Origin of the sequence: Saccharopolyspora sp. SCSIO 74807 (assembly GCF_037023755.1) — a bacterium.
Classification (GTDB): Bacteria; Actinomycetota; Actinomycetes; order Mycobacteriales; family Pseudonocardiaceae; genus Saccharopolyspora_C; species Saccharopolyspora_C galaxeae.
Genome location: NZ_CP146100.1, coordinates 4,469,008 through 4,526,678, shown reverse-complemented (window position 1 = coordinate 4,526,678; position 57,671 = coordinate 4,469,008). Strand labels below are relative to the sequence as shown.

The 57,671-nt window shown below is 70.4% G+C and carries 53 protein-coding genes (1 of these 53 running past the window's edge); 34 read left to right on the top strand and 19 right to left on the bottom strand.

Annotation, left to right across the window (positions count from 1 at the left end; genetic code table 11):
• Window positions 1-11 precede the first annotated feature (11 nt).
• The gene (locus V1457_RS20700; RefSeq protein WP_200070573.1) at window positions 12-941 is read left to right on the top strand and encodes a hypothetical protein; all 930 of its coding nucleotides are present in this window, start codon (window positions 12-14) and stop codon (window positions 939-941) included.
• Window positions 942-1,306: 365 nt separating this feature from the next.
• Here V1457_RS20700 and V1457_RS20695 read toward each other — a convergent pair whose 3' ends face one another.
• Window positions 1,307-2,428, bottom strand: a complete 1,122-nt coding sequence (locus V1457_RS20695; RefSeq protein WP_338596167.1) for an enolase C-terminal domain-like protein — start codon at window positions 2,426-2,428, stop codon at window positions 1,307-1,309.
• 146 nt (window positions 2,429-2,574) lie between these two features.
• On the opposite strand from V1457_RS20695, the gene V1457_RS20690 reads away from it, so the two are divergent.
• Entirely contained in the window at window positions 2,575-3,582 is a 1,008-nt protein-coding gene (locus tag V1457_RS20690; protein ID WP_338596166.1) for an SDR family oxidoreductase, read from the top strand.
• Entirely contained in the window at window positions 3,579-5,327 is a 1,749-nt protein-coding gene (locus V1457_RS20685; RefSeq protein WP_338596165.1) for a glycoside hydrolase family 15 protein, read from the top strand. The genes V1457_RS20690 and V1457_RS20685 overlap by 4 nt, the downstream gene beginning before the upstream one ends.
• 292 nt (window positions 5,328-5,619) lie before the next feature.
• Here the strand turns inward: V1457_RS20685 and V1457_RS20680 are convergent, their stop codons facing one another.
• Genes V1457_RS20680 through V1457_RS20670 form a run of 3 tightly spaced genes read right to left on the bottom strand, consistent with a single transcriptional unit; the run spans window position 5,620 to window position 7,462 of the window.
• A complete protein-coding gene (locus V1457_RS20680) occupies window positions 5,620-6,684 on the bottom strand; it encodes a quercetin 2,3-dioxygenase (RefSeq protein ID WP_338596164.1) in 1,065 nt (354 codons plus the stop codon).
• Complete coding sequence (locus tag V1457_RS20675; RefSeq protein WP_338596163.1) at window positions 6,681-7,046, bottom strand: prolyl oligopeptidase family serine peptidase; 366 nt, start codon at window positions 7,044-7,046, stop codon at window positions 6,681-6,683. The genes V1457_RS20680 and V1457_RS20675 overlap by 4 nt, the downstream gene beginning before the upstream one ends.
• 5 nt (window positions 7,047-7,051) lie before the next feature.
• Window positions 7,052-7,462: an alpha/beta hydrolase gene (locus tag V1457_RS20670; protein ID WP_338596162.1), complete on the bottom strand. Its 411-nt coding sequence runs from the start codon at window positions 7,460-7,462 to the stop codon at window positions 7,052-7,054.
• A 158-nt stretch (window positions 7,463-7,620) separates the two neighbouring features.
• Here V1457_RS20670 and V1457_RS20665 point away from each other — a divergent pair, with 158 nt between their 5' ends.
• A complete protein-coding gene (locus V1457_RS20665) occupies window positions 7,621-8,199 on the top strand; it encodes a hypothetical protein (protein ID WP_338596161.1) in 579 nt (192 codons plus the stop codon).
• Here the strand turns inward: V1457_RS20665 and V1457_RS20660 are convergent.
• On the bottom strand, window positions 8,151-8,795 hold the full coding sequence (locus V1457_RS20660; protein ID WP_338596160.1) for a benzoate/H(+) symporter BenE family transporter: 645 nt from the start codon (window positions 8,793-8,795) through the stop codon (window positions 8,151-8,153). The two genes, V1457_RS20665 and V1457_RS20660, sit on opposite strands and share 49 nt — an antisense overlap.
• Window positions 8,796-9,354: 559 nt before the next feature.
• Between V1457_RS20660 and V1457_RS20655 the strand changes: the two genes are divergently transcribed.
• Window positions 9,355-10,458: an LLM class flavin-dependent oxidoreductase gene (locus V1457_RS20655; protein ID WP_200070579.1), complete on the top strand. Its 1,104-nt coding sequence runs from the start codon at window positions 9,355-9,357 to the stop codon at window positions 10,456-10,458.
• A gap of 39 nt (window positions 10,459-10,497) precedes the next feature.
• On the opposite strand, the gene V1457_RS20650 is transcribed toward V1457_RS20655, so the two are convergent.
• The 3 genes from V1457_RS20650 to V1457_RS20640 form a co-directional block, all read right to left on the bottom strand.
• Entirely contained in the window at window positions 10,498-11,247 is a 750-nt protein-coding gene (locus V1457_RS20650; RefSeq protein ID WP_200070580.1) for a sulfite exporter TauE/SafE family protein, read from the bottom strand.
• Between the two features lie 38 nt (window positions 11,248-11,285).
• Window positions 11,286-12,611: an MFS transporter gene (locus tag V1457_RS20645; protein ID WP_338596159.1), complete on the bottom strand. Its 1,326-nt coding sequence runs from the start codon at window positions 12,609-12,611 to the stop codon at window positions 11,286-11,288.
• A 132-nt stretch (window positions 12,612-12,743) separates the two neighbouring features.
• Window positions 12,744-13,673 (bottom strand): LysR family transcriptional regulator, encoded by a 930-nt coding sequence (locus V1457_RS20640; RefSeq protein ID WP_338596158.1) that lies wholly within the window; start codon window positions 13,671-13,673, stop codon window positions 12,744-12,746.
• 190 nt (window positions 13,674-13,863) lie between these two features.
• Here V1457_RS20640 and V1457_RS20635 point away from each other — a divergent pair, with 190 nt between their 5' ends.
• The 12 genes from V1457_RS20635 (at window position 13,864) to selB (ending at window position 27,074) form a co-directional block, all read left to right on the top strand.
• Window positions 13,864-14,847: a VOC family protein gene (locus V1457_RS20635; RefSeq protein WP_338596157.1), complete on the top strand. Its 984-nt coding sequence runs from the start codon at window positions 13,864-13,866 to the stop codon at window positions 14,845-14,847.
• Window positions 14,848-14,852: 5 nt separating this feature from the next.
• Window positions 14,853-15,842, top strand: coding sequence for a fumarylacetoacetate hydrolase family protein (locus V1457_RS20630; RefSeq protein WP_338596156.1), 990 nt, complete (start codon window positions 14,853-14,855; stop codon window positions 15,840-15,842).
• Window positions 15,839-16,792: a cyclase family protein gene (locus V1457_RS20625; RefSeq protein WP_338596155.1), complete on the top strand. Its 954-nt coding sequence runs from the start codon at window positions 15,839-15,841 to the stop codon at window positions 16,790-16,792. The genes V1457_RS20630 and V1457_RS20625 overlap by 4 nt, the downstream gene beginning before the upstream one ends.
• 39 nt (window positions 16,793-16,831) lie before the next feature.
• On the top strand, window positions 16,832-17,962 hold the full coding sequence (locus V1457_RS20620) for an FAD-dependent monooxygenase (protein WP_338596154.1): 1,131 nt from the start codon (window positions 16,832-16,834) through the stop codon (window positions 17,960-17,962).
• Window positions 17,959-18,948 (top strand): amidohydrolase family protein, encoded by a 990-nt coding sequence (locus V1457_RS20615; protein ID WP_338596153.1) that lies wholly within the window; start codon window positions 17,959-17,961, stop codon window positions 18,946-18,948. The genes V1457_RS20620 and V1457_RS20615 overlap by 4 nt, the downstream gene beginning before the upstream one ends.
• A 15-nt stretch (window positions 18,949-18,963) precedes the next feature.
• Window positions 18,964-19,911, top strand: a complete 948-nt coding sequence (locus V1457_RS20610) for a fumarylacetoacetate hydrolase family protein (protein ID WP_338596152.1) — start codon at window positions 18,964-18,966, stop codon at window positions 19,909-19,911.
• An 85-nt stretch (window positions 19,912-19,996) separates the two neighbouring features.
• A complete protein-coding gene (locus V1457_RS20605; protein ID WP_338596151.1) occupies window positions 19,997-21,346 on the top strand; it encodes a cytochrome P450 in 1,350 nt (449 codons plus the stop codon).
• 4 nt (window positions 21,347-21,350) lie between these two features.
• On the top strand, window positions 21,351-22,232 hold the full coding sequence (locus tag V1457_RS20600) for an SDR family oxidoreductase (RefSeq protein WP_338596150.1): 882 nt from the start codon (window positions 21,351-21,353) through the stop codon (window positions 22,230-22,232).
• Window positions 22,233-22,430: 198 nt separating this feature from the next.
• Complete coding sequence (locus tag V1457_RS20595; protein WP_338596149.1) at window positions 22,431-23,279, top strand: ABC transporter ATP-binding protein; 849 nt, start codon at window positions 22,431-22,433, stop codon at window positions 23,277-23,279.
• A complete protein-coding gene (locus V1457_RS20590) occupies window positions 23,276-23,935 on the top strand; it encodes a hypothetical protein (RefSeq protein WP_338596148.1) in 660 nt (219 codons plus the stop codon). Before V1457_RS20595 ends, V1457_RS20590 begins: the two co-directional genes overlap by 4 nt.
• Window positions 23,936-24,018: 83 nt before the next feature.
• Entirely contained in the window at window positions 24,019-25,308 is a 1,290-nt protein-coding gene (gene selA / locus V1457_RS20585) for an L-seryl-tRNA(Sec) selenium transferase (protein WP_338596147.1), read from the top strand.
• Window positions 25,305-27,074, top strand: coding sequence for a selenocysteine-specific translation elongation factor (selB, locus tag V1457_RS20580; RefSeq protein WP_338596146.1), 1,770 nt, complete (start codon window positions 25,305-25,307; stop codon window positions 27,072-27,074). Before selA ends, selB begins: the two co-directional genes overlap by 4 nt.
• Before the next feature lie 149 nt (window positions 27,075-27,223).
• On the opposite strand, the gene V1457_RS20575 is transcribed toward selB, so the two are convergent.
• Entirely contained in the window at window positions 27,224-27,970 is a 747-nt protein-coding gene (locus V1457_RS20575) for a GAF and ANTAR domain-containing protein (protein WP_338596145.1), read from the bottom strand.
• A 72-nt stretch (window positions 27,971-28,042) separates the two neighbouring features.
• Here V1457_RS20575 and V1457_RS20570 point away from each other — a divergent pair, with 72 nt between their 5' ends.
• From V1457_RS20570 to V1457_RS20545, 6 genes are all read left to right on the top strand, one after another.
• Window positions 28,043-28,894 (top strand): MEDS domain-containing protein, encoded by an 852-nt coding sequence (locus V1457_RS20570; protein ID WP_338596143.1) that lies wholly within the window; start codon window positions 28,043-28,045, stop codon window positions 28,892-28,894.
• 191 nt (window positions 28,895-29,085) lie between these two features.
• Window positions 29,086-30,060: a Ku protein gene (locus V1457_RS20565; RefSeq protein WP_295141791.1), complete on the top strand. Its 975-nt coding sequence runs from the start codon at window positions 29,086-29,088 to the stop codon at window positions 30,058-30,060.
• Between the two features lie 16 nt (window positions 30,061-30,076).
• Complete coding sequence (gene ligD, locus V1457_RS20560; protein WP_338596142.1) at window positions 30,077-30,985, top strand: non-homologous end-joining DNA ligase; 909 nt, start codon at window positions 30,077-30,079, stop codon at window positions 30,983-30,985.
• Between the two features lie 116 nt (window positions 30,986-31,101).
• A complete protein-coding gene (locus V1457_RS20555) occupies window positions 31,102-33,654 on the top strand; it encodes an ATP-dependent Clp protease ATP-binding subunit (protein WP_338596141.1) in 2,553 nt (850 codons plus the stop codon).
• Between the two features lie 348 nt (window positions 33,655-34,002).
• Complete coding sequence (locus V1457_RS20550; RefSeq protein ID WP_338596140.1) at window positions 34,003-34,134, top strand: hypothetical protein; 132 nt, start codon at window positions 34,003-34,005, stop codon at window positions 34,132-34,134.
• Between the two features lie 317 nt (window positions 34,135-34,451).
• Window positions 34,452-35,339, top strand: a complete 888-nt coding sequence (locus V1457_RS20545; RefSeq protein ID WP_338596139.1) for a hypothetical protein — start codon at window positions 34,452-34,454, stop codon at window positions 35,337-35,339.
• Between the two features lie 748 nt (window positions 35,340-36,087).
• Here V1457_RS20545 and V1457_RS20540 read toward each other — a convergent pair.
• Window positions 36,088-36,552, bottom strand: coding sequence for a PPOX class F420-dependent oxidoreductase (locus V1457_RS20540; RefSeq protein ID WP_338596138.1), 465 nt, complete (start codon window positions 36,550-36,552; stop codon window positions 36,088-36,090).
• 340 nt (window positions 36,553-36,892) lie between these two features.
• Between V1457_RS20540 and V1457_RS20535 the strand changes: the two genes are divergently transcribed.
• The 7 genes from V1457_RS20535 (at window position 36,893) to V1457_RS20505 (ending at window position 44,503) form a co-directional block, all read left to right on the top strand.
• Window positions 36,893-37,525 (top strand): hypothetical protein, encoded by a 633-nt coding sequence (locus tag V1457_RS20535; RefSeq protein ID WP_338596137.1) that lies wholly within the window; start codon window positions 36,893-36,895, stop codon window positions 37,523-37,525.
• A gap of 61 nt (window positions 37,526-37,586) precedes the next feature.
• Entirely contained in the window at window positions 37,587-39,206 is a 1,620-nt protein-coding gene (locus V1457_RS20530; protein WP_407074705.1) for a molybdopterin-dependent oxidoreductase, read from the top strand.
• A gap of 33 nt (window positions 39,207-39,239) precedes the next feature.
• Entirely contained in the window at window positions 39,240-40,283 is a 1,044-nt protein-coding gene (locus V1457_RS20525; RefSeq protein ID WP_338605057.1) for an NAD-dependent epimerase/dehydratase family protein, read from the top strand.
• Between the two features lie 209 nt (window positions 40,284-40,492).
• On the top strand, window positions 40,493-41,158 hold the full coding sequence (locus tag V1457_RS20520) for a fasciclin domain-containing protein (protein ID WP_338596135.1): 666 nt from the start codon (window positions 40,493-40,495) through the stop codon (window positions 41,156-41,158).
• Window positions 41,159-41,263: 105 nt separating this feature from the next.
• Window positions 41,264-42,274, top strand: a complete 1,011-nt coding sequence (locus tag V1457_RS20515) for a phytoene/squalene synthase family protein (RefSeq protein ID WP_200070602.1) — start codon at window positions 41,264-41,266, stop codon at window positions 42,272-42,274.
• Window positions 42,271-42,999, top strand: coding sequence for a class I SAM-dependent methyltransferase (locus V1457_RS20510; RefSeq protein WP_200070603.1), 729 nt, complete (start codon window positions 42,271-42,273; stop codon window positions 42,997-42,999). Before V1457_RS20515 ends, V1457_RS20510 begins: the two co-directional genes overlap by 4 nt.
• Window positions 42,992-44,503: an NAD(P)/FAD-dependent oxidoreductase gene (locus V1457_RS20505; protein WP_338596134.1), complete on the top strand. Its 1,512-nt coding sequence runs from the start codon at window positions 42,992-42,994 to the stop codon at window positions 44,501-44,503. Before V1457_RS20510 ends, V1457_RS20505 begins: the two co-directional genes overlap by 8 nt.
• A 167-nt stretch (window positions 44,504-44,670) precedes the next feature.
• On the opposite strand, the gene V1457_RS20500 is transcribed toward V1457_RS20505, so the two are convergent.
• The 3 genes from V1457_RS20500 to V1457_RS20490 all read right to left on the bottom strand — a co-directional run bounded on the left by V1457_RS20500 (window position 44,671) and on the right by V1457_RS20490 (window position 47,752).
• A complete protein-coding gene (locus V1457_RS20500; RefSeq protein ID WP_338596133.1) occupies window positions 44,671-45,675 on the bottom strand; it encodes a DUF5914 domain-containing protein in 1,005 nt (334 codons plus the stop codon).
• A 272-nt stretch (window positions 45,676-45,947) separates the two neighbouring features.
• Window positions 45,948-46,385 carry a hypothetical protein gene (locus V1457_RS20495; RefSeq protein WP_338596132.1) on the bottom strand — a complete coding sequence of 146 codons (438 nt, stop codon included), beginning with the start codon at window positions 46,383-46,385 and terminating at the stop codon, window positions 45,948-45,950.
• 197 nt (window positions 46,386-46,582) lie between these two features.
• Window positions 46,583-47,752: a S8 family serine peptidase gene (locus V1457_RS20490; protein ID WP_200070606.1), complete on the bottom strand. Its 1,170-nt coding sequence runs from the start codon at window positions 47,750-47,752 to the stop codon at window positions 46,583-46,585.
• A gap of 264 nt (window positions 47,753-48,016) precedes the next feature.
• Between V1457_RS20490 and V1457_RS20485 the strand changes: the two genes are divergently transcribed.
• Complete coding sequence (locus tag V1457_RS20485; protein WP_338596131.1) at window positions 48,017-48,445, top strand: universal stress protein; 429 nt, start codon at window positions 48,017-48,019, stop codon at window positions 48,443-48,445.
• A 33-nt stretch (window positions 48,446-48,478) separates the two neighbouring features.
• On the opposite strand, the gene V1457_RS20480 is transcribed toward V1457_RS20485, so the two are convergent.
• Window positions 48,479-49,282, bottom strand: a complete 804-nt coding sequence (locus V1457_RS20480; RefSeq protein ID WP_338596130.1) for an ANTAR domain-containing protein — start codon at window positions 49,280-49,282, stop codon at window positions 48,479-48,481.
• A gap of 226 nt (window positions 49,283-49,508) precedes the next feature.
• On the opposite strand from V1457_RS20480, the gene V1457_RS20475 reads away from it, so the two are divergent.
• The 3 genes from V1457_RS20475 (at window position 49,509) to V1457_RS20465 (ending at window position 52,504) form a co-directional block, all read left to right on the top strand.
• Complete coding sequence (locus tag V1457_RS20475; RefSeq protein ID WP_338596129.1) at window positions 49,509-50,888, top strand: ATP-grasp domain-containing protein; 1,380 nt, start codon at window positions 49,509-49,511, stop codon at window positions 50,886-50,888.
• Window positions 50,885-51,439 (top strand): GNAT family N-acetyltransferase, encoded by a 555-nt coding sequence (locus tag V1457_RS20470; protein ID WP_338596128.1) that lies wholly within the window; start codon window positions 50,885-50,887, stop codon window positions 51,437-51,439. The genes V1457_RS20475 and V1457_RS20470 overlap by 4 nt, the downstream gene beginning before the upstream one ends.
• Before the next feature lie 72 nt (window positions 51,440-51,511).
• Window positions 51,512-52,504, top strand: coding sequence for an NAD(P)-dependent oxidoreductase (locus V1457_RS20465; RefSeq protein ID WP_295149073.1), 993 nt, complete (start codon window positions 51,512-51,514; stop codon window positions 52,502-52,504).
• 13 nt (window positions 52,505-52,517) lie between these two features.
• On the opposite strand, the gene V1457_RS20460 is transcribed toward V1457_RS20465, so the two are convergent.
• The 5 genes from V1457_RS20460 to cysD form a co-directional block, all read right to left on the bottom strand.
• The gene (locus V1457_RS20460; protein WP_338596127.1) at window positions 52,518-53,606 is read right to left on the bottom strand and encodes a PLP-dependent lyase/thiolase; all 1,089 of its coding nucleotides are present in this window, start codon (window positions 53,604-53,606) and stop codon (window positions 52,518-52,520) included.
• Window positions 53,607-53,770: 164 nt separating this feature from the next.
• Entirely contained in the window at window positions 53,771-55,279 is a 1,509-nt protein-coding gene (locus V1457_RS20455) for an arylsulfotransferase family protein (protein WP_338596126.1), read from the bottom strand.
• 13 nt (window positions 55,280-55,292) lie between these two features.
• Complete coding sequence (locus V1457_RS20450) at window positions 55,293-55,952, bottom strand: sulfotransferase family protein (RefSeq protein ID WP_295149066.1); 660 nt, start codon at window positions 55,950-55,952, stop codon at window positions 55,293-55,295.
• A 43-nt stretch (window positions 55,953-55,995) separates the two neighbouring features.
• Window positions 55,996-57,327 (bottom strand): GTP-binding protein, encoded by a 1,332-nt coding sequence (locus V1457_RS20445; protein ID WP_338596125.1) that lies wholly within the window; start codon window positions 57,325-57,327, stop codon window positions 55,996-55,998.
• A protein-coding gene (gene cysD, locus V1457_RS20440; RefSeq protein ID WP_338596124.1) for a sulfate adenylyltransferase subunit CysD crosses the window boundary here: on the bottom strand, window positions 57,327-57,671 show its final stretch. The gene runs 561 nt beyond the window's last position; the window shows 345 of its 906 coding nt (coding positions 562-906); its start codon lies off the right edge, out of view; the stop codon is at window positions 57,327-57,329. Before cysD ends, V1457_RS20445 begins: the two co-directional genes overlap by 1 nt.

Sequence of the window (57,671 nt, the reverse complement as noted above, 5' to 3'; positions counted from 1 at the left end):
GTGATCCGAGAGTGACCGCGCACGCGCGCAACGTGGCCGCTTCATGGGTGCTCGCGCTCACCGCACCGCTGGCCGCGTGCGGCGCAACACCCCCTGCACCGCCCGCCGAACCACCGCCCGCACCGGCGCTGCGGCCACCGCCACCGGAGCCGGAACTACCCGGAGGCGGCCGCACCGTGCTGCCCGAGCACCGGATGGTCGGCTTCTCCGGCGCGCCGGGCAGCGCCGCGCTCGGGCCACTGCACGGCGATCTGGACGCGGCCGGTCAGCAGATCGACCGGCAGGCGCAGGATTACACGCAGAACAAGCGGCCGCTGCCGGTCTTCGAGCTGATCGCCACCCGCGCCACGTCCAGCCCCGGCCAGGACGGGCAGTACCGCGCGCGGTCCTCGGACTCCACCATCGACGAGCACCTCGCCGCGGCCCGCAGGCACGGCGCGGTGCTGCTGCTGGGAATCCAGCCCGGTCGCGCGGATTTCCTCGACGAGGTGCGGCACTACGACCGCTGGCTCGCCGAACCGGACGTGGGTCTCGCGCTCGACCCGGAGTGGGCGGTCGGCCCGGACGAAACGCCCGGTGACGTGTTCGGCACGACCACCGGCGGCGAGCTCAACGCGGTGGCCGACCACGTCGCCGCGATCGCGCGGGAGCACTCGCTGCCGCAGAAACCGCTGATCTACCACCAGTTGTCGCCATCGGTGGTGCGCGACGAGCAGGATTTGGCGCCGCACCCGGAGCTCGCGCTGGTCAAGTCGATGGACGGGATCGGCTCGCCGGAGCTGAAGAAGCAGGCGTGGGACAAGCTGGTGACGACGAAACCGCCGCACGTCGCCACCGGGATCAAGCTGTTCTTCCAGGAGGACACCCGCAGCGGGCCGCTCATGACGCCCCCGGAAGTGCTGGGGCTTCAGCCCGCACCGGACTACGTGCTGTACGAGTGAGCGCCTTCCGCCGCGCGTCGAGAGTCCGTTGTGGACGGTTGTCACTGGCGTCCTCCGCTGGTGGAACATCCTTGTCCACACGACTTCCCGCACCACCAGGCGGTCGGCGGCGAGCGCCTCGTCCCAGGCGTTGCCGATCTCCTGCGGACTGTCGCAACGAATTCCGCCGTCCGCGTTCGTCATCAGCTCGTGACTGGCGGTGAGCCCAGCAGCGGATGAAATCGCGGTCCGGCCATGGTGATCGGACTTTCGTCGCCGGCGGCGGTTCCGCTTCAGCGTGCGAGCGCCTTGTGCGTCCTGCAATCGCCACGCTCGTCATCGGTTTTCTCCCGGTGCGGCAGCGGTTTCCGTGCTTCGCGGGACGATCAGCGGGACGCTGCGGTGCCGCCGGTGCGGTACCTGTCCGCATCGGCCCATCGAACCTGCAACCCGAGCCCGCTGCGGCTGCGATCCGGGCGCAGCGCACCACCGGACGGGTCGAGCGTGCCGTCGAACAGAAGTGCCTCGATGCGGGTGTGGTCGTGGAAGTACTCCAGGTGCCGCATCCGCCGCACGGCGCAGAAAGCGTGCGCCGATACCGCCGGGGCGCAGTGCGCGGAGATGTCGACGTGGTGGCTCGCGGCCGCGCCCGCGACTTCCAGCAGCCCGGTGATTCCGCCGCAGCGCGTGACGTCCGCCTGCAGGCAGTCGACGGCCCCCGCTTCGAGCAGGTCAGCGAAATCTCCCAGAACGAACCCGTATTCGCCCGCGGCGACATCCATCCCCGGAGGCCCGAGGTCGCGCACCAACCGCAGTCCTTCGCGGTCGGCGGAACTCACCGGTTCCTCGAACCACGCCACGCCCCACTCCGCGCGGAACCGGTGCGCCCAGTACACCGCCTGCTTGCGGCTCAGCGCGCCGTTCGCGTCGGCGAACAAACCCACGTCGTCGCCCAGCGCGTCGCGAACGGCCGAAAGCCGCTGCGGGTCTCGCTCGGGATCGCGGGATGTTTTCAGCTTGACGCTGCCGATGCCCTGCTCGACCCACCCGGTGAGCTGGTCGACCAGCCGCTCGGTGGAGTAGTTGGTGAACCCGCCGCTGCCGTAGACAGGGATCTCGTCGTGAAAAGCGGGCAACACCAGGAAAAGCGGTGCGTCGAGCAGCCGCGCTTTGAGATCCCACAGCGCGATGTCGACGGCGGCCACCGCCATCGCACCAGCGCCGCTTCGTCCGGCGTTGCGGATCGCCGCGTTCATCCGTTCCCAGGCCGCGGCCGGGGACAGCGCGTCCTGCCCGAGCACGACGTCGGCGAGCTGGGATCGGATGAAGGTCGCGGCGGACACGTCTCCGTAGGTGTAGCCGATGCCGGAGCGCCCACCGCCGTGCGCTTGCACCAGCACCACCGTCGTGGAGCTCCAAACGAGCGTCCCGTCCGATTCCTGCCCGTCCGGCCCGTCGGTGGGAATCCGGAAGGCGTGCACGTCCACGCGATCGACACTCGGCGCCACGACGGCCTCCATATCGGCTTCCGACCGTCCGGCTTTACCCCGCTTGCCCGCGCGGGAAAACGTCTCCGCTACGGCAGAAGGAGTTTTTCCGCCGTGCTGCGGGTAGTCCGCTGTGGCGAGGTCCTGCGTCGGCGAGAGGGAGGACCATGCCAGCGAGCGAAGTGGTCGTGGTGACCGGTGCCAGCGCCGGCGTGGGACGGGCCGTGGCCCGCGCCTACGCGCGGCGGGGAGCCCGGATCGCGTTGTTCGCGCGCGGAGCGGGCGGGCTCGCGGCCGCTGCCGACGAAGTGCGCGAACTGGGCGGGACCGCGTTGCCGCGGCCGGTCGACGTGGCCGAGCACGACCAGCTCGACCGGGCCGCCGGCGAGGCCGAGGCGAACCTCGGTCCGATCGACGTGTGGATCAACGCCGCGTTCAGCACGGTCTTCGGCACTTTCGACGAGCTGAGCCCGGAAGAGTACGCCCGCGCCACGCAGGTCACCTACCTCGGCTTCGTGCACGGCACCATGGCCGCACTGCGCCGGATGCGGCCGCGGGACCGCGGTGTCGTGGTCCAGGTCGGTTCGGCGCTGGCATATCGCGGCGTCCCGCTGCAAACCGTCTACTGTGGAGCCAAGCATGCGATCCAGGGCTTCCACGAGTCGCTGCGCTGCGAGCTGCTGCACGAACGCAGCGGCGTGCAGATGACCATGGTGCAGCTTCCCGGCCTGAACACGCCCCAGTTCTCGTGGGCGCGGTCCAAACTGCCGCACCACCCGCAGCCGGTGCCGCCGATCTACCAGCCCGAACTGGCCGCCGACGCGGTGCTGCGCGCGGCCGACCGGCCACGGCGCCGGGAGTACTGGGTGGGCGGTAGCACCGTCGGTACCCTGCTCGCCAACTCGGTGGCGCCCGGCCTGCTGGACCGCTACCTGGCGCGCACCGGTTTCTCGTCCCAGCAGAACTCCGATGTGGACGATTCCGCAAGAGCCGACAACCTCTTCGAGCCAGCAGACGCCGCGGAAGGACGGGATTTCGGCGCACACGGCGCGTTCGGCGGAACCGCGCACTCCCGAAGTCCACAGTGGTGGGTCGCGCGCAACCAGGCGCTCTTGGCGCTCGGCGGTGCTGTACTGGCCGGTGTCGGTGCCGTGTTGGCGAGGTCCCGGCGTTGAGCGCCGACTGGCACCGCTTTCCCCCGCACGTCCTGCGGGAGTACTCGGTGCTGGCGGACGGGTACCGGGGCGCGCTGTGCGGGCCGCGCGGCGACATCGCCTGGATGTGCGCACCGAAGTGGCACGACAGCGCGGTTTTCTCGGCGTTGCTCGGCGGCGCCGGGGTCTACGCGATCAACCCGGTCGAACCCTGCGTGTGGGGCGGTTCCTACGAGCCCCGGACGTTGATCTGGCGGAACCGCTGGATCACCACGTCGACAGTGGTCGAATGCCGGGAAGCGTTGACATACCCGGGAAATCCCGACCGGGTCGTGTTGCTGCGACGGATCGAGGCGGCCGCGCGGACCGCTCGGGTGCGCGTCGAGCTCGATGTGCGGGCTGGCTTCGGCGAACACGCCATGCGCGAGCTGTCGCAGGACGACAGCGGCCGGTGGTCCGGGCGCAGCGGAGATCTCGCGCTGCGCTGGAGCGGAGCCGCCGAAGCTGTCCCGGACCGGTACGGCGTGCTGCGCTGCGAACTCGAAGTCCCCGCCGGAGAGCACCGGGACATCGTGCTGGAGCTGTGCCGCGGATCGCCCGGCTCCCCGCCGGATCCCGTCGCGGCCTGGCGCACGACCGAAACGGCCTGGCGGGACAGCGTCCCGGATCTCGCCGAGGCGGCCGGAGTTCCGGACGCGACCCACGCCTACGCCGTGCTGCGCGGGCTGACCGCTCCCGGCGGCGGGATGGTCGCCGCCGCCACCACGTCCCTGCCGGAACGGGCCGAAGAAGGACGCAACTACGACTACCGCTTCTCCTGGGTCCGCGACCAGTGCTACGCGGGCATCGCCGCAGCGGCCGCGGGCGGTGCGCCCGTGCTCGATGACGCCACGGCGTTCCTCACCGCGCGCGTGCTCGAAGACGCCGACGCACTGCGCCCCGCCTACACCATCGACGGCGGCCCGGTCCCGGACGAGCGGCGCCTGGACCTGCCGGGATATCCGGGCGGGCAAACCGTGGTCAGCGGCAACCGCGCCACCCGGCAGTTCCAGCTCGACTCCTACGGCGAGGTGCTGCAACTGCTCGCGGCCGCCGAGCAGCACGAGCGCCTGGACGCCGACGGGCGCCGCGCCGTGCGGGTGGCCACGGACGCGATCGGAAAGCACTGGCGCGAACCGGAAGCGGGCGTGTGGGAACTCGACGAACGCTGGTGGACGCACTCGCGACTGGCCTGCGTGGCCGGTTTGCGCGGTGCGTGCCGGGCCGCGCCCAGCGCCCGGGATTCGCGGGACATGCTCGAACTGGCCGACGCGATCATGGCCGAGACCGCGCGGCGCTGCCTGCACCGCCGCGGTCATTGGCAGCGCAGCGCGGATCTGAGCGAACCGGACGCGGCACTGCTGCTGCCGCTCATCCGCGGCGCCCTTCCCGCCGACGATCCGCGCACCGGCGACACGGTCGATGCGGTGCGCGCGACGTTGGCCCGGGACGACTACGTGTACCGGTTCCCGCAGGCACCCGACCCGTTGGGCACCGACGAAGGCGCGTTCCTGATGTGCGGGTTCGTGCTGGCCCTGGCCGAGCGGCGGCAAGGGCACCGCGCTTGGGCGCTGCGCCGCTTCGAACGCAACCGTGCGGCGTGCGGGCCGCCCGGGCTGTTCTCCGAGGAGTACGACGTGCGCCAGCGGCAACTGCGCGGCAACCTGCCGCAGGCGTTCGTGCACGCCCTGATGCTCGAATGCGCGGTGGGGGTCCTGCAGGAGTGATCGCTCGAGCGGGAGGGCCTGCAGCCCCGGTCGGGAGAGGGGCGGGTGCCGGCCCGGGAACCCCCCGACGGTGACCGAGCCGGCACCCGCTTGCACTGCGGTCCAGCAACGCAGCACTACCTACAGTGTGTGCAGAATCAGCCCATTCCATGGGCTGTCGAGCCCTGTTGTTTTCGTCACAATCCGGCACATCGTGCCTGGTCAGAACATCAACAGCAGCCGGCAGAGTCCAGCGCGCCATATCGCGCAGCTCCCGCCCCAGTCGTCACAGCGCGCAGCGCCCTGGCGCGACCTAGACGTCGAGGCCGGCCATCCGCTGCGGTGGTGGGCCGACGACGACGAGGTCGAGGTCGGAGGCGGCGAGTTCCGCCGGGTCGGTCGCCAGCTCGGCCGGGCCGTCCGGGTGCACGTGCAGGTCGGCGGGACGTCCGGTGAGGTCGAAGAAGGCCTCGAAGACGTCCGGGGTGAGGATGCCGAGCATCCGGGTGTTGTGCGCGTCGAAGGCGAACGTGTGGATCGTGCCTGCGGGCGCGTGCACGAAGTCGCCCTCGGTCAGCAGGACCTCGCGTCCGTTGACGTAGAGCCAGATCCGGCCGGACAAGCACACGAAGGACTCGGTGTGCCGCTGGTGGAAGTGCCGGATGAAGTACTGCGACCGCGTGCCGAAGGTGTCCACGGCGAAGTAGTTCCCCGCGGTGTTCGCGCCACGCACGAGGTAGGTGTTGAGGCTGTCACCGGTTTCCCGGCGATCTCCCTCACCGGCGCGCAAGAAGTACGGCTCGACGCCTTGCGGGAGCGCGGCGTCCCAGTGGTCCCGCACCGGCTCCGGGTCGATCGCGGGAAAGGTGATGCCCAGCGGCGCTGCGATTCCTTCGCGCTGCCGCCCGGAAACCCCCGATGTCGACCGTCCGGAGTGGACCCGTCGCCGCACGGGCGTGCCGAGCTTCTCGGCGAACTCCACCGACCCGCCGGGTGCGGCCCAGGTCAGCAGTTTCGTCACGTGCGCGAGCATCCGGTAGGCCACCGGTGTCCCGGCGGGCGCGTGCACCGAGTCGCCCGGCACGAGGATTCGGCTGGATCGCCCCAGCCACACCTGAACGCTGCCGCTGCACACGTAGAACGAGCGGTGCTGGTGTGCATGGGCGTGGAACGGCGCCGCAGAACCACGGCCGCCGGTGATGTAGGCGGCGTCGAAGAGCCCGCCCGTGTCCGCCGCGCGCGCGATGATCGTGTGCAGCAAGTCGTCCAGCTCGTAGCGCCGCCCTTCCCCGTTCGCGAGGTAGTACGGCACCGGCTCGCCGGGAAGCCGGTTGACGACGGGATCCAAATCGTGCATCGCTTCGAGGTCAGTGGTCATGCTTTCCCTTGTCCGTGCAGGTGTTCCGCGAAGAAGTCGCCGATGGCGCCGAACGACACGCGCGCCCGGCCGGAGCGTTCCGGCTGCCCCGGGAGGGCTTGCCGGTAGTTGGCGGGGGCGGGTCCGGCCGCCAGCCGCCCGTCGTCCATCACCTTCGGCCCGTCCAGCTCCACCCGGCCCGCAGGGTTCAGGAATCCGTGCCGGAAACCGTCCAGCAGGTAGAGCGTGCTGGGCACTCCCGCGGCGGCGAGCGCGGCATGCAGCGACTCGCTTTGCGCGTGCGGCACCAGCGCGTCGCCGGTTCCGTGCAGGATCTGGAAGGGCGGCGCGGCGCTGGTGATGTGGCTGAGCGGGCTGGCCAAGGCCGCTAGCGCGGGCCGGTCAGCGCGGCCAGCGCCGCCAAGTGCCCGCCCGCCGAGGAGCCCCACAACCCGATCGCGGCCGGGTCGATCCCGGACCGCCCGGCGTGGCGCCGCAGGAACCGCACCGCAGAGCGCACGTCGAACCACTGCGCCGGGAACGGAGCGGTGCCGCTGAGCCGGTATTCGGCGCTGGCCATCACGAAACCCCTGGCGGCGAAGCGGCCAAGCTCCGGCGCGAGCGTGCGGTCCCCGGTGAACCAGCCACCGCCGTGCAGCCACAGGATCGCCGGGAACGGTCCCGGACCTTCCGGCACGGCCAGGTCCATCAGCAACGGCCCCGAGTCCCGCTCGGCGAATTCCACATCCCGCGACCAGCGCACCGGGCGCTCCCCCTGCGCGCCGGCTGCGCAAGACATCGCCGACTCGTCGCGGCCGCGGAAGCGCAATCGATGGCACCTTTCGCTGTGAGCTCCGGGAACCAGTCTCCGCACGCCTCGGACGGCGCACAAACACCTCCGGAACAATCGGCGGTGAGTTGTTCCACCTGGCCGCTCACGGGTGCGAAGGTGGCGCAGTGGACACGGACCGGATCGACCGCGCGCTGCGTCGTGCGCTGATCGAGCTCGCCGCCGGCACGGACGCCGCGCACGTGCCGACGTCGACGCTGGTGCGCAAGGCCGGGATCGGCCGGACCACCTTCTACCGCAGGCACCGCAGCGGTGCCGACTACGTCGAAACCTTGCGCCGGGACGTCCTGGCCGAGCTGGAGCGGGCGTTCCGCGGCGCGCAACGCGAAGCCGGCATCGACGACGGTCTGTACCCGGTGCTGACCCACCGCGTGCATGCCGTTCTCTCGATCGTGCAGCACAACGCCGAACTGCTGCGGCTGTTGTGCCGTGGTGCGACCGGTTCGGTCTTCCGCGTCCGCTGCCGCGCGCTGCTGGCCGACCTGCTCGCCGAGGACTTCACGAAGCTGGGCACCCGCATCGACGCGGCCTACTGCCCGCCGGAATACGTGCTGGCGTTCCTGGCGCACGCCGCCTTCGGAGCCGCGGCGGCGTGGCTGGCCAAGCCGCAGCCGGAACCGATCGACGAGATGACGTTCTACCTGGTTTCGCTGATGAGCGGGAACACCGCGGATTTCCTGGAGTAAGAACATCCAGTGTGGATGATGCCGTTCGCGGCGAGGCGACGTCGGTTCCCGTCCTCATCATGCCGGCGCTTGCACGCCAGTGCCAGGAACGCGGCCAGCATCGGGAGCGCGATCACGGCGTCGCGGGCCAGCGCGTGCACCAGGTCAAGGCCGAAGCTCAGGAACACCCCGGCCACCATGCCCATCACGATCGGCATCGGGATCGCCGCCATCACCCGCTTGACCCAGCCGGTCAAGCCCAGCAGCAGGATCAGCACGCCGGTGGCCAGGAACGCGCACACCACCTCCGGCCACTTCAGGTGGGTCAGCGCCGGCCCGACCAGCACGGTGCCGGGGATCGTCCAGAAGAACGACAGCGGCTGCCGGTACACCCAGCTGGCCAGCACCGTGAGGCTGCCGTTCAGGAAGAACACGCCGAACACCCAGGACGCCAGCTGAGCCTGGGTCAGCCCGCCCTGCTGCCCGACCGCGAGGATCACCGCGGTCGGGCCGGTGGCGGAAAAGACCAGCCCGACGAACCCGTTGATGGCGTAGCGGGGTTTCACGTCCCCGAGGAATTCGCGCGCGTTCGGCAGCGGCCGCGGCGGCCGTTCCACGATGCCGCTTTTCATATTCCGCGAATCGGTTCTCATACGCGTCCCATCTCAATTCACCCCGAACGCGCGAGACCACCGCTGAACGAGCTGTTCAGGGTGGTCTCTCGAGTAGCGCGCGCCGGCCGCACGCCGCCGTTGTCCGGTACCGGCACCGGTCGTAGCGGTGCTGGAGCGTGGTTTTCCCGTTGCCGGTCGGTCTTTCTACCGAGCGCGATTCTCCGGATCCAGGACCGTGTAACCCGGATCACTTCTCGAAGAGGACTGCGCACGCGCTGCTGCACCGAAAAAGTCCCGGATCACGCCGATTCCGGCCGCGCGGGACATTCGGCGACCCGCCCCGGCCAACTACCTTTCACGTGTAGCGGCACCGGGGGCCGGGGCGAGCCGACGAGGCCGCGCCGCGTTCGCGCATCGAGCCGCCACTCCGCCCGGCATCACGGCCTGCGAGCCGGGGCCCGCGAGCCCCGGGAATAATCTTCCATGGAAGACTCTTCCAGGAGACGTAACGGCAGGGCGCGGGCGGCGGCGGTGCCCGCACCGGAGCGAACGGAGGCGCGCGATGCAGTTCGGCATCTTCACGGTCAGCGATGTCACCACCGACCCGACCACGGGCCGGACCCCGGACGACACCGAGCGGGTCCGCTCGATGCTCAAGATCGCCCAGCACGCCGACCAGGCCGGGCTGGACGTGTTCGCGACCGGCGAGCACCACAACCCGCCGTTCGTGGCCTCCTCCCCGACCACCCTGCTCGGCTACCTGGCGGGCACCACCGACAACCTCGTGCTGTCCACCTCGACGACGCTGATCACCACGAACGATCCGGTCAAGATCGCCGAGGACTACGCGATGCTGCAGGTCATCACCGATGGCCGGATGGACCTGATGATGGGGCGCGGCAACACCGGCCCGGTCTACCCGTGGTTCGGCTACGACATCCGGCAAGGCATGTCGCTGGCGCTGGAGCACTACGCGCTGCTGCGGCGGCTGTGGGAGGAAGAGGTCGTCGACTGGCAAGGCAAGTTCCGCACCCCGCTGCAGGGCTTCACCGCCACCCCGCGCCCGCTGGACGGCGTGCCGCCGTTCGTCTGGCACGGCTCCATCCGCAGCCCGGAGATCGCCGAGCAGGCCGCGTACTACGGCGACGGGTTCTTCCACAACAACATCTTCTGGCCCATGCACCACACCAAGCAGATGGTCCAGCACTACCGGCAGCGCTTCGAGCACTACGGGCACGGCGCCGCGGATCAGGCGATCGTCGGGCTCGGCGGGCAGGCGTTCATGCGCAAGAACTCGCAGGACGCCTGGAACGAGTTCCGCCCGTACTTCGACAACGCGCCGGTGTACGGCCACGGGCCGACCATGGAGGACTTCACCACCGCCACCCCGCTGACCGTGGGCAGCCCCCAGCAGGTCATCGAGCGCTACGCGGCCATGCGCGAGGAAGTCGGCGACTACCAGCGCCAGCTGTTCCTGATGGACCACGCCGGACTGCCGCTCAAGACCGTGCTGGAGCAGATCGACCACCTCGCCGAGGACGTGGTTCCGGTGCTGCGCAAGGAAATGGAGTCCAAGCGGCCCGCGCACGTGCCCTCCGACCCGCCGTCGCACGCCGACCGGGTCGCGCGGGCGAAGGCGGAGTCCGCACCGGAGCAGGTTCGGTGACGGACCGGGCCGGGCACCGGACGATCCGCGGTGCCCGGCTCACCGCACCAGCAACCACCCGACCGCCACGACGCCGATCACCACGACCGTCCAGCGCAGCACGGCAGGCGGGAGCCTGCGGCCGATCCTCGCGCCGATCAGCCCGCCGAGCGTGGAGCTGACCGCGAGCAAGCCGACCACCGGCCAGCTGATCGGCGCGACGAAGGCGTAGACCGCGCCCGCCACGATGTTGACCACCGCGGTCAGCGCGTTCTTGATGCCGTTGAGCCGCTGCAGCGAGTCCTCGACCAGCAACCCCATGACGCCGATGAGCATGATTCCCTGAGCCGCGGTGAAGTAGCCGCCGTAGGTCCCGACCAGGAAAATCCACACATACAGCAGCGGGCCTGCGCGGCGCGTGCCGGTGCCTGCGCGAAGATGTTTGGCCAGCAGCGGCTGGATCGCGACGAGCAGGACCGAAAGACCGACCAGCGCCGGTACCACCGTCTCGAAGGCGTCCTGCGGCAGGGAAAGCAGCAGCGCCGTGCCCGCGATGGCGCCGAACAGCGACGCCACGGCGTACCGGACCAGTCTGCGGCGCTGCCCGACCAGCTCGTGCCGGTATCCGTACGCGCCGGTGACGGCACCGGGGATCAGCCCGATCGCGTTGGACGTCGTCGCGGTGACCGGCGGATGCCCGAGCGCGACGAGCACCGGGAACGTCACCAGCGTCCCCGAGCCGACCACCGTGTTGATCGTGCCCGCCCACAAGCCCGCGAAGGCGATCAGCACGCCATGCCACCACGTCATGGCCGCGAGCCTATGTTCCGGGTGGCGCTTTCGGCCGGTCAGCTACCCGATGCGAGCTTCTCGGCCTCGCCGGTGGCGCTGCGCTGCCGCAGCAGCAGCACCGAAACCGCGGCCAGCAACGACGCCACCGCCAGGGCGTGGAGCCCGTAGGTCACCGTGCCGGTCTGGTCCTTGATGAAGCCGAAGCCGAACGGGGCGACGAACCCGCCCAGGTTCCCCAGCGAGTTGATCACCGCGATGGCCGGTGCGACGATCCGCGGGCTCAGGCTGCGCTGCGGGATGGACCAGAACAGCGGACTGGCGCTTTTGAAGCCCATCGCGGCCAGGCACAGGAAGACCAGCGCGGGCCACGGCGCGACCACCGCCGCCAGCCAGGTTCCGACCCCGGCGGTCAGCAGCGCGATCACCAGCAGCGGCCTGCGGTCGCCCGCGCGATCACCGGCCCGGCCCGCCAGGTACATCGCGATGACCGCGCAGATCCACGGCAGCGAGGACAGCAGTCCGACGGTGATGTCGTTGGTGCCGTCGATGCGGCGCACGATCGACGGCAGCCAGAAGGTGTTGGCGTAGATGGAAAGCTGGATGGCGAAGTAGATCCAGCAGAACAGCAGCAGTTTCGGCTGCAGCAGCAGCCGCCACCGCGATCCGGTTCCGCTATCCACTGTGGACTTGGCCGCGTCCTCCGCGGAAATCGCGTTCGTCAGCGCGGATTTCTCCGAGTCCGACAACCAGCGCGCATCGGCGATCTTCGAGTCCAGGAAGAAGAACGCGCCGATGCCGACCACGACCGACAGCGCGCCTTCCGCCCCGAACAACCACTGCCAGCCGTGCGCCCCGGCGACACCGTCCAACGACAGCAGCGGACCGGACAGCGGCCCGGAGATCGCCGCGGCGATGGACGAGCCCGCGACGAACAGCGCCGTCGCCCGGCCGCGGTGCGAATCCGGCAGCCAGCGGGTGAAGTAGAAGATCACCGCGGGGAAGAAGCCCGCTTCGGCCGCACCGAGCAGGAACCGCAGCACGTAGAACATCATCGGGCTGGACACGAACGCCGTCGCAGCCGACACCAGCCCCCAGCTGACCATGATCCGGGTCAGCCAGACCTTGGCGCCGAAGCGCTCCATCAGCACGTTGCTGGGCAACTCGAACAGCGCGTAGGCGATGAAGAACAACCCGGCGCCGAAACCGTAGGCCGTGGCTCCGATCCCGACGTCGGCCTCCAGGTAGGTCTCGGCGTAGCCGATGTTCGAGCGGTTGAGCTGGTTGCAGATCAGCATCAGCACGAACAGCGGCACGACCCGGCGGAAAACCTTGCCGATCGCCGTGGCCAGCGCGAGATCCTGCTGCTGGGAGGGGAACTGCATCGGTCACTCCTCGGCACGCCAAGAATCGGTGCCCTCGCGGGAATCCGTGGATCATGACCGTAGAAGTGCTCGCGGATCCCCGTCCAAACCCGATTCGGCAACGATGCATACCCGTGTTGAATCGGCGGGTGCCTATTCGTCCGCGGAACCCTTCGCGTTCACCTGCGCGCCCACCCGCGCGACGACCTCCCGCAACCACCGGTGCCGCGCGTCCTGGCGGTGCGTGGGGTGCCACCACATCGCTTCTTTGATCGGCACCGCGGCGAACGGGCATTCCAGCAATCGCACCCCGGCGGCCGGCGCGATCTTGCGCGCGAGGCGCTGCTGGATCAGCGCGATCCGGCCGGTGCCCGCCACCAGGAACGGCATCGACTGGAAGTTCTCCACGACCACCTCGATCCGGGGTTCGACACCCAGCATCGTCAGCTGCCGCAACGCGGGGGTGTAATCGGTGGGCCGGTGGTGCAGCACCACCCACGGCAGGCGGGCGAGGTCGTCCTGGCTGAGCCGTTCGCCGACGGTCGCGTTGTCCGCGGCGACCATGCACAGCCAGCGGTCCTCGTAGAGTTCCACGGCCGGGTAGTCCGCGAGGAAACCGTGCGGCATGAACAGGCCGTCGGTTCCTGCCAGCGTCGCCGCGATGTCGTCAACCGCGGGCACGGTGATCTGGTGGAACCGCAAGCGAACGCCGGGGGCTTCGGCGTGGATGGTGCGGGAGAGCGGCTCACCGATCACGGCCAGCGCGTAGTCCGAGGTCGTGAAGGTGAACTCGGTGTCGGCAGCGGCGGGGTCGAAGCGGTTGTGCGTGTCGAACAACCGCTCCAGCACGTCGTGCGCCGAGGACACCCGGTCCAGCAGGGTCGTTCCCAGCGGGGTGAGCCGGTAGCCGTTTCCCGTGCGGGACAGCAGCTCGTCGTCGAAGTGGCGGCGCAGCCTGCTCAGCGCCGCGCTGGTCGCGGGCTGGCTGAGCCCGACACGCCGCCCGGCGCGGGTGACGTTGCGTTCCTCCAGCAGCGCCCGCAGCACGGGCACGAGGTTGAGGTCGAGTGCGTTCAGGTTCACGGGCCGGTGTTCACCTCACGAATGCTGATTCACGGCACGAATGCTGACCATATGGGAAATCGATTTTGTCGATGCCTGCTCGGCCCGTGAGAGTAGAGGGCGCGCCGGGTTCTTCGCGCGCCAGGCCGGATCGACGGCGTTCCCGCGACGACCGCGAGCGCGCGCCCGAACGACCGAGCAAGGAGGAAAGATGACCGAAGTTCTGCTGTCCCAGCTGGCGCACGTCGAAGTGTTCAGCCCGCGCCCGGACGACACGGTGCGGTGGTTCACCGACACCCTCGGGCTGGAGGAGACCACGCGCGACGGTCGTTCCGTCTACCTGCGCGGCTGGGGCGAATGGCTGCACCACAGCGTTCAGGTCACCGAAGGCGACCAGCCCGGGATGGGCCGCGCCGGGTGGCGCACCCAAGGGCCCGACGACGTCGCCACCATCGCCGAGCGAGTCGAGTCCTCCGGGATCCGGGGCGAGTGGTTCGACGACCTCGCGGGGCAGGGCCGCACGTTCCGGTTCCGCGCACCCGGCGGTCACCTGCAGGAGGTGTTCTGGGAGGCCGAGCGCTACCAGGCTCCGCCGCAGCTGCGCACGGACATGCCCGACCGCCCGCAGAAGTACCGGCCGCGCGGCGCCGCGGTGCGCTACATCGACCACGTCACGATCGGCACCGACGGGATCGACCGCGACGTGGAGTTCTACAAGAGCCACCTCGGGCACCGGCACACCGCGCGGGTGGTTCCGGAACTCGGTTCGGACATGACGGTGTTCTCCACGCTGACCACCAACCACAGTGGACACGACCTCGGCCTGGTGCCGGATTTCTCGGGCGTCGGCGGGCGGATCAACCACGTCGCGTTCTGGGTCGATCAGCGCTGCGACGTGCTGCGCGCCGCCGACGTGTTCCTGGGCGACGACACGCTCATCGAGTTCGGTCCGGGCGTGCACGGCATCGGCGAGATCACCTATCTCTACGTGCGCGAGCCCGGCGGGTTGCGCATCGAGCTGAATTCCGGCGGATACCGCAACTTCCTGCCGGACTGGGAGCCGGCCACCTGGACTCCGGACCTCGGTTCGGTCAGCTTCTACCGCAATCTGGGGATGCCGGAGTCCATGATGGAGTCCTTCCCGCCCGCGGCGATCAACATCGACGAGTTGAAGCGCACCAACCAGTTCGCCTGAACCCGATGCGCAGCGAGGACTCGATGCCGCTCCCAGCACCGTTCGCCCTGGGAACCTTTTCCGACCGCCAGCGGGAACCGTTCCCCGGCCTCGTCGTCGATGACCGGGTCCTGGACCTGCGCGGAGCCCTCGACCCGGGCCCGCATTCGGTGCAGGTCCTGTTGGAGCAGTGGCAGCGCGTGCTGCCGGAACTGCGCGAACTCGCGCGCGACGATGCGCGGGCCTGGCGCGCGATCGGAGATCTGCGGGTGCACGCGCCGGTGCAGCCGCGGCAGATCTTCCAAACCGGGGCCAACTACCGCCGGCACGTCATCGATCTGGAGCTCGCGCACCGCTCCCCCGACGATCCGCGCCCGCCGGAGCAGGCCCGCGCGGAGATCGCCGAGGTGATGGACCGGCGTGCGGCCGATGGCGTGCCTTACGTGTTCATCGGCCTGCCCGGCGCGATCACCGGTCCGTACGACGACGTGGTTCTGCCGTCGTGGTGCGCGAAACCGGACTGGGAACTGGAACTGGCCGCGGTGATCGGCGAACCCGCGTACCGGATCGCGCCCGCCCAGAGCCTCGCGCACGTGGCCGGGTACACGATCGCCAACGACCTCACCGACCGGGCGAGCGTGTTCCGCAGCGACATGCCTGCGATCGGCACGGACTGGCTGCGCGCCAAGAACGCTCCCGGTTTCACCCCGGTCGGCCCCTACCTGGTGCCCGCGGAATTCGTCGGCGACCCGTCGGACCTGCGGCTCACGTTGCGGCTCAACGGAGAGATCAAACAGGACGAATCCACATCGGACATGCTGTTCGATCTGGCGCGGGTGATCTCCTACGTCTCGCACACCGCGCGGTTGCTGCCCGGAGACCTGGTGCTGACCGGCTCGCCCGCCGGGAACGGGATGCATTGGGGACGGTTGCTGCGCAGCGGCGATGTCATGGAATCCACCATCAGCGGGCTGGGCGCGCAACGCACCCGCTGCGTCGCGGAGGAGCAGCGGTGAACCGGCAAGATCCCGAGTCCGAAGTGGCCGAAGCGGCCCGCCGCTGCCGCAACTGGGGGCGGTGGGGCCCCGACGACCGGCTGGGCACGCTGAACTTCCTGGACGCGGCGAACCGTCGCGGGGCTGCGCAGCTGGTCCGCCGCGGCGTGAGCCTGTCGCTGTCGCTGCCGTTCGACATGGACGGTCCGCAGAAGGGCTGGCGCCGCCGCACGAACCCGGTGCACACCATGCTGGACACCGGAACCGACGCCGCGATGGGGAAGCAGGGATTCCCGCACGGAATCGGCGGCGCCGACGACGTGATCTCCATGCCGCTGCAGTGCTCCACGCAATGGGACGGGCTGGGCCACATCTTCGATCGCGGCAAGGCGTGGAACGGGCGCGACGCCGCGGAAACCGTCACTTCCGATGGCGACCTGGTAACCGGTGTGCAGCACATGGCCCCGCACGTCGCCGGGCGCGGCGTGCTGCTCGACGTCGGCCGAGTCATCGGCGGCGGCGAACTCCCGGACGGTTTCGCCATCACCGAGCGGCAGCTGACCGACACCGCCGAATCGCACGGCGTGGTGCTCGACCGCGGCGACATCGTGCTGGTCCGCACCGGGCAGCTGGCTCGCGCCAAGCGGGACGGTTGGCACGACTACGCGGGCGGCCCGGCACCAGGTTTGTCGTTCACCACCGCCGATTGGCTGCACCGCAGCGAAATCGCTGCGATCGCCACCGATACGTGGGGATTCGAGGTCCGCCCCAACGAGTTCGAGCACGCTTTCCAACCGTTGCACCAGGTCGCCATCCCGAACATCGGCCTGCTGATCGGCGAGATGTGGGACCTGGAGGCGCTCGCCGCCGACTGCGCCGCGGACGGCGTGCACGAGTTCTGGCTCACCGCGGCTCCCCTGCCGATCACCGGTGCGGTCGGTTCTCCGGTGAACCCGATCGCCGTCAAGTAGTTCGCCGTTCCCACGGCAGGAGTCGTGGAAGGAGTCAGCATGTCCACCAGTCGAGCCGTCCTCGTCGTCGGCGGCGGTACCACGGGCAACGCCTTGGCGGTGCTGCTGCGCCGCGCGGGTGTGGCCGTCGACCTCGTCGAGTCCAAGCAGGACTGGGACGCGACCGCCGGTTCCGGGATCACGTTGCAGGGCAACGCCTTGCGAGTGCTGCGCGAGGTCGGAGTCTGGGGCGATTTGCGCGCGCAGGGCTATTCCTTCGACTCGCTCGGCATCCGGGCACCGGACGGCTCGCTGCTGCACGTCGGCGACGATCTGCGCACCGGCGGGCCGGAGCTGCCCGCGACGCTGGGCACGGATCGCGCGCAGCTGCAACGGCTGCTCATCGACCGGGTGCGCGGCGCGGGCGTCGAAGTGCGGCTGGCGACCACGATCACGTCGCTGCAGCAGCACCCGGATCAGGTCGAAGCCGCCTTCTCCGACGGCACCGGCGGCCACTACGACTTGGTCGTCGGCGCGGACGGACTGCACTCGCGCACCCGGGAACTGATCGGCATACCGGATCGGCCCGCACCGACCGGAATGGACATCTGGCGGGCGGCCGTGCCACGTCCACCGGAGGTGACTCGAACCGAGATCGTCTACGGCGGGCGATGCTGCATCGCCGGGTACTGCCCGACCGGGCAACGCAGCATGTACGCCTACCTGGTCGAGCGCACCCGGGATGGCACGAACCTCCCGCGGAGTTCGTACGCTGCGGAAATGCGCTCGCTCGCGGAGGGCTACGGCGGGCCGTGGCGGGGTATCCGCGCGGCGCTCGCGGACTCGGCGCAGGTCAATCGCACCCGGTTCGACCACATGCTGATCGCCGGTCCCTGGCACCGCGGCCGGGTCGTGCTGGCCGGGGACGCGGCCCACTGCTGCCCGCCCACGCTGGCCCAGGGCGCGGCGATGTCCCTTGAGGACGCTTCCGTGCTGGCCGAACTGCTCACCACGCGAAACGCCTGGGACGAGCCGTTGTTGGCCGAATATCAGCAGCGCCGGTCGCGGCGGGTGCGCCCGGTGGTCGAAGCTTCCGTGCAGATCACCAAGAAATTGCTGGCCGGTGCGGACGGCGCGGCCATCCCGGAGATCATGGAACCCGCGATGTCCGGCCTCCAGGAGGCACCGTGATCATCGACGTGCACGCGCACGTGCTGCTGCCGCGCGTGGAGGAGGCGGTGGCCGGGCAGCCGGGACTCGACGTCGCCCGAGAACTCGACGCCCGCCGCAACGGACCCGAAGCGCTCGCCGTGAACGGGCCGATGGTGCGGGCACGCATTCCGCTGCTGACCGAACCATCACATCGATTGTCCGCAATGGACCAGTCCGGAGTGGATGTTCAACTGGTGAGCCCATCGCCGTCGCACTACCACTACTGGGCGGAGGCGGAACTCGCGCAACGGGCGCATCGGCTGGCCAACGAACTCACCGCCGAGCACTGCGCCGCCGCGCCCGACAGGCTCCGCGGACTCGGGCTCGTACCGCTGCAACACCCCGATTCGGCGCCGGCGATCCTCTCGCACGCGATGGAAGCCGGATTGCTGGGTGTGCAGATCTCCAGCCACGCCCCGGGACGCGAGCTGTCCGATCCGGCGTACGAGCCGTTCTGGGCGCGCGCCGAAGAAACCGGCGCAGTGGTGTTCGTGCACCCGTTCGGCTGCACGCTCGACGAGCGGCTGAACCGCTGGTACCTGTCCAACACGGTCGGGCAGCCGGTCGAGAACGCGGTCGCGCTGTCCCACCTGATCTTCTCCGGTGTGCTGGACCGGCATCCCGGTCTGCGGATCATCGCCGCGCACGGCGGCGGATACCTGCCGACGCACCTCGGCCGCTCGGACCACGCGTGGCGCACTCGTCCCGATGCCGCCGGGTGCGAGCACCCGCCCAGCAGCTATCTGCGCGGGCTCTGGTTCGACTCGCTGGTGCACGATCCGCACGTGCTGCGCGAGCTGGTGCGCGCAGCCGGAGCGGATCGCGTGCTGCTCGGCTCCGACTTCCCGTTCGACATGGGCACTTCCGATCCGGTGGGCGCGCTGCGAGCCGCGGAACTGCCGGAACAGGAATTCCGCGCTGTCGGAGGAGAAAACGCCGCGGCCCTGCTGAGATTATCGTCCTAATAGGAGGATCAACGGATGCGTTTCGCCACGTATGAACACAACGGCCGACGATCTTCCGGCATCGTCGGCGAAGACGGGACGCTGCACCCGCTGCGGGATTCGTTGACCGAGCTGGTGCTCGCCGGAGCCGACCTCGGCACGCCCCCGCGGGAGGCGTCGCCGGGTCCGCACGTCACTGAAGTGCGGCTGCTTCCGCCGCTGGAGCCGCGCAGCATCCGGGATTTCGTCACTTTCGAGGAGCACGTCGAAGGTGTCCGCCGCAGCGTCGACGGCAGCGGCGGAGTGCCCGAAGCCTGGTACGCCGCCCCCACGTTCTACTTCACCAACCCGCATTCGGTGCTCGGCGCGCACGACGAAGTCCCCGTCCCGCCGGGCTGCGCAGCCTTCGACTTCGAGCTCGAAGTGGCCGCTGTCGTGGGCCGCACCGGCACCGATCTGACGGCGGAGCAGGCCCGCGAGCACATCCTCGGCTACACCATCTTCAACGACTTCTCGGCTCGGGACCTGCAATCCGCCGAGATGAAAGTCGGGCTCGGCCCGTGCAAGGGGAAGGACTCGGCGAGCACCCTCGGTCCGTACCTGGTCACCGCGGACGAACTGGAACCGCACCGCGACGACGAGGGCTTCCTCCACCTGCGACTCACCGCGGAGGTCAACGGCGAGGTGGTCGGCTCGGACCTGCTTTCCAACATGAGCTGGACGTTCGAGGAGATGCTCGGCTACGCCTCCCGCGGAACCCGGGTCCTGCCCGGAGACCTGCTCGGCTCGGGCACCTGCGGCAACGGCGGCTGCCTCGCCGAGCTCTGGGGGCGGCACGGGCGTGGAGACCCTCCGCCGTTGCGTCCCGGCGACGAGGTCACGCTCACCGCCGAAGGGATCGGCAGCGTTTCCAACACGGTCGTTCCAGGCGTGCCGGTGAAACCGTTGCCCCGGGCGCGGAAACGCTCCCGCACGCGCCGCTGAGTGCACGCAGCGACTCCTTGCCCGCGGCTGATGACTCCGCGTAACGTCGCCAGCACGCTTGCGTCCCGCGACCGCGAGGTGCCCGATGTCCAACGCGACCCCGATGTCGAACGCGACTTCGCCGCTGCCACCAGGCCCATCGATTCCCCGCTCGCTGCAAACCGCGCGCGCCGTGCTCTCGCCGCGGCTCGGTCTGCCGCGGCTGCGCGCCCGGTACGGGGACACGTTCACCATCCAACTGGCGCTTTACGGCAAGGCGCTGGTCATCAGCGATCCATCCGAGGTCAAGCAGCTGTACCGGACCAGCCCGGAGATCGCCGACAACCTCGATGTGAACCTGGGCCGGGTGCTGGGTTCCGGATCGCTGTTCGCGATCACCGGTGCACAGCACCGCAAGCAGCGCAAGCTGCTCGTTCCGCCGTTCCACGGCCGCCGGCTCGCCCGCTACGAGCAGATCGTCGAGCAGGAGGCGATCGCCGAATTCGCCTCGTGGCCTCAGGATCGGCGGTTCGCGACGCTGCCCTCGATGCGGCGCCTCACGCTCAACATCATCCTGCGCACGGTGTTCGGCGCGCGGGCCGCCGAGTCCGCCCGCCTGCGCGAGCTGCTGCCGCAGCTGGTGACGCTCGGCTCGAAGCTGGCCGTGCTCCCGGTGCCGGACAGCGGTGTCGGACCGTGGAAACCGTGGCAGCGGTTCCGGCGATTGCGGGCCGAATACGACCGGAGCATCGCCGCGATGATCGACCACGCGGAGCAGGACTCCGATGTGGACGGACGCGATGACGTGCTGGCGCTACTGCTGCAAAGCCGCTACGACGACGGTTCCCGGATGGACCGCAGCGAGATCGCCGACCAGCTGCTCACGCTGCTATCGGCCGGGCACGAGACGACCGCGAACACGCTGGCGTGGGCGGTGGAACGGCTGCGCAGGCATCCGGCGGTGCTGCGCGAACTCACCGAGGAGGCCGATTCCGGTGGCAGCGCACTGCGCGCCGCCGCGATCACCGAGGTGCAGCGCACCCGGCCGGTCGTCGTGCTCACCGAGCGCAAGATCAAGGCGAACGGCCTGCAGCTGGGGCGCTGGTGGCTGCCGGCGGGATCCATCGTGTTCACCAGCGTCGACCTGGTGCACCGGGACCCGCAGCTGTTCCCGGACCCGGACACGTTCGATCCGCACCGGTTCCTGGGCGCGAAACCCGATACGTACCAATGGATTCCGTTCGGTGGCGGTAATCGGCGTTGCATCGGTGCGGCGTTCGCGACCATGGAGATGGACGTGGTGCTGCGCACGATGCTGCGCGATTTCACCTTGCTACCGACCACCAAGCCCGGCGAGCGCTGGCGTTCCCGCGGAATCGCGCACGCGCCCGCGAAGGGCGGCCGCGCGGTGGTGCGGCGGCGAACCTCCAGTGGCGAAACCTGCGCAATACTGTGACGACATGCGCAGAACCGAACGGACAGGAGTGCTGATGCCGCGCAGAGTCTGCGAGATCTCCGGACGGCCGGTGGTGATCACGGGCGCCGCGTCCGGAATCGGCCGCAGCCTGGCACGGCGGCTGTCCCGGACCGGCTCGCCGGTGGCCATCGCCGATGTGGACGAAGACGGCCTGAAAGCCACCGCTGAGTCGCTGCGCGCTCCGGTGCTCACCCGCGTGCTCGACGTGCGACACGCAGCCGACCAGCGGAGGTTCGCCGAGGAAGTACGGGGTTGGATTTCGGCGCCGCTGGCGGCGGTGTTCAACAACGCCGGTGTCGCGCTGAGTTCGACCGTGCGGGATGCGTTACCCGAAGACGAAGAGTGGCTGCACGGCATCAACTTCCACGGCGTGGTCAACGGAACCCGAGCGTTCCTGCCACTTCTGTCCGAACAGGACGAAGGCGTCGTGGTGAACACCTCCAGCGTGTTCGGGCTGCTCGGCATGCCGCATCAAAGTGCCTACTGCGCAGCAAAATTCGCCGTCCGGGGCTTCACCGAGTCGCTGCGCCACGAGCTGCGCGGCACCGGCGTGCGAGCGGTGACCGTCCACCCGGGAGGAATCACCACGAACATCGCCCGCAACGGGCGAATCCATCGGGATCCGCTCGGCATGGGCCGGACGCACGACCAGCTCGCCGACCAGTTCGAGTCGCTGACGATGACTTCACCGGACAAAGCCGCGCGGATCATCCACCACGGCGTCGAACGCGGCAAGGCGCGCATCCTGGTCGGCCCGGACGCCTACGCGTTGGACGCGCTCGTGCGGATCGCGCCGACGCAGTACTTGAACATCCTCGACGGACTCCGAGCCCGGCTACCGGAACGACTGAGGAAGGGCACGTGAGCGGTTTTCCAACGTGCTGTCCGCAGTGGACTGACATTGCAACGAGCGGACGACTCGCCGACCGCCTGGCGAGATTCTGCGCGGCGAAGCTCGGTGCGGTCCCGGCCACGCCGCTGTCCGGCCGGTTTCCCGCGCGGTCCGAATCGCCGAGCTCCGTTGTACGGTAAAACCGATCCGGCCCGACATCGAAGGAGCGACGTGCAGCTGCGCGCGGTGGGCAAACGATACCGGCGAGGACCATGGGTGCTCTCCGGTGTCGATGCCGACCTACCGCCCGGTGAGCTCGTCGCATTCCGCGGCGCCAACGGCTCCGGCAAGTCGACACTGCTGCGCATCGTGGCCGGAGCGAGCCGGCCCAGCAGCGGGCGGGTGCTGGGGCGCCCCGGCGAGATCGGGTACGTCCCGGAACGCTTCCCGGCCGACGACCGCATGTCCGCCCGCGGCTACCTCACGCGCATGGGCCGCATCCGCGGACTGCGCGGGGAAACCGCTGGCAGCCGCACCGACGAGCTGCTGACCCGGCTGGCTCTGACCGGCGGTGCGGACCGCTCGCTGAGCACGTTGTCGAAGGGCAACGCACGCAAGGTCGCACTCGCCCAGGCGCTGCTGGTACCGCCCCGGTTGCTGGTGCTGGACGAGCCGTGGTCCGGTCTGGACGCCTCCGCGCAGGCCGAACTGGCCGGGATCATGCGGGAGATCGCCGATTCGGGCGGAGCGGTCGTGTTCACCGACCACCGCGAGTCGGTCGTGCGGACCAACGCCGACATCGTCTACCAGGTGACCGGCGGTCGCGTCGCCCTCGACAGGGATGCTGGGCAGGAGGCTCCGGCCCCGACCCGGCTGGTGCTGCGCGCCCCGAGCGGTCTCGTGCGCAGCGCGGAGTGGGAAGCCCGCGATGGCGTGCTGGACGTACAAGCCGACTCCGACCGCATCGTGGTGCACGTGAGCGCGTCGCACGCCGACCGGATCGTGCTATCGGCGCTGCACGACGGCTGGTCGCTGGTCACCGCAGCTCCGGCCGACCAAGGCGATCGGAGCACGCGATGATCGCGCTGGTCCGCTACATCACCGCCGTCGTGCTGCACTCGCAGCGGTTCCTGCCGCCGCTGATGCTCTTCGCAGGCGTCGCGATCATGTTCATCGCCGGAACCGGGACCAGTCCGGTCGTGGGCACCTACGGTACCGTCGCCGGAGTGCTGTTCGCCTGCTCGACCTGGTTCACCCTCGTGCTGGTGGCCGCCGAGGACCCGGTCCGGCGCGAGATCACCGCGGTCAACGCGGGCGGTTTCCGCCGGGTTCTGATCGCGACCGTGCTGGTGGCACTCGCCGGTTGCCTGCTCGTCTCCGGGGTGCTGCTGGTGTCGGCACCGCTGTTCGCCGCGCATCCCATCGGGGCCGCAGAGCTCGCCGCGGGGTTCCTCGCCCAGTTCACCGCGGCCAGCACGGGTATCGCGGCCGGGCTGGTCAGTTCCCGGCTCGTCCTGCCCCGCGCCGGGCACTCGGTGCTCGCCGCGCTGGCGCTGGTGGCGATCTTCGCGCTCGGCACGGGGTTGCCTCCGGTCAACCCGACCGTCCGGCTGCTGGCGAACACGTCCGACGCGCCCGATGCGCTGGCGGGTACCGCGGCCTACGCCGGTGTCGCACTGCTCCTGCTGATCGGCGGCACGGTTGTCGCGCACCTCGTGTCGACCCGGCGGGACTGAGTCCGCGCCGATCAACCCGCCAGCCATCGCCCCTCGCTGCCCATGGACCACGAGCACCCCGCGCGACCACTAAGGTTCCGCGCATGGACGCGCGGCGCCGGATTCCAGCCACCGACCGCATCCTGAACGACCCGCAGGTCGCGGACGCGGTCGACCGGCTCGGGCACGAGCCGGTCAAGACGATCGTCCACGACGCGCAGGAACGCGCCCGGCTCGGCGAGATCGAACCGGATGCGGTGCTCGACGCGACGCTGGCCGCGCTGCCGGCGGCCGCGACCGGCCTGCGCCGGGTTCGCAACGCCACCGGAGTTCTGCTGCACACCAACCTCGGCCGCGCCGCGCTGTCGGAGGCCGCGCTCGAAGCGGTCGGCGCTGCGGCGGGCACCAGCGACGTCGAGCTGGATCTCGACAGCGGTCGGCGCGGGCCGCGCGGCCGGTCCACGACCTCGGCGCTGACCGAGGCGGTGCCTGCGGCCGGAGCCGCGCACGTGGTCAACAACGGCGCGGCCGCGCTGGCGCTGGTGGCCACCGCGCTCGCGGCCGGGCGCGAGATCGTGCTCGCCCGCGGCGAGATGGTCGAGATCGGCGACGGTTTCCGGATCCCGGAGCTGCTGACCTCGACCGGGGCGCGGCTGCACGAGGTCGGCACCACCAACCGGGTCCGGCTGCGCGACTACGAAGCCGCGATCGGCCCGGACACCGGCTTCGTGCTCAAGATCCACCCGTCGAACTTCCGGGTCACCGGGTTCACCTCCAGCGTGCCGGTGCCGGCGCTGGCGCAGCTGCCGGTGCCGGTGGTCGCCGACATCGGTTCCGGGCTGCTGCGGCCGCATCCGGTGCTGCCGGACGAGCCGGACGCGCAGACCACCCTGGCCGGTGGCGCGGATGTGGTGACCGCGAGCGGGGACAAGCTGCTCGGCGGACCGCAGGCCGGACTGGTCCTGGGTTCCGCGGAGCTGGTGCGGCGGCTGCGCGGGCACCCGCTGGCGCGGGCGCTGCGGGTGGACAAGCTGACGCTGGCCGCGCTGGAAGCCACCGTGCGCGGGCCGCGCACGCCGACCGCGCGCTCGCTGGAACGCGACTCCGCCGAGCTGCTGCGCCGGGCCGAACGCCTCGCCGCCGAGCTGCGGGAACGCGACGTGCCCGCCACCGCGCGGCCCAGCTCGGCGACCGTCGGCGGTGGCGGCGCCCCCGGCGTCGAGTTGCCCAGCGCGGCCGTGGCACTGCCGGAGCACTTCGCCAAGGCGCTGCGCACCGGCCGCGTCCCGGTCCTGGGCAGGCTGGAGCACGGCGAGTGCCTGCTGGACCTGCGCGCCATCGACCCCACCGACGACGCGGTGCTGCTCGAAGCGGTCGCGGCGGTGGCCGGATGAGGGTCATCGCAACGGCCGGACATGTGGATCACGGCAAGTCGACGCTGATCCGGCTGCTGACCGGGATGGAGCCGGACCGCTGGTCGCAGGAACGCAGCCGGGGCATGACGATCGATCTCGGTTTCGCCTGGACCGAACTCGCCGGGCGCACGTTGGCGTTCGTGGACGTGCCCGGGCACGAGCGGTTCGTGCCGAACATGCTCGCCGGGATCGGGCCGGTTCCGGCGGTGCTGTTCGTGGTAGCCGCCGATGAGGGCTGGCAGCAGCAGTCCACCGAACACCTCGACGCGCTGCACGCGCTGGGCGTGCGGCACGGGCTGCTCGCGGTGACCCGCTGCGATCTGGCGGATCCGGCCGAGGCGACCGAGCAGGCGCAGCAACGGCTCGCCGACTCGCGCCTGGGCAAGTTGCCCGTGGTGCACGTCAGCGGGCGCACCGGCGCGGGGCTCGGCGAGCTGGAGCAGGCGCTGGTGGCGTTGGCGGACGGTTTGCCGCAGCCCGATGCCGGAGCGGACGTGCGGCTGTGGGCGGACCGCGCCTTCACGATCAAGGGCGCGGGCACGGTGGTGACCGGAACGCTCGCGGCCGGCACATTGCGCACCGGCGACAAGTTGCTGCTGCATCCGGGCGGGCGGCAGGTGTCGGTGCGGGGATTGCAGGCGCTCGGCACCGATCGCGGCGAAGTGTCCGCGGTCGCGCGGGTGGCGGTGAACCTGCGCGGCGTGCCGTTGGAAGAAGTGCGGCGCGGCAACGCCCTGCTGACTCCGAGCCGGTGGTTGAGCACCGGCGTGCTCGACGTGCGGCTGGGCGATGCGACTGCGGAAGACCTTCCGCGGCATCTCACGCTGCACATCGGCTCGGCCGCGGTGCCTGCTCGGGTGCGGCCGCTGGGCGCGGACACCGCTCGCCTGTCGCTGCGTTCCGAACTGCCGTTGCGGATCGGCGATGTCGCGCTGCTGCGCGATCCGGGTTCGCACCGGATCAGCGCCGGAGTGATCGTGCTGGACGTGCGTCCGCCGCAGCTCCGCCGCCGCGGGGCGGCTCGCGAACGGGCCCGGACGCTGGCGGAGATGAGCGGTCGCGCGGACGGCTCGGCCGAGTTGCGCCGTCGGCGGCTGGTGCGCCGGGACGAACTCGGCGCGATGGGCGCGGTCGTGCCGGACGATGCCGCGGAAGGCGGTGGCTGGCTGCTCGATCCCGCGCATCGCGACGAACTCGCCGCGCGGCTGGTGGATCTGCTCGATCGGCACCGGCAGGAGGAGCCGCTGGCCGACGGGATGCCCGCCGAAGCCGCGCGCCGCGAACTCGGCCTGCCCGCCGCCGCGCTGCTGGAGACGGTGTTGCGGACCGAGACGGCGCGGGCGATCACCACCGGCTCCGGGCGGTTGCGGCTCGGCACGGCTCAGTGGCCGCCCGAGGTCGCAGCGGCGCTGGATCGGTTGCGGCGCAAGCTCGGCGAAGCGCCGTTCGACGCACCCACCGCCGATGAGCTGGCCGAACTCGGCCTCGGCGGCAAGCAGCTCGCCGCGGCCGTGCGCGCCGGTGAGCTGCTGCGGCTCGCACCGAGTCTGGTGCTGCTGCCCGGCGCAGACCGCCGAGCCTTGGACATGCTCGCCGAGCTGCCCGCACCTTTCACGCTCAGCCAAGCCCGCAAAGCGCTGGGCACATCCCGGCGAGTCGCGGTCCCGCTTCTGGAACACCTAGCCGCCCGAAACCACACCGAACACCTGCCCGACGGCACGCACCGCCTCCGCGCCTCCGAGTGAACGGACCGCTCCAAGGTGCGGGTCTGGGACTTTGCCGGTGTGTGTGCTTGGTGCGGTCGATCTGCCGGAGGACGTAGGGCACGTCGTCGACCGCGCTCGTGGGTGTCACGTTCGCGCACCGCGTAGGGGTGCGTTGCTGCACGGCGGCCTCACGAGCCCCCGGAGTCGGCGGGAACAGTCGCTTGACCGGTCAGAACTTGCCGGGCCAGCTCGGACAGCGACAACTCGTGAGTCAGCGCGTGGGCCCGCAACCGCAGGGACGCCTCTTGCAGGCCCACCCCCAGTCGCACCGCCAGCATGCCGACGGCTTGGTGCACCTGGTCGCGCTCCGCGGCCGGGCCCGCAGGCGGGCGGGTTTCCGAGGTCAGCGGTTCGGCCGGGTCGCTGTGCAGCAACTCGACGGCCACCTCGGCGAAGGCGTGCGCCTCAGTCAGCGCCTGCGGGGTCAAACTCTGCGAGCGGAACCGGTGCACGGTCAGCACTCCCGCCAGCATTGAGGCGGTCTGCAACGGAAACGCGAAGACCGAGCCCACGTTCTGTGCCAGCGCGGCCGGCACGAACCCCGGCCAGCGACCCGTGGCATCGGCCAGATCCGGCACCAGAACTGGGCACGCGGAGGCGAACGCCTCGGTACTGGGCCCTTCGCCGACCGTGAGGTGCAATTCCTCCAGTCGCGTGCTGGCTCGGTCGCTGGTCGCCACCGGTTCCTGCAGCACTCCGGGTGATGCCGCCCGGTCGTCGGGTCGTGCGTGGGCCATCACCGTCACGCTGGCCCCGTCCACGTCCAAGTCCGGGCAGGCCATCCGGCACAGCACCCCGTTCGACAGCGGCTCGTGGCCGCGACGCGCTGCGTCGGCCAGTCGCGCATAAACGCGGCCGACGCGATTGCCTGTCATGGCCCCATGCTGACACCCACCGGCAGGCACAGCGCATTCACCGAGGCCGGAGACTCATTAATATGGGAACTGATGCGCACCCACGGCACGGTCCCCACGGCGTCGGGCCACGTCCCTTACGGGCACCTGTGCTGGGCCTACACCGGCCGGTCCGAGTTCCGCACCCGCGCGGTGGAATACCTTTCCGACGGGGCCGCCGTCGGGCAATGGCTCGAATACGTCGGCACCGGCAGCCGGGAGGCGCTGCAGGCCGAACTCGCCGAGACCGATCGCCTCGCCCGGCTGCTCGACGACGGCGCCCTCGTCGTGACGCCCGTCGACGAGTTCTACGCCCTGCAACCCGGCAGCACGACCGTGGACCCGCACGCAGCGGTGACCGCCCGCGTAGGGGCCACCAAACAGGCCCTCGCGGACGGCTACACCGGTTTCCGCGCCGTCGTCGACGCCACCGCCATGGTCGCCACCCCCCATCAACGTGCGGCCTTCGTGCAGTTCGAGCACCTCATTGATCAGATCATGGCCAGCCTGCCGGTCACCGCACTGTGCGGCTACAACCGCACCGAACTCGGCCATGCCGCGGTGGCCGAGCTGGCCTGCCTGCATCCACTGTCCAATACGGACGGTTCCTTCCGGCTCTACGCCCAACCCGACGGCAGCCTCGCCTTGGCCGGGGACATCGATCATCGGTGCGCCGAGCTGTTCATCCACGCCCTGGGCGCCGCCGCCGACCTCGCGCCCGACCAAAACGTCATCCTCGACCTGCAGGCGCTGACCACCATCGCGCCCGACCAGCTGCTCGAACTCGACCGCCTGGCCCGCGAGCACGAACGCGTCATCGAGCTCCGTGCCATCCCGCCGGCAACTACTCGGCTGATCCACGAACTCCGGCTCACCCACCTCAGCACCACATCCGAGACCTCCTGACCCAGACCGCGCGATAGACCGGTCGAAAGCGACCGGCACACCGGACGCTCCCGCTCGCGTGTCACCGACGCGGTGTGTGATTACCCGTTCCGCGGGGAAACCTGGGGCTGCCGTCGTCCCGCCCCGGTGTCGTGCGATCTGCGGGGCGGCGGCGCCTGGTCGTGCTGGGCCGGCGGTGAAGGAGGCAGGTCATGGCGCGCAAGATCTGGACCGGCTCGATCAACTTCGGGCTGGTGACCATCCCGGTCGGCCTCTACGCCGCCACCGAGGACCACGGCATCTCGTTCCACCAGTACGAACGCGGCACCTCGGACCGGGTGCGCTACAAGCGGGTCAACGAGCGCACCGGCGAGGAGGTCGACTACGGCGACATCGTCAAGGGCCGCGAGGTGGACGGGAAGCTGGTGACGGTGGAGCCGAAGGAGCTCGACGAGATCGCCCCCGGCCGCTCCCGCACGATCGACATCACCTCGTTCGTCGACCTCGACGAGATCGACCCGGTGTACTTCCAGCGGACCTATTGGCTCGCGCCGAACGCCAAGGAGAACCAGCGGCCCTACGACCTGCTGCGCCGCGCGATGGAGCAGACCAACCAGGTCGGGATCGCCACGTTCGTGCTGCGCGGCAAGGAATACCTCAGCGCGGTGCGCGCCGACGAGACCGCGCTGGCGCTGAACACGCTGTTCTTCGCCGACGAGATCCGCGATCCCGGCGACATCGTCGGCGAGATCGAGTCCGCGCCTTCGGACAAGGAACTGCAGATGGCCGAGTCGGTGATCGAGTCGATGACCGGCGACTGGCAGCCGGAGGACTACGCGGACACCTACACCGCCCGGGTGGAGGAGCTGGTCGAGGAGAAGGCCCGCGGCATCGAACCCGAGCCCGGCGAGGCGCCGCCGCAGGCGACCAACGTCACCGACCTCACCGAGGCGCTGCGGCGCAGCGTCGATGAGGCGCGCCAAGGGCGCAGCGTCGATCAGGCGCACAAAAAGCGCAGCCGGGGGCGCGGCAAGCGGGCGGAGCGGGACGAGCTCGGCGAGCTCAGCAAGGGCGAACTGGACAGCCGCGCGAAGGAACTCGGCGTGCGCGGGCGGTCGAAGATGAACCGCGCCGACCTGGAGGCCGCGGTGCGCGACGCGCAGAACGCGCCACGCCGCGCCTCCTGATGCCCGGGCGGACGCCATGACCGCGCAGCGGGTGACCGTGCAGGTGCAGGACCAGCGGCTGGAACTGTCCAACCTGGACAAAGTGCTGTACCCGGCCGCGGATTTCCGCAAGCGCGACGTGATCGACTACTACCGGCGGGCGGGCCCGGTGATGCTTCCGCACCTGCGCGACCGGGCCGCCACGCTGATCCGGTTCCCGAACGGGGTGGACGGCGGCTCCTTCTACGAGAAGGACGTCTCCCGGCACGCCCCGGACTGGGTGCCGACCGCCCGGCTGGTCAGCGGCGCGCAAGGCCGCGGCCGCGCGGTGAACCACCACGTGCTGATCGGCGAGCTGCCCACGCTGGTGTGGACGGCGAACCTGGCGGCGCTCGAACTCCACGTACCACAGTGGACGGTCGGGCCGGAGGATTCGCGGAACTGCCCGGATCTGCTGGTGTTCGACCTCGATCCGGGCGATCCCGCCACGATCGTCGAATGCTGCCGGGCCGCGGAGCTGCTGCGGGAGATCCTGACCGCCGAGGGCCTGCGCGCCTATCCGAAGACCAGCGGCTCCAAGGGATTGCAGCTGTACTGCCCGGTGCGCACCACCGGCGCTGAGCGGACTTCGGCCTACGCCAAGGAAATCGCCTTGCGGCTGGAGGCCGAGCACCCGGGCGAGCTGCTCGCGAAGATGAATCGCTCGGCGCGCGCAGGCAAGGTTTTCCTGGACTGGAGCCAGAACAACCCGGCCAAGACCACGGTGGCGCCGTACTCGCTGCGCGCCCGCGCGCAGCCGTCGGTGTCCACTCCGGTCACCTGGGACGAGGTGCGGGCGTGCCGCGAACCGGAGGATCTGAGTTTCACCAGCGATCAGGTGCTGCACCGCCTGGACCGCGACGGCGACCTGCTGGCCGACCTGCACGAGAACCCGCACCCGTTGTGAGCGGTGTGCGCACGACCACACCGATCAGGAATTTCCGGCCGCGGGGGGCGTGTTTGGACGGATGACACCCGCGGGAAACACGGACTACGAGGAGTGCGCGAACGAGAGAGGTGGACATGACCGGCTTCTTCGGACCCGGTGGCGGTTTCGGTTCCAGCCCGTTCGACGATTTCCTGGCCCGCTTCATGGGCGGGGGCGGGGAAGGTCCACAGCAGCCGCAGCAGCCGCAGCGGGTCGACATCACGCGCCTGATGAGCAGGCACGCGCAGGAGATGGTCGCCGATGCGGCCCGGCTGACCGCCGAGCACGGCGGGCGCGATCTGGACTCGCACCACCTGCTGTGGGCGGCGACCCGCTCCGAGACCGCGCGCGGCATGCTCGAGCGAGCCGGGACGGACCCGTCCACGCTGGCCCAACGCATCGAGCAGGAGCTGCCGGAGGGCACCGCCACCGAGCAGCCGCCCGCGCTGACCCCGGCGGCGAAGCGGGCACTGCTGGATTCGCACCAGATCGCCCGCGCCGTCGGCTCGTCCTACATCGGCCCGGACCACCTGCTGCTGGCGCTGGCGGCGAATCCGGACTCGCACGCCGGGCGCCTGCTGTCGGCCTTCCACGTGACGCTGGAGTCGTTGCAGGCCGGACCGGCGGGCACCGCCGGCGGAGGCGGCACCCGGACCGCGGAGTCCGGCGAGGCGGCGAAGACGCCCACGCTGGACCAGTACGGCCAGGACCTCACCGCCCGCGCCCGCGACGGCGAGCTGGACCCGGTGATCGGGCGCGACGACGAGATCGAGCAGACCGTCGAGGTGCTGTCCCGGCGCACCAAGAACAATCCGGTGCTCATCGGCGAGGCCGGGGTCGGCAAGACCTCGGTGGTCGAGGGCCTCGGGCAGCGCATCATCGACGGCACGGTGCCGGACGCGCTCAAGGACAAGCGCGTGGTGCAGCTGGACCTGTCCGGCGTCGTCGCGGGCACCCGCTACCGCGGTGACTTCGAGGAGCGGATGAACAAGCTGCTCGAGGAGATCAGCAAGCACCGCGACGAACTGATCATCTTCATCGACGAGCTGCACACCGTGGTCGGCGCGGGCGGTTCGGAAGGCGCGGTCGACGCGGGCAACATGCTCAAGCCGAAGCTGGCCCGCGGCGAGCTGCACGTGGTCGGCGCGACCACGCTGGAGGAGTACCGCAAGAACATCGAGAAGGACGCGGCGCTGGAACGCCGCTTCCAGCCGATCACCGTGGACGAGCCCAGCGTGGCCGACACCGAGCGCATCCTGTGCGGCCTGCGCGACCGCTACGAGGCGCACCACCAGGTTCGCTTCAGCGATGACGCGATCAACGCGGCCGCGGAACTGGCGGATCGCTACATCACCGACCGCTACCTGCCGGACAAGGCGATCGACCTGATCGACCAGGCGGGCGCGCGCAAGCGGCTGCGCACCGGCACCCCGGGCACCGACCTGCGGGAGCTGGAGAGCCGCGCGGACGCGCTGAACCGGGACAAGGCCCAGGCCGTCTCGGACGAGGACTACGAGCGCGCTTCGTCGCTGCGCGACGAGATCGCCGAGGTGCAGCGCCAGATCGCCGAGCAACGCGAAGGCGGGCCCAACGGCATCCCGGTGGTCGGCCGCGACGACATCGCCGAGGTGGTCTCGCGGGCGACCGGCATCCCGGCAACCCAGCTCACCGAGGAGGAGAAGTCCCGCCTGATGAAGCTGGAGGACCAGCTGCACCAGCGGGTGGTCGGCCAGGACGAGGCGGTGCACGCCATCGCCCGCGCGGTGCGGCGCTCCCGCACCGGCATGGGCGACCCGAACCGCCCGGTCGGCACGTTCCTGTTCCTCGGCCCGACCGGCGTCGGCAAGACCGAGCTGGCCCGGGCGCTGGCGGAATCGCTGTTCGGCGACCAGGACCGGATGGTCCGGCTGGACATGAGCGAGTTCCAGGAGGCGCACACCGCCAGCCGGATGGTCGGCGCCCCGCCCGGCTACGTCGGCTACGGCGAGGCCGGTCAGCTGACCGAGACGGTGCGGCGGCGGCCTTACTCGGTGGTGCTGCTCGACGAGATCGAGAAGGCGCACGCCGACGTGTTCAACACGCTGCTGCAAGTGCTGGAGGACGGGCGGCTGACCGACGGCCAGGGCCGCACGGTGGACTTCACCAACACGGTGATGATCATGACGAGCAACCTGGGCTCGGACATCATCTCGAACCGCTCCGGCGTGCTCGGCTTCTCCAGCCGGGGCGAGGAGCAGGCCGAGGAACCCGCCCGCGAACGGCTGATGAGCCGACTGCGGGATTCCTTCCGGCCGGAGTTCCTCAACCGGATCGACGAGGTCGTGGTGTTCCGCCGCTTGGAGAGCGACCAGCTGCACCGGATCACCGAGCTGCTGCTGGAGGACACCAGGGAACGCCTGCACACCCAGGACATCGAGGTGGACTTCAGCAACGCGGCGGTGGACTGGATCACCGAGCACGGCCACCAGCCGGACTACGGTGCCCGGCCGCTGCGGCGCACCATCCAGCGCGAGGTCGACGACTCGATCTCCGAGCTGCTGCTGGAGGGCCAGCTGGCCGAGGGCCAGCGGGTCGAGGTGGACACCTCCGGTGACCAGTTGACCTTCGCGGTCCGCCCGGCGCTGGAGGCGGGCGCCGGAACGTCCTGATCCCCCTGCGCATCCCACTGCGCACTGCGCCCCGTGCCGGTCCGGCACGGGGCGCAGTCATGCAAAAAAGGACTTGACCGCTCACCGGACCGGACGGTGACGCAGCGGATCTCGTTGGTTATTCTGAGCATGCCGCCGCACCTCCCCCTCGTGCGGCGAAGGACGCCCAGGGCTTGAACCCCCAGCAAGCCCTGGGCGTCGTCCTTTTTCCGCTGTCGTGGGCCAGCCAACGACCGCCCGGGCGACCAGCTCGTGCATGAGGTCATGAGGTTGGTGACGCCTGAGCATGGCCCCTGAGCCCGGGCCCCGCCCTCATGCCTGCACCTCATCCGCCAGAGTTCCGGCAGCGTGCTGTCGAGTTGGCCCGCCTGCGAGAAACCGGTCGCCGAGGTGGCCCAGAGCCTGCGGATCAGCGAGTCCTGCCTGCGGAACTGGATGGCCCAGGCCGACGCAGATGAGCACGAGAACCAGCCCGGCTGAGCAGCGCCGAGAAGAAGGAGTTGGACGAACTGCGGATCACTCTGAAGCCACGCGCGTTCTCGGCTTTGGTCGCTCCGCATCGGCGCCGTTGAGAGCATAAATACTGCTCTATTTGGCTTAGTAACGATGCGCGAATTTGGTGCTTCCGGGCCAACTTTGAGAGTTTTCCGATGTTCGAAGGGTAAGACTCCCTATGATCCGCGCGGAAAAGCACAGATCAGCGTAAGGGTGCGACTGATCCGGCGGGCTCGATCTTCCCGGAAGTAGGGTTCTAGTGGCGCTTTCAGTTTTTGCACCCGCGGAGAAGAAAGGCTCTCGTGGTTCAACGCTACCTGCTTTTTGATTCAACCTGTTCCGTATGCAGTGGGCTTGCTCGCGATGTAGAGAACCATAGTGGCGGTCGACTGGTTGCACAAAGCCTGTATGATTCAAAGATTCAACAGCTGCTCGATAAGGCAACGCCGAACTGGCCGTGGGAACCTACGGTGCTAGAGGTAGAAGATGGTCAACCTAGAGCCTTCACCGGGCTGTTGATGCGTATTCGACTCCTCTACGTTCTCGGACCGCGTAGCTCATATCAAATCGCGCGTTTGATGGCGCGGACTCAAATTGCACAGATATCTGACTCGGACTCTGCGCCAAAGAAGTTCCTCAAGAAAGTGGGTGGAACCTTAGCTGGCGCTACTGGCTTGTCCTTATCGGGTACGAGGCCTGCAGCTGCCAGGGAAACCATCGCGGTCAAGTCGATCGAAGACTTGCCGCAACATGCTCGTCGGGAGGGCGTCAGGGCTATTAGCGACCTCCAGTCGGTAGATGAGGCTGGGGGCGGCTCTCACACGACCGGGAACATTAAGAGTGTCCAGTTTACTCACTCGACTCCTGACAGGTCGGGAAAGATCATCAGTGAGGTATCTGCTGCGCGCGACTCGTTTGAGCTGGTTCGAAACGGCAGCACCGTCTTAAAGGTTGCCATGGACAAGGCTGAGCGCGCGTTTGACATCGAAGATTATTCTGGGCGCAGCACCCACTTCATTTTCACAGCTGATGGAGTTGTTTCTGACGACGGGATTGCATCTGAATCCACTGAGATCGTACAGCGGAACCGTGATGATCTAACTTTGGCTGCGTCGGTGCAAGCGGATTTGGCAATGCTGGATGCGCCATCAAATCACCGCCGAGCAAGCAGGAGGTATCTGATAAGGTAAATTGCCAGTGTCGCCCCTCGCTTAATAGTCGCGGGTCGAGCTACGGGGCGAGCAAAAGTTCTGCATGTCAAGGTGCGCGCGATGATGCGAATACTAAGTGCTCGAACTGCTCCTGCCTCGGTTGCTGTGGCTGGTTGAGTCCTACTTGTGATTGCGCGTGCGGTGTTGGTGATTATATGTGCTCCTGTGGAATCACGGGATTTGCGTGCGACCCACACTGCCTTCCGCAGTGTCGTTGACATGTATCGGGGTCAGGTTTGAGCTTTGAGTGAGACTCTGGCGAGGCGAACTCGTTTTGGAGTCTCGCCTCGCCAGAGCATCGATCCTGGTGAACCATCGGGTGGCGCAGTCGTCTGCAGTGATGAAATCATTTGAAGCCTGTCCCGCGAATATATACACTGCGTGTACTTGATAAAATCTGCTGACCGCTGGGCACCTGTGGCGCTTTTTGGCGAAGTGATCGTATGATATTCAAATGCTTCATACTGGAGAGATTGCTATGAGTTTTGGTTTGAACCCTATGGAGGTCGTTCTACTGGGGGGTGTCGCGCTCGCCGTTGTCGGACTGATCGTCTTGCTGGTTATGGTCTTGGTAAAGTATTTCCGGTAGGTGCATCGGGAGCAGTGAAGGTCTGTGCCGCTTCCACGCGCGCCACGGGATACGGATTGGTTGCAATCTGAACCAAACCGATCCGTTCGGAGACGCAGGCTTCAGCGCTCAGCAAGGGCCGGGTGCCTGACGGGCGGCTCAGTCCTCGGCCAGGCGGGGCGGGAAGCCGCCGGTGGCGATCGGGCCCCAGTCGTCGATGGTGACGCGGATCAGCGATTTGCCCTGCTTGCGCATCGCTTCCCGGTATTCGTCCCAGTCGGGGTGTTCGCCGGAGATGCTGCGGAAGTACTCGACCAGCGGTTCCACGCTCTCCGGCGGATCGATCACCTCGGCGCGGCCGTCGACCTGCACCCAGGCCCCGTTGAACTCGTCGGAGAGCACGCACACCGAAACCTGCTCGGAGCGCTTGGCGTTGCGGGTCTTCGCCCGCTCCGGGTAGGTGGAGATCGCGATGCGGCCCTGCGGATCCACTCCGCAGGTCACCGGCGAGAGCTGCGGCCTGCCGCCGGTGCGCTCGGTGACCAGCACGGCGCGGTGCCTGGGACGCAGGAATTCGAGCAGTTCCGCGCGGTCGACCCGGGTGTTGGTGGCGATGGTGGCCACGGTGTTCCTTCCCGTCGGGGCTGTGCCTGCCGCCGAGTGGCGGCCCGGTGCGGAACTTACCCGAACGCTGCGCCCGCCGGCCGCCCGCAATTCGACGATCAACTGACGAAACAAAGTTCCTTGATCGCTTCGATCAGCAGGAAAAATCACCTGTACCGCACGGTCATGTGAGTGACGAAAGACTCTGCGATCTGACCGCGGCGGCCCGTAGGCTGCGCAGCGGGCCGAGCTGAGGGGCAGCGGAGCGGCTCGCACGGATCTGGGGAAGCCGGCCACGCGCCGCAGCACGCCGGGCGCGCCGGCTCGCAACACCGCATCGGGCGGGACCGGGGAGGCGACGTTGCCGAGGACGGACACGATCGCGCGCGCGTTCCTGAACTACCTCTACGACGAGGACGACTTCCGCCCCGAGGTCGCCGGTTTCCTCGCAAGCGCGCACGCCGGGTCGGTGATCCCCCCGCCGCAGCGCGCGGAACTGGTCGAGGTGGTGCGGTTGCTGCAGACCCGCGAGCTGGTCGCCACCGGGCGGGAAAGCGCCGAAGGGCTGCCGCTGCGGGCCGGGCTCACCGGTTCCGGGTTGATCTGCGTCAGCGACCACGGCGGCGACGTCGCCTCCTGGGACGGTGCCGCGCCGGTGGCGGTCGCCGAACCGCCCGAGGTCGTGCCGCCGCGCTCCCCGGCCGAGCCCCCGACCGTGCCGCGGGAGTCGCTGGAGGGCATCGCGCGAGTCGCCCGGGTCGCGTTGTTGGCGCTGCCGACCGTGCACGCCCGCTACGGCGAAGCCGAAGCGGTGCAGCGCGTCGCGAACGGCCTGTGGGAAGCAACCCGCGCGCCCCGGCCGGATCCGCGCCGGGTGCGCCTGCTGGCGGCGAAGCTGCGCTCGGAGCTGGGCACCGGTTCGATGGCGAACACGCTGGGCGTGGTGCTGATGGACAGCCTGGACGAGGCGCTCCGGGAAGCGCAGCTGCCGTGACTCCTCGACCGGTGCGGCCAGTCCGAATCTCGGGGGCAATCCATCGCGGCCGCGACTACGAATGGAAGATGTGAGACCGGAACGACTTCCCCGTCCCCTGCCCGCAACCGTCGCCGCGCTGTGCGGAGTGCTCGCGGCCGCAGCCGCGATCGGCTCGGGACAGCTCGTGGCCGCGCTGGTCGAGCCGCGTTCCGCGCCGCTGCTGGCGGTCGGCAACACCGCCATCGACCTGACTCCGGAGCCGGTGAAGCAATTCGCCATCCGCGCGTTCGGCGAGTCGGACAAGACCGCGCTGCTGGCCGGGATGGGTGTCGTGCTGCTGGTGTTCGCGGTGCTCGCCGGTCTGGTGTCGCGCCGCGGCCCGCGCCCGGGCTCGGTCTTGGTCGCAGCGTTCGGCATCGTCGGGCTCGCGGCGGTGCTCGCCCGGCCCGATGTGGGGGTGCTGGGCGTGCTGGCACCGGTGGTGGCGACCGCGGCGGGCGTGTGGGTGTTCCGCTGGCTGCACGGTGCGGCGGCAGACGCCGACGCGGAGCGCGATGCCTCCGGCGGCGCGCGATCCGGCGACGAGCCCGGATCCGACCGCGAAACGGAATCCGGCGGCGAGCGCGGACCCGGCAGGCGGCGATTCCTGGTGTCGTCGGTCGCGGTGGCCGCCGGTGCGGGTGTCGCGGGCGGACTCGGCTCGCTGACCACCGGCGGGCGCAGCGGCGGCTCACCGGCCGCGCAACAGGCGATCGGCAGGGCGCTGAACGCGCCACCTGCGCAACCCGTACCGGCCGGAGCGGACTTCCGGGCCGACGGAACACCGACGTTCATCACGCCGAACCGGGACTTCTACCGGGTCGACACCGCGCTGAGCGTGCCGAGCGTCGACCTGGACTCCTGGCGGCTGCGGGTGCACGGCATGGTGGACCGCGAGCTCGACCTCGGTTTCGCCGACCTGGCGCGGTTCCCGCGGGTGACCCGCACGATCACGATGACCTGCGTTTCCAACGAGGTCGGCGGCCCCTACATCTCCACCGCCGAGTTCACCGGCGTACCGATCCGCGACGTGCTGCTGGCCGCCGGGGTCCGGCCCGGTGCCGAGCAGGTGTTCAGCACCAGCGCCGACGGCTTCACCGCGGGCACCCCGACCGATGCGCTGCTGGAGGCCGAACGCGGCGCGCTGCTGGCGTTCGGCATGAACGGCGAACCGCTGCCCGCGCAGCACGGCTACCCGGTGCGCATGGTCACGCCGGGCTTGTACGGCTACGTCTCGGCCACGAAGTGGCTCACCGACCTGGAGCTGACCACCTTCGCCAAACCGGCTTACTGGATCGAGCGCGGCTGGGGGCAGCGCGGGCCGATCAAGTTGCAGTCCCGCATCGACCGGCCGAGCGGTTTCGCCAAGGTGCCCGCCGGCCGCAACGCGGTCGCCGGAATCGCTTGGGCGCAGACCATCGGCATCGACGCGGTCGAGGTCCGCGTCGACGGCGGCCCGTGGCAGCCGGCCCAACTGTCCACAGAGGTCAACGACCAGACCTGGCGGATGTGGCGCGCCGACGTGGACCTGGCTCCCGGCGGGCATACCGTGGAATGCCGCGCCACCGACCGCAACGGGCAGGTGCAGACCCCGCGGCGGGCATCGGTGCTGCCGGACGGTGCCACCGGGTGGCATTCGGTGTTCTGCACCGCCAACTGAAGCGTTTTCCCAACGAGCACGGAGGTCATGAGCTTGCACGTCCTGGTCACCGGAGGCGCGGGCTTCATCGGCTCGCACATCGCCGACCTGCTCGCCGAACGCGGGCACCGGGTCCGGCTGCTGGACGCGCTGCTTCCCGCGGCGCACGGATCGGGCGCGGCACCGGACTACCTCGGCGAGCACGAGCTGCACGTCGGGGACGTGCGCGACGAGCAGGTGCTGCGGCGCGCGCTGGACGGCGTCGACGTGGTCTGCCACCAGGCCGCGATGGTCGGGCTGGAAACCGGAATCGGCGACATGCCGGGATACGTGGCGCACAACGACCTCGGCACCGCGCAACTTCTGTCCACAATGGCCGATGAGAGCATCGGGAAGCTGGTGCTGGCCGGTTCGATGGTGGTCTACGGCGAAGGCCGCTACCGGTGTCCGAGCCACGACCTGGTCCGGCCCGGACCGCGCGCCGCCGAAGACCTCGAAGCCGGGATCTTCGAGCCGCGCTGCCCGGACTGCGGCGGACTTCTGCAACCCGGCACGGTTCCGGAGGATGCGCCGATCGATCCGCGCAACACCTACGCGACGACGAAACTCACCCAGGAACACCTCGCCGCGGTGTGGGCCCGCAACACCGGCGGCACGGCGGTGAGCCTGCGCTACCACAACGTCTACGGGCCGCGGATGCCGCGCAACACGCCCTATGCGGGGGTCGCGTCGCTGTTCCGGTCCGCGCTGGCGCGCGGGGAGGCTCCGCAGATCTTCGAAGACGGCGGCCAGCGGCGCGATTTCGTGCACGTGCACGACATCGCCGCGGCGAACGTCGCCGCGATGCACCGCGATCAGCCCGGCTTCGCCGCGTACAACGTGTGCTCCGGGCAGCCGCACACCATCGGGGACATGGCTCGCGCGCTGGCCGAGGCCGCGGGCGGGCCGGAGCCGGTGCTGACCGGGCGCTACCGGCTCGGCGACGTCCGGCACATCGTGGCCGACCCTTCCAAGGCCGCCGAAGAGCTCGATTTCCGCGCCACCGTGGGCTTTTCCCAAGGCATGAAGGAGTTCGGCACCGCCGGTCTGCGGGCGTGAGCACGGTCGGAACGAGCGGGCGGGCCGATCGGTCCCGCCCGCTTTTCCATGCGCCGACGGGATTCCGGCCGGCTCGGAACACCTGCGGCCGAAGAAATCCGGCAGAAAAGTCTTCATGGGACCAATCCGAAATCCCGGATGCACCGAACACCTGATGAGTCCGGGGATTCGCACCCAGCGAACCCCTCCATCCCCAGGAGGACACGTCCATGAGGATTCGTCGTCAAGCCGCCGCGCTCACCGGTTCCGCCGCAGTGCTCGCACTCGCGCTCTCCGCCTGCGGACAACCCGCGCAGGACAGCGCCGAATCGGCCGCGCCCGGGCAGCCCCCGGCCGGTCAGCCCGCTGCGCAACCGGCCGCGAACGGCGTTACCACCGCCGAGGACGTGTTCGGACCGGGCTGCTCCCAGGTGCCCACCGACCCGAACGACCCGGGCTCGGTGCAGGGCATGGTCGACGACCCGGTCGGCACCGCGGCGAGCAACAACCCGCTGCTGACCAAGCTCACCGCCGCGGTGCAGGCCGCCGGGCTGCTGGACACGCTGAACAAGCCGGACGCGCAGTACACCGTGTTCGCCCCGGCCGACCCGGCGTTCGAGGCGATCCCGCAGGATCAGCTGGAAGCGATGCTGACCGATCCGGCGCAGAAGCAGCAGCTGACCGATGTGCTGACCTACCACGTGGTGCCGCAGCGGATGGACGCCGAAGGACTCGCCGGGGCCGGGACGCTGCCGACCGCGCAGGGCGGGCAGCTGAAGGTGGAAGGCTCCGGCGAGAACTTGAAGGTCAACGGCGCGTCGGTGCTGTGCGGCAACGTGCCCACCGCCAACGCCACGGTGTTCGTCGTGGACAAGGTCCTGATGCCGCAGATGTGAGCCGTCGCCGCGGCACGCCCGGCCGAGCGCTCCGGGCGTGTCCCGGCCCACGGGCGGGCGGCGTTGCCGAGCGCCGCCCGCCCCGCATGTGCTTCGATCTCCTATGTGGACGTTGCGGGCGGATTCCGGCACCGCGGCGAGGATCCCTCGCCCGCGGCGCGGCGCGAACTCGACGCCGCGGGTATCCAGGACCCGGCGTTGCGCGCTGCGCACGCAGCGTGCCGGGCGTTGAACGCCGAGCACGGCCGCACCTACTTCCTCGCCACCAGCCTGCTGCCACCGGCGCGCAGACCCGCGGTGCACGCGCTGTACGGCTTCGCGCGCTGGGTCGACGACATCGTGGACGTCCTCGACGACCCAGCGGGAACCAGCCGCGCGGCCGAGCTCGGCAGGTTGGAGCACGACCTGCGCAGCGCACTGGCCGGGCACCGCGTCGAGCACCCGGTGCTGGCCGCGCTCGGCCACACCGCAGGCCGGTACCGGCTGGATCGCGCGCTGTTCACCGATTTCCTGCGCTCGATGCGGATGGATCTGCGGATCAGCGACTACCCGACGCGCGCCGCGCTGGACGAGTACGTGCACGGCTCGGCCGGTGTGATCGGGCTGCAGGTGCTGCCGGTGCTGGGCACGGTCACCCCGCGGGAGCAGGCCGCGCCGCACGCGGCCGCGCTCGGATTCGCCTTCCAGCTGACCAACTTCCTGCGCGACATCGGCGAGGACCTGGACCGCGGCCGGGTCTACCTGCCCGCCGACGAACTCGCCGCGTTCGGCGTCGACCGGGACCGGCTGCTGTGGTGCCAGCGGCGCGGCAGGCCGGATCGCGCGGTGCGGCGCGCGCTGGCCGACCAGATCTCGCGGACCCGCGCGATCTACCGCGACGCCGAGCCCGGTATCGCCATGCTCGACCCGATCTCCCGCCCGTGCGTGGCCACGGCGCACACGCTCTACGGCGAGATCCTGGACCGGATCGTCGAATCCGGGTATGAGATCTTCGGTGACCGGCTCGCGGTGTCCACCGGCAGGCGGCTCGGCGTCGCGCTGCCCGCGCTGAGTTCTGCCGTGGCGGCCCGCGCGCGGCGCCACCTCGGCCACGTGCTGCATGGGAGTTCCGGATGAGCCCGCAGGACCGGAACAGGGCGATCCCGGCCCTGTTCGACCAGGGCGGCCGCGACTACGACCGCCTGGTCGCCGCGAACCCCGGCTACCACCGCCACCTCGCGCTGTCCGCGCGGCGACTGGCGCTGCGCGGCGGCGGGCGGGGTCTGCGGCTGCTCGACGTCGGTTGCGGCACCGGGGCGTCCACCCGCGCGCTGCTGGACGCCGCGCCGCACGCCTCGATCGTCGCGGTGGACGGCTCGCAGCGGATGCTCGCCGAGGCCCGCGGCAAGGCGTGGCCGCAGTCCGTGCGGTTCGTGCACGCCGACGTGCGGTCGCTGAGCGAGGCCGGAGTGCACGGCCCGTTCGACGGCATCCTCGCCGCCTACCTGCTGCGCAACCTGCCGGACCCGAGCGCGGGCCTGCGGCTGCTGCACGACCTGCTGCGGCCGGGCGCACCGCTGGCCGTGCACGACTACTCGCTGCCGCTGCGCCTCGCCGACCGGCTGCTCTGGCACGCCGTGTGCCGAGCTGTGATCATGCCGCTGGCGCGGCTGAGCACCGGTGAGACCGAGCTGTACCGGCACCTGTGGCGCAGCGTGCTCGAATTCGACCACCCGGAGCGATTGCTGAACAGAATGCGCAAGACCGGTTTCGCCGCGGTGCGCGTCGAGCCCATGAGCGGCTGGCAGCGCACGATCACCCACACCTTCCTCGGCGTGCGCCCGGAGTCCGCCGATGCGTGACCGGCTCGCCGTGCGCCGTCCGGCCCGGCCCGGCGCCGCCCGCGCGAGCGATCCGCGCCCGCGCGCGGTCGTGGCCGGCGGTGGCATCGCCGGGCTCGCCGCCGCCACCTGCCTGGCCGAGCGCGGTGTCGAAGTGGACCTGCTCGAACGCGAGGACCAGCTGGGCGGGCGCGTCGCCGGCTGGACGACCACGCTCGCCGACGGCACGCAGGTGCCGATGAACCGCGGCTTCCACGCCTTCTTCCGGCAGTACTACAACCTCCGCGGCCTGCTGCGCCGCGTCGATCCGGCGCTGGACGGGCTGGTCGAGCTGCCCGAGTATCCGCTGCTGGACCGGCACGGCAGGCTCGACACCTTCGCCGGATTGCCGCGCACCCCGCCGTGGAACGCGCTCGGCTTCGTCGCCCGCAGCCCCACGTTCCGGTGGCGCGACGTGCCGCGGATGTCGATCCGGACGGCGCTGTCGCTGGCCGACGTGCGCGTGCCGCAGACCTACGAGCGGCTCGACGAACTCGACGCCGCGACGTACTTGCAGCGCATCGGTTTTCCCGAAGCGGCCCAGCACTTGGCGTTCGAGGTGTTCTCGCGCAGCTTCTTCGCACCGCCCGCCGAGCTGTCGGCCGCCGAGCTCGCGGTCATGTTCCACCTGTACTTCCTCGGCTCCAGCGAGGGCTTGCTGTTCGACGTCGCCGACTCCTTCCCGGCCCTGTGGAACCCGCTGGGCGAACACGTGGAGGGGCTCGGCGGGCGCGTGCACCTCGGCAGCAGCGTGCAGGGGGTAACGCACGACGGGCCGCGCGAGTACGTCGTGCACCTCGACGGTGGCGAGCGGATTCCGGCCGACGCCGTGGTGCTCGCGGCGGACCTTCGCGGGCTGCAAGGAATCGTGCAGCGGTCCACCGGGCTCGGGAACGCCGACTGGCGCGAGAGCATCGCGCAACGGCGGACCGCTCCCCCGTTCCTGGTGTCGCGGTTCTGGCTGGACCGGCCGGTGCGCCGGGACCGGCACGCCTTCCTCGGCACCAGCGGCTTCGGACCGGTGGACAACATCAGCGTGCTGGAGCGCTACGAGCGCGGCGCCGCGGATTGGGCCCGCAGCAGCGGCGGCTCGGTCGTCGAACTGCACTGCTACGCGCTGCCGGGCGAGTCGACCGTCGAACAGCTGCGGCCGCGGGTGCTCGCCGAGCTGCACCGCGCCTATCCCGAGACCGAGCGCGCGCAGGTGCTCGACGAGCGCCACGAGCTGCGTTCGGACTGCCCGCTGTTCCCGCCGGGCGGGTTCGCGCAACGAGCCGCGATCAGCACGCCCGAGCCCGGCCTGGTCGTCGCCGGCGACCACGTGCGCATCGATATGCCGGTGGCGCTGATGGAACGAGCCGCAACCAGCGGTGTGGTGGCGGCGAACCGGCTGCTGGGGAACTGGGGCGTGCGCGGGCACGACGTGTGGACCGTCCCGGGCAGCGGCCGGAGCGCACTACTGCGCACCGCTGCCCGAATCGCCTGAGCCGCTGCGAACGCGAGCCACCCCGCTTCTCGTCCGCCGCGATCCGTTGTGCGGCATCTCGGCCGCGCCGGCTATCCGAGGAAAAATTTCACTCACCACTGAACTTGCAAAGCCGCTGCAAACTTCACATCGCGCTGGCTGGCGCCGTGCGGGCTCGGCGGAACCGCTCAGCGACCGGCCCTGCGCAGCGCGTACCTGCGCTCGGCGTAAGCGAGGTCGTCGCGCCACAGCCGCAGCGCCGCCCACCGCATCAACGGCCGCACCGCCCCGGCCACCGGCCGTGCCATCCGGAAGCCGGGCCGCGGCGAGTGCGCCACGACCGCCTCGATCACCGCTGTCGTGGGCTCGCCCCGCGAATTCGTGCCCAACGGCGTCGCATGCGTCTCCACCACGCTGCCCACGCCTTCGCCCTCGTCGATGCGCATGAGGATGGTGCGCGGCCCCGGTGCGCTGAAGCTCGCGCGCACCGGCACTCCGACACCGCGGGCCAGCTTGAACGTGACCGCCACGTCGAACGTGTCGTCGGCGTCCGACGAGGCATCGGCCTCCGGCGCCCGCAGCACCGTCAGGTTCGCGAACGAGTAGGGGTGGAACCACGAGCCGTGCCACGGATCGAGCCGATTGGCCACGACGTCCTCCGGTTCGCACACGCCGATCGCCGTGGCCACCGCGTCGATGCTCTCCGGCGGCCGCGGACGGTGCGGCACGACCGGCTCGGGCAGCGGCTCCTCCCCGCCTTGCGCATCGAGCCGGACCCACGCCAGGACTCCGTCGTCGTGCGCGGGGAACGTGCGCCACCACCGGCCCGCGTCCTCGCCCAGCTCGAGCCCGTGCCACCGGCACACCAGCCGCCCGCAGTGCACCCGCGCCTCGCTCAACGGCGCGCCCATGTGCGGACACGCGCCAGGACCGGCGTGCAGCGCGCCGCTTTCGTCCCGCCACGCCACGATTTCCACGCCCGCAACGGTCCGGCCGAACGGGCGCGCGGAACCGATCTCCCTGCTGCCGGCGAGCACGAACCAGTTGCCCGACGGCCGGGACTGGGCGCGTTTGAGCGCAGCATCGATCAGCTCCGGCCGCGCCTCGCGCCACGTGCCGCGCTGCTCGGCCCATCGCGGGACGCGGATGCGGCGCAGCGGCAAACCGTTGCCTGTTCCAGTGCGAAAAGCCACGTCGTTCCCCTTCTCTCGGCTCGCCGCGAGTGAGCGTAGGTGTGCGCGGGCGGGTGCGCGCGATCTCCGTAGCGGCGTGCAGCTGCGAGCTCGCGGGTGGATCAATGGCCAGCATCGCGCCGCAAGCGCGAAGAGCCATGCCTCAGCAGGGCTGGAACCGCAAGCACGAGCGGCAGTACGAGCACCTCGAGAAGCGCCGAGCAGCACGGCTGCGGCGAGGGCCGGGCGACGGAGTCGGACGCCGGCGCGCCAGTGACCGGCACGCCACGCGCTCAGCCGCGGCGGTCGGCCTCCGGTTCGTCGTCTTCGATCGCGTGGGCGGCGGCTTTCGCGCAGTTGCCGAGATCCTCGGCCGCGGCCGCCGCCTGGTCCAGCGCGACGTGCGCGTCCGGCGGCCGTGCCCGGCCGGGAGTCGCGTAGCGGTAGGCGAGGCTGTCGAGCAGGTGCGCCAGCCGGTGTCCCCTCCCGGCGATGTCGAGCAGCGCGTCGCGGGCGGAGGTGATCTCGGATTCCGCGGGCGGTTCTCCCCGTGCGCCGGGGATCTCGGTGGGCGCGGCGGCCTGCGCCGCGCTGTCCGCGGCGATGGTCAGCTCGCGGTTCGCCCGGCGTGCCAGCGCCGCGGCGTCCTCCCGGGCACGTTGCTCACCGGGCCGGCCGGGAGCGGCCGATTGCCTGCCGGTATCGCCTTCCCCGGCGTCGTGTGCGTTCATCCGTAGCCGACCCCCCGAGCGGCCGCGCTCGAGACTCGTCAGCGCGGTCACCTGATGGTGCTCCGCCGGTTCAGCGCACCTGACCGGCCGCCTTCCGACTACCCGATTCGGGGGAACGACACACCTGAACACCCTTGCCACGACGGCAAAACGCGGGCGGACCGGAACCGTCCGGTCCGCCCGCGCCGCACTCCGGGTCAGGGCGCGTGCACGAGCCCCGTGCCCACGTCGGTGGCGGGAAGCGCCAGCCGCCGACCGCGCTGGGTCAACCGCGCCCACAGTCCCCAAGCGCGTTCGGGGAACTGCTGCGCGAACAACGCGGCGACCCCGGCGACGTGCGGGGTGGCCATGCTGGTTCCGCTGAGCTTGCGGTAGCGCTCCTGGCCGGGCCAGCTGGAGTACACGTCCACGCCGGGGCCGGCCAAGTCGACCTGCCCGATCTCGTCGACCGTGCCGGACGAGAAGTCGGCGATCTGGCCCTGCTCGTCGACGGCGCCGATGGCCATCACCGACGGGCAGTTCGCCGGATGCCCCACGGGCGCCACGACACCGGCGGAGCGCTGGCTCTCGTTGCCCGCAGCCGCGATGATCAACGTGCCGCGCTGCATGGCCCGCTGCGCGACCCGCTCGAAGGCGTCCGAGAACGGCTGGCCCGGCTGGGTCGGCGCGCCGAGCGACATGGACACCACCGGGCAGTTGTTGGCGATGGCCCATTGGATCCCGGACAGGATTCCGCCGTCACCGCCGGAACCCTCGTCGCTGAGCACCTTCCCGGCGTAGATCGAAGCTTCCGGGGCGATCCCGTAGCCCGGCCCGGCCTGCAACGTCCGCGGGCCGCACGAAGTGCCGATCACGTGCGTGCCGTGGCCGTGCCCGTCGTGCGCGTCCTGGCCCTCCACGAAGGACGCGGTCACCACGTCGCGGCCGGCGAAATCCGGGTGTTGCTGGTCGAAACCGGTGTCGAGCACCGCCACCCGGACACCGCTGCCGGTGGACGCGGCGCTGTCGGCGCCGACCGCCTTGAGGCCCCAGGTCGTTTCGGTGTCGTCCGGTGGCTGCGGAGAGCCGATCGCGAACACCCGGCGCTCCGGCTCCAGCGCGGCCAGCGCGGTACCGCGCTGCTGCATCGAGTTCCGCAGCGTGGCCACCTGGTCCTGGTCGGCGTCGATCAGCGCCACGCCGAGGTCGTGCAGCACGACGCCGCCCGCGCTGCTGAACAGCTCCCCCGGCGCGGCGCCTGCGGCGTCGGCGGTGCTGGCGGCGCGGATCCCGGCGACCCGGTTGAGCTCGCGGGCGCCGAGCACGGTGGCATCGTCCTGCAGCAGGACGAGGTAGCGGCCCGTGGTCGGGTTCTGCGCTGTGGTCATCGTTGCCCCCTACGCGGTCTGCGACGTATGGCCCCACAAGCAAACTCCTGTCCCGCCCGTACCGGCAAGACACCGGTCGAGTAACGATCACGTGCGGCGAATTCGCCTGGCATCACTGGAAAATCTCAACCCGCCGCTGAGCCGGGTGACCCCTGGACGAATGGTCGGGCACGCACCGTCGACGACTCGCCGCAACATCGTTGCCAGCCGGCGAAGCTCCGGCCGACACTGGAATCCGCTGCCGGAAGGCTACGGAGGTGCGACGTGGACACCGCAACGCAGAACGTCATCGTGGTCGGAGTGGACGGTTCGGAACCCTCCCGGTCCGCATTGCGCTGGGCGCTGGAACAGGCCGAACTCACCAACTCCCAAGTGCGCGCCGTGGTCGCCTGGGAGTACCCCGCCTTCTACAGCTGGGAGGGCGGGCCGATGCCGCCCGATGAGTTCCAGGACACCGCGACCCGCAGCATGAACGAGGCCGTGGACGAGGTCGCCGCGGGCAGTCCGGTGCAGGTCCAGCGCGAGGTCGTGCACGGGCACTCGGCGCAAGCGCTGCTCGACGCCTCCGCCGACGCCCGCCTGCTGGTGGTCGGCAGCCGCGGGCACGGAAGCTTCTACGGTGCGTTGCTGGGTTCGACCAGCCAGCGGTGCGCGGTGCACTCGAGCTGCCCGGTGGTCATCGTTCGGCAGTGATCCGCCGATGACCCCCTCGATGGGCGCCGCCGATCACCTGCCGACGAGTTCGGTCGTGGCGCGCCGGAGCACGTCGTAGCAGTCCTGCGGGCTCAGGCCGCGCCGCTCGACGAGCACGGCGGTGGCGCGTTCGATGGCGACGGAACTGCGCACCGGCTCGGTGATGCCGCGCTGCGCCAGCTCGCCCGCGGTGACCGCATCGGTGGTGCCGAGCGCGGCCGCGACGAAGCAGGCCAGCACGAGCAGCCGGTCGGCCGCGGAGTCGTCGAAGGTGCCCGGACTGGCCGAGTACGCCGTCAACGCACCGCGAACACCGCCGCCCGCCGGGAAAACACCGGCGGCGCCGAGACTGCGCAGACCGCACCGCGCCGCCGCAGCGGCGAACTCCGCCGGTTCGCCGGTCAGGTCCGGGCAGGCGAGCGCGCCGGGCCCGGATTGCCTGCTGACCTCGTGGAACGGCCCTTGGACTGAGCCGCTCTGCACCTCGTCGAGCGCCGCGGCCCGCTCGTCCGGGCCGCCTGCGGCGTTCCGGGTGCCCGCGGTGTGCAGCGGTTCGCCGGCCCGAGTGAGGGTCAGCGCGGCGAACTCCGCACCGGGAACGCTCCGGACGGCCACCGCGAGCACGGCATCGACGACACCGCGCAACGTCCGTTCGGCGAACACGTCGCGGCCGAGGTCGGCGAACCGGCCCGCCAGCGGCGACCAGATCTGCGCCCGCTGGTCGGCGAGTCCGCCGGTCCCGCCCGGCGCGCCGGAGCCGGCGAGTCCCGCGCCGGATCCGACGCGCTCGGCGAAGCGGCGGCGGTCGGTCTCCCAGTCCGGGGTCAGCGCTGCCATCGGTGCCTCCTCTCGCCAGCAGGAGGTTTCCCAGCGCCGCGAACGGCTATTCGGCCCGCCACCGACGGCCGTCCGGCAACGCCAGACGATCGGCTGCACCGGATCCGACGAAACCCGCCCCACAGCCAGGTGATCACCCGGCGTTGACCTTTCCCGGGCGATGGCCTTGCCGTATCGATAAAGAGCAGCTTCACCGCGCGTCCGCCAGTCCGATTGCGAGGAAACCGTGCGTCCGACGATCGGATCGACCGAGGACGGTGACCGGGCGCTGCGCGAACGCGGCCTGATCGACTTCGTCACGCGCGCGGTCAATGCGCTTCCGCTGCTGCGCGCGGGTGCGCTGACCTGGTTGGCCTCCGCGGAGTCGGCGGATCCCGAATGGGCGCAGCGTTTCGGCGTGCGGACCTGCTCGCTGGAACATCAGCAGGGTTCGCGCAGGGATGTGCGGAGTTGCGGGATCAAAGCGATGAAGGCTTCGCTGACCCCGCCGGCGCGGGCGCGCGAGGATGGTCAACCGCCGCTGCTGTCCGCGACCAGGCCCGAGGTCCCGCGACATTGGGCATCGCTGGTCGCCAGGGAACGGGAGCGGCCGGCACCCGCCGACCTCAACGACAAGACCCGGATGCGGGCCTGGTTCGCCGACCGCGGCTTGCCCGTCCCGGCTGGCGAGGTCGTCGCCGCGCACTCGCTCTCGCACCCCGCGCTGGTTCGCGGGCTGGGCTCGCCGTTCGTGGCACAACGCCCGGTCGGCTCGGGCGGCCTGGGCACCTACTTGGTGCGCAGCGATGCGGAACTGCGCGCGGCACGGGCGCGGGAACCGGCGGCGGGCGACTGGCTGATCAGCGAATTCCTCGACGGCACGGCGCTGAACTTCCACGGATTCGTCGGCATGGACGGTTCGGTCGGCGTGACCAGGCCCTCGGTGCAGTTCGCCGGCCTGCCCGCGGCGGGCTTCGAGTTCGGGGCCTACTGCGGCTGCGATTTCCAGGCGCCGCAACGCGTTTCCGCGATCGCCATGGAACGCGCGCGAGATGCGGTCGAACGGGTGGGAGCCGGGTTGGCCGGACGCCACTACCGCGGCGTGTTCGGGGTCGACCTGATCGTGCGCGGCGACTCGGTGGCCGTGCTGGAGCTCAACGCCCGGCCGCAGAGCTCGACGTGGCTGCTGGGTGAGATCGAACGATCCCAAGGGCACATCCCGCTGCTGAACCGGCACGCGCTGGAACGGCAAGGCAGGCGCACCAGCGGCGAGCACGACCCCGCTCCCGCGCCGGGCGTGCAGCTCGCCGTGCGGCACACCGGCCGCACCGCTGAGGTGACCACCGCTCCGCGCAGCGGCGTGTACGCGCTGGACGGGGATCGGCTGGTGTGGCGGCGTGCCGGTGCGGGTCTGCTGGAGTGCGCCGAAGGTGAGTGCGCGGCCGTGGGCTTGCCGACGCGCGGCGCCGAGCTGGAAACCGGCGCATCGCTCGGAATGCTGGTCACCGCCAGCGCGGCGACGGGTCCGGACGGGAAGGTACTCAACGACTACGGCACCCGGCTGACCGCTGCTTTCCGCGAACTGTTCGCCCTCTCCGCCAGGGAAACCGAGGAGGCCGCCGGATGAATCCGCCCACTCTGCACGTGCGTACGGCCACTGTGGACGACATGGACCTGTTGCTGCGGTGGCGGGAGGAGGCCGCCGACTGGCTGCAGGCCGAGCACGGCACCGACCAGTGGAACCGCCCGGCGGACCGGCAGCGCATGGTGGACTGGATCCACGAGGGGTCCACGTTCATGGCGGCACTGCAGCCGGATGGGGAGCCGGTGGCCACGGTCACCAGCACCCCGCACGGATCACCGGTGCTGTGGACCGAAGAGGAGCTGCGCACTCCCGCTCGCTACTTGCACAACCTGGTGGTGCAACGTTCGCACGCGGGACGCGGCATCGGCACCTGCCTCGGGCGCTGGGCGGCTTCGCACGCGGCGCGGACGGGCGTCACGATCGTCCGCTACACCGCCTGGGCCACCAATGCGAAGTTGCTGGACTACTACGACCGGATCCGGGGCCGGTACGTGCGCACGGTTCCGGGGTTCCACAATGGAGCGCTGTTCGAGAATCCGGTCGTGCCGCGGGATGACCTGCCCGTGGTGGAGGCGGCCGACGTGCTGGTGTGAGCTGAGCCGCGGCGAAGCTGAGTCGCCGAAATCGGTTTCCTGGTCGCGCCCGGAGTCCGTAACGTCTGCGGGGTGCGTGCGGAACGGATTCTGGTGACCGGCAGCGCCGGGCACCTCGGGGAAGCATTGGTGCGCAGCGTCCGCGCCGAAGGACGCGACGTGGTCGGGCTCGACCTGGTGGAGTCCCGGTTCACCACGGTCACCGGCTCGATCACCGACCGGGCGTTGCTGCGGCGGTGCCTGCAGGGCGTGACGGGCGTGCTGCACGCGGCCACGCTGCACAAGCCGCACGTCAGCTCGCACGAGCGGCAGGACTTCGTGGACACCAACGTCACCGGCACGTTGGCGCTGCTGGAGGAATCCGCCGCCGCCGGGGTGGAAAGCTTCGTGTTCACCAGCAGCACCAGCGCGTTCGGCCGCGCGTTGACACCGGAGCCGGATCAGCCGGCGGCGTGGATCACCGAGGACGTCGAGCCGGTGCCGCGCAACATCTACGGCGTCACCAAGATCGCCGCCGAGAACGTGGCCGAGCTGGTGCACCGCGAACACGGTCTGCCGGTGGTGGTGCTGCGGACTTCCCGGTTCTTCCCGGAGGACGACGACCGCGACGAGGTGCGGGCCGCCTACGAGGGGATGAACACGAAGGTCAACGAGTACCTGTACCGCCGCGTCGACCTCCAGGACGTCGTCGACGCGCACCGCCTCGCGTTGGCCGAAGCTCCGCGCATCGGCTTCGGGCGCTACATCATCAGCGCCACTCCCCCGTTCAGCCGGGAGGATTCCGCGCAGCTGCGTGCGGATGCGCAGGCCGTGGTGTCCCGGTTGTTCCCGGACCAGCCGGGCGAGTACGCCCGCCGCGGGTGGCGGATGTTCCCCGGGCTGGACCGGGTTTACGACAGTTCCCGCGCCCGCGCGGAACTCGGCTGGCGACCGCGGTACGACTTCCGCCACGTCCTGGATCTGCTGCAGGCCGACGAGGACGTGCGCAGTCCCGTCGCCCGCGCTGTCGGAACCAAGGGGTACCACCCGTATCCGCACGGGATCTACACGACGGGGCCCGAGTGAACCCGCTTCGGGTTCAGAGGCCGTTGAACGGATGTGACGTCAGTACGACCACAATGGACTCGCCGGGTGCGGCGACACCGCGCCCGCGCAACTCCTCCACCGCGGGCAACACGGTGGCGGACGTGCCTTCGCAGAGAATCCCCATGCGTGCCAAGCGGATCCGGGCCTCCTCCACTTCGGAGGAGAGCACCACGGGCGATCCGCCGGTGTCGTCGAGGACTCGCAACGCCTGCACCGTCGTCGAATCCCCGCCGATCGACGGGGTTCCGGCGGCCGAGCCGGTGAAGCTGTCGTGCACGCCGGCTCCCGCGCGGACCGCGGCGAGCCTCGGGAACGGCTCGACCAGATGAACCCGCGGGCACGATTCTCCGTGCCTGCGCGCCATCTGCTGCAAGCCGAGGTACACGCCGTAGGCGAGGTCGCCGCGGGAAACGGGGATCACCACGTGTTCCGGCAGGCGTTGCAGGCCGGAGCGGATCTCCCAACCGATGGCCCGCATCGCGTCGATCCCGAACGGTGAACCGCCCGCTACCGGGCGCGTGTAGTTGGTGACCACGAGCGTGCCCGGATCACCGGTGCGGCCACGCAGGAAGTCCCAGCGCTGCTCGGCACTGTCGAAAACGTGCAGCGTGGCACCGGTGTCCCGGACGGCCCCGGCGAGCACATCGGGGATGTCGGTGGTGACGGCGACCTCGCACGCCAAGCCGTACGCCGCGGAGTAAGCGGCCAGCGACAACGCGGCGTTGCCGGAGGAAGCAGCGGCGATGCCCGCGTACCCGGCAGCGGCGGCGCGGCCGACCGCGCCCCAGCTGAACCGGTCCTTGTGCGAACCGGTCGGGTTGGCCGCCTCGTTCTTCACCCACACGTCGAGACCGGCCACCTCGGCGGGCAGCGGGAACAGCGGCGTGCCGCCTTCGCCGAGGCTGCGCGCGCCCGTCAGCGACAGCCGCGGCCGGTCGTCGTCGTACTCGCAGCGCAGGTTCGCCGCGCTGCCCTGATCCCGGCAGTGCTCGCAGCCCGCCGGATGGTCCGCGACCGGATGCAACCGTCCACACTGGATGCATCGGAGCCCGGTGAGGTGCTCGTTCATCGCAGGCTGCATCGCTTCCCCCTCCGGGTGTCGGATCCGGAGGAAGCCTACTGTCCGAACCGGTCGCGGACACCGTCCGGGCCTCGCGGCCGGCACGAGCCCGCTCGCCGCGCCGTTTCCGCGGAGTGAAGGGACTCCTCGGCGGGAAAAGTCCCTTCACTCCAAGCGATCGGCTCTCAGCCCACCCGGGCAGGCGGCGAGGCGCCGAGCACGGCTCCCCCGGCGTCGAGGGCCTCCACGGACACGAACGGTTGCGCACCCGCGATGTCGACCCGGGTTTCGAACCCGGTCTTCGGCGCGTCCTGCACCGGAGCCAGGTTCGCCTCGTCCGGCCCGGCCAGCACCCGCCAGGTCACCACTTCGGTCGCCCCGTTCCAGCTCGCGTAAACGCTGGTCGAGCCGTTGCCCGGCAGCCCGGCCACAGCCGGGGCGTCCAGCGGCTTGCCCACCCACGCCGAGCGGAACGCGCGGTAGGACGTGATCGACTCGGTGAACCTGCCGTGGAACAGCACCTCGCCGTCCGCGCCGAACTCGGTGAAGTACGGCTCTCCGCCCCAGCCGACGAAGACGTGCCCGTTGGCCAGCACCTGCATGTTGCCCTGGTTCGGCGCCAGCAACCCTTCCGGGCTTTCGTTGCTGCGCACCACGTTCGCGGTGCGGGCGGTCTCGTCCACGGCCAGCGACAGCGCGCGGGAGCGGCCGCGACCTGGTGCGGCTTCGGCGTTGTCGAAGATGGTGATCGTCCCGTCCGGCTGGCGGCGCGCGTCGTGCTGCCAGGCGAACGCCGCGTCCGGACCCATGGCGAAGTCGCTCCGCTTGCCGCCGAGCCGCCACGTCACCTCGCCGCTGGTCCGGTCGATCCGGAACACCGAGTGCGTGCAGCGCGCGGAGACCAGCAGCGCGTCGCCGTCCTCGCAGATCGCGTTGGGGTGGATGTAGTCGAACCACTGCTCCGGGTCCTTGGGCACCGCCAGCAGCGACTCGTCCAGCCCGACGTGTTGCAGGCTGCGCCACTCGAGCAGCAGCTGCCCGGAAGCGATGTCGATTTCCTGCAGGACGCCTTCCAGCACCTTCGAGTTCGGTTGCCCGCCGACCGGCGTGGTGTCCGCGCGCACCTCGGAGTAGATCAGCAGCAGCGCGGTTCCGCGCGGAGTGATCACGAACTCGTGCATGTCGCCTTGCAGGCCGTTGGCCGCGCGCACGGTCGCGATCCGCCGGTAGCTCTCGTCCAGCACGGCGTACTGCCCGTTGCCGAAACCGGGCGGCACCTCGATCGCGCCCTCCCAGAACGTCAGCACCGGCCGGTCCTGGTAGCGCTGCACCTGGAGGTTGGCGATCACGCCCTCGGCGGGCGGGCTGAACCACACCGGCTGACCGAGATCGTCCATGATCAGCGCACCGGGCTGGGTCGCCGCGCGCGGTGCGGCCGCCTCGGCGTTGAGGACGTTTGCTCCGGCCGGGGTCAGCAGCACGTGCCCGGGCTCGGTGTTCGCGGCCGGAGTGCTGATCTCCACCAGCGGCGGTTGCAGGTCGGGACGGGTGATGAGGCTTTGCCCGGCGCGGGCGCCCGGGGACGCGGCGGCGCCGGCGGTGCCTGTGGTGCCGATCAGCGCGGGCACGGCGGGAGCCGCGGCCAGCATTCGCAGCACCGCGCGACGGCCGATCGAGAAGGAGTCAGATGACATGGACATCTCCGGATCAAGCGCTGGTGAACGGGGACGGCACTTCGCCATCGGCGCTGACCTGCGCGGCCAGGTCGCGGATCGAGGCGGAATCGTTGACGTGCGGGAACTCCTCCTGCGGCACCGGCACGTCGAGGAAGTCGCACAGCCGCTGCCAGCCCTCGCCGACGCGGTAGACCAGCAGCCGGTCGGCGGGCACCACGCGCTGCACTTCGGCGTTGTGCCGCTCGAAGACGTCGATGGCGTGCGCGCGGTCGGCGAACCGGCCGTCGAACGTGCCGTTCCAGATCATCCGCTCGACGGTGGGGCGCAGCTTGGCGCTGAAGTCGTCGTCGCCGGGCGGGTCCTGCACGAACTGGTAGATCGTGCCGTAGGTGCTGTCGTACCAGCGCTCCGGGTCGCGCACGGTCAGCAGCACCTTGGCGTCCGGGTAGAAATCCATCAGTTCGCGGTAGAACGCACAACCCGGCCAGTCCACTGTGGACTCGAATCCGCCGAGCACCTGCTGCCAATCGGAGACCCGGCCGTCCATCGCCAGCTCCCAGTCCTGCGCCCGCTCGGGCTGCGCGATCACCTCGAACATGTGGTAGCAGGGGCCGTAGCCGAGGTGTTCCAGCGCCGCCTTCAGCGATGCGGTGCCGGTGCGGCCGAACCCGGCTCCGATGATCTTGACCATTGCGTTCAACTCCTTGTCGTAGCTGCCCGGCAGCACGCGCCGATCAACTGCGCGTACCGGGGTTCGCCTCGGTGATCAGGACGGCACCCGCCGTGGCGTGCGTCGTCTCGTCGATGAGCACTCCGCCGCCGGTGAGCCGGTTGCGCTCGTAGGGGTCGCAGAAGATCGGCTGCGCCAGGCGCAGTCCGACCTCGCCGATGTCGTTGAGCCCGAGCTCGGCGGCCGGCTCCCGACTCAGCGTGGTGACGTCCAGCCGGTGCCGAACCTCGGTGACGACGGCTTTGACGGTGCGCGTGGTGTGCTTGAACAGCAGCCGCGTGCCGGGCCGCAGCGGTGCCGCCGCGGTCATCCAGCACACCGTCGCGGACAGCTCGTCCGCCGGTTCCGGGGCGTTCGCCGCGGCGCACAGCAGATCCCCGCGACCGACGTCGATGTCGTCGGCCAGTCGCAGCGATATCGACAGCGGAGCCTGCGCGCTGACCAGCGCGCCATCCGCGGTGTCCACCGAGGACACTCGGGATCGCATCCCGGAGGGCAGGTGCAGCACCTCATCGCCCGCTGCCACCGAGCCGCCGGAGATCTGGCCCGCATAACCGCGGTAATCGCGCTCGGGCGCCCGGATGACGCACTGCACCGGCATCCGGAAATCCATTGTGGAGTTGTCGTCCGCGATGCGGACCTGCTCGAGGTGCTCCAGCAGCGCCGGTCCCTCGTACCAGGGCATGGCGGCCGAGCGTTCCACCACGTTGTCGCCGTGCAGTGCCGACAGCGGGATCGCGGTGCACCCGTGCCCGACGAACTCGGCGAATTCGGCCGCGACGTCGCGGAAAACCTGCTCGTCGTAGTCGACCAGGTCCATCTTGTTCACCGCGAGCACGACCTCCGGAACCCGCAGCAGCCCGGCCAGCACGGCGTGCCTGCGACTCTGCTCGGTCAAACCGTGCCGTGCGTCGACCAGCACGATCGCCAGGTCCGCAGTGGACGCCCCGGTGACCATGTTCCGGGTGTACTGGGCATGACCCGGGGTGTCGGCGATGATGAACGCGCGACGGGCGGTCTCGAAGTAGCGGTGCGCCACGTCGATGGTGATTCCCTGCTCGCGCTCGGCGCGCAGGCCGTCGGTGAGCATCGCCAGGTCCAGCACGTCGTCGCCGCGTTCCGCGCTGGCCTGCTCCAGCGCTTCGACCTGGTCGGCCAGCAGCGACTTAGAGTCGTGCAGCAACCGGCCGATCAGGGTGCTCTTGCCGTCGTCGACCGCGCCTGCGGTGGCGAACCGCAGCAGGCCGTCGGCCGGGGTGAAACCGTCCGCGTCCGCAGCGGTTCCGGGTAACGCGTCCGCGGGAACGGCCGGTCCGGCCGGAGAACTCGGGCTCATCAGAAGTATCCCTCCCGCTTGCGGTCCTCCATCGCGGCCGCGCTCGTGCGGTCGTCGGCGCGGGTCTGGCCGCGCTCGGTGACCCGGGTCGCGGCGATCTCGGCGAGCACTTCGGACACCGTGGACGCTTCCGAGGGAACCGCGCCGGTGCAGGTCATGTCGCCGACCGTGCGGAACCGCACGGATCGCTCCACCAGCGGCTCGTCCGGGTCGCGGTGCAGGAACGGGTTGTCCGCCAACAACATCCCGTCGCGCTCGAACACCTTGCGGGTGTGCGCGAAGTACAGCGGCGGCAGCTCGACACCATCGCGTTCCACGTAGGTCCACACGTCGCGTTCGGTCCA

Coding starts and splice junctions, on each gene's coding strand:
- V1457_RS20690 (WP_338596166.1), top strand. CDS start 2,575: ATGCCAGCGAGCGAAGTGGTCGTGGTGACCGGTGCCAGCGCCGGCGTG.
- V1457_RS20680 (WP_338596164.1), bottom strand. CDS start 6,684: ATGACCACTGACCTCGAAGCGATGCACGATTTGGATCCCGTCGTCAAC.
- V1457_RS20670 (WP_338596162.1), bottom strand. CDS start 7,462: ATGTCTTGCGCAGCCGGCGCGCAGGGGGAGCGCCCGGTGCGCTGGTCG.
- V1457_RS20655 (WP_200070579.1), top strand. CDS start 9,355: ATGCAGTTCGGCATCTTCACGGTCAGCGATGTCACCACCGACCCGACC.
- V1457_RS20650 (WP_200070580.1), bottom strand. CDS start 11,247: ATGACGTGGTGGCATGGCGTGCTGATCGCCTTCGCGGGCTTGTGGGCG.
- V1457_RS20645 (WP_338596159.1), bottom strand. CDS start 12,611: ATGCAGTTCCCCTCCCAGCAGCAGGATCTCGCGCTGGCCACGGCGATC.
- V1457_RS20635 (WP_338596157.1), top strand. CDS start 13,864: ATGACCGAAGTTCTGCTGTCCCAGCTGGCGCACGTCGAAGTGTTCAGC.
- V1457_RS20630 (WP_338596156.1), top strand. CDS start 14,853: ATGCGCAGCGAGGACTCGATGCCGCTCCCAGCACCGTTCGCCCTGGGA.
- V1457_RS20620 (WP_338596154.1), top strand. CDS start 16,832: ATGTCCACCAGTCGAGCCGTCCTCGTCGTCGGCGGCGGTACCACGGGC.
- V1457_RS20610 (WP_338596152.1), top strand. CDS start 18,964: ATGCGTTTCGCCACGTATGAACACAACGGCCGACGATCTTCCGGCATC.
- V1457_RS20605 (WP_338596151.1), top strand. CDS start 19,997: ATGTCCAACGCGACCCCGATGTCGAACGCGACTTCGCCGCTGCCACCA.
- V1457_RS20600 (WP_338596150.1), top strand. CDS start 21,351: ATGCGCAGAACCGAACGGACAGGAGTGCTGATGCCGCGCAGAGTCTGC.
- V1457_RS20590 (WP_338596148.1), top strand. CDS start 23,276: ATGATCGCGCTGGTCCGCTACATCACCGCCGTCGTGCTGCACTCGCAG.
- selA (WP_338596147.1), top strand. CDS start 24,019: ATGGACGCGCGGCGCCGGATTCCAGCCACCGACCGCATCCTGAACGAC.
- selB (WP_338596146.1), top strand. CDS start 25,305: ATGAGGGTCATCGCAACGGCCGGACATGTGGATCACGGCAAGTCGACG.
- V1457_RS20575 (WP_338596145.1), bottom strand. CDS start 27,970: ATGACAGGCAATCGCGTCGGCCGCGTTTATGCGCGACTGGCCGACGCA.
- V1457_RS20570 (WP_338596143.1), top strand. CDS start 28,043: ATGCGCACCCACGGCACGGTCCCCACGGCGTCGGGCCACGTCCCTTAC.
- V1457_RS20565 (WP_295141791.1), top strand. CDS start 29,086: ATGGCGCGCAAGATCTGGACCGGCTCGATCAACTTCGGGCTGGTGACC.
- ligD (WP_338596142.1), top strand. CDS start 30,077: ATGACCGCGCAGCGGGTGACCGTGCAGGTGCAGGACCAGCGGCTGGAA.
- V1457_RS20555 (WP_338596141.1), top strand. CDS start 31,102: ATGACCGGCTTCTTCGGACCCGGTGGCGGTTTCGGTTCCAGCCCGTTC.
- V1457_RS20530 (WP_407074705.1), top strand. CDS start 37,587: ATGGAAGATGTGAGACCGGAACGACTTCCCCGTCCCCTGCCCGCAACC.
- V1457_RS20520 (WP_338596135.1), top strand. CDS start 40,493: ATGAGGATTCGTCGTCAAGCCGCCGCGCTCACCGGTTCCGCCGCAGTG.
- V1457_RS20510 (WP_200070603.1), top strand. CDS start 42,271: ATGAGCCCGCAGGACCGGAACAGGGCGATCCCGGCCCTGTTCGACCAG.
- V1457_RS20505 (WP_338596134.1), top strand. CDS start 42,992: ATGCGTGACCGGCTCGCCGTGCGCCGTCCGGCCCGGCCCGGCGCCGCC.
- V1457_RS20495 (WP_338596132.1), bottom strand. CDS start 46,385: ATGAACGCACACGACGCCGGGGAAGGCGATACCGGCAGGCAATCGGCC.
- V1457_RS20490 (WP_200070606.1), bottom strand. CDS start 47,752: ATGACCACAGCGCAGAACCCGACCACGGGCCGCTACCTCGTCCTGCTG.
- V1457_RS20480 (WP_338596130.1), bottom strand. CDS start 49,282: ATGGCAGCGCTGACCCCGGACTGGGAGACCGACCGCCGCCGCTTCGCC.
- V1457_RS20470 (WP_338596128.1), top strand. CDS start 50,885: ATGAATCCGCCCACTCTGCACGTGCGTACGGCCACTGTGGACGACATG.
- V1457_RS20460 (WP_338596127.1), bottom strand. CDS start 53,606: ATGCAGCCTGCGATGAACGAGCACCTCACCGGGCTCCGATGCATCCAG.
- V1457_RS20455 (WP_338596126.1), bottom strand. CDS start 55,279: ATGTCATCTGACTCCTTCTCGATCGGCCGTCGCGCGGTGCTGCGAATG.
- V1457_RS20450 (WP_295149066.1), bottom strand. CDS start 55,952: ATGGTCAAGATCATCGGAGCCGGGTTCGGCCGCACCGGCACCGCATCG.
- V1457_RS20445 (WP_338596125.1), bottom strand. CDS start 57,327: ATGAGCCCGAGTTCTCCGGCCGGACCGGCCGTTCCCGCGGACGCGTTA.